The sequence below is a fragment of the Acidobacteriota bacterium genome (assembly GCA_020853395.1).
Taxonomy (GTDB): domain Bacteria; phylum Acidobacteriota; class Vicinamibacteria; order Vicinamibacterales; family SCN-69-37; genus JADYYY01.
The window spans coordinates 57672-114930 of the sequence record JADYYY010000007.1; the positions used below are offsets into that span (position 1 = coordinate 57672).

The 57259-nt window shown below is 70.6% G+C and carries 57 protein-coding genes (2 of these 57 only partly in view); 3 read left to right on the forward strand and 54 right to left on the reverse strand.

Annotated elements, in window-relative coordinates; translation table 11 throughout:
* The 43 genes from IT184_05980 to IT184_06190 all read right to left on the reverse strand — a co-directional run.
* Nucleotides 1-380: the start of a VWA domain-containing protein gene (locus IT184_05980; protein ID MCC7008345.1), read on the reverse strand. 544 nt of this gene lie to the left of the window's left edge; only the first 380 of its 924 coding nucleotides appear in the window; the start codon lies at nt 378-380; its stop codon lies off the left edge, out of view.
* Nucleotides 380-1531 (reverse strand): hypothetical protein, encoded by a 1152-nt coding sequence (locus IT184_05985; protein ID MCC7008346.1) that lies wholly within the window; start codon nt 1529-1531, stop codon nt 380-382. The genes IT184_05980 and IT184_05985 overlap by 1 nt, the downstream gene beginning before the upstream one ends.
* Nucleotides 1528-2490 (reverse strand): electron transfer flavoprotein subunit alpha/FixB family protein, encoded by a 963-nt coding sequence (locus IT184_05990; protein ID MCC7008347.1) that lies wholly within the window; start codon nt 2488-2490, stop codon nt 1528-1530. The genes IT184_05985 and IT184_05990 overlap by 4 nt, the downstream gene beginning before the upstream one ends.
* Nucleotides 2491-2501: 11 nt before the next feature.
* On the reverse strand, nt 2502-3263 hold the full coding sequence (locus tag IT184_05995; protein ID MCC7008348.1) for an electron transfer flavoprotein subunit beta/FixA family protein: 762 nt from the start codon (nt 3261-3263) through the stop codon (nt 2502-2504).
* Between the two features lie 94 nt (nt 3264-3357).
* The gene (gene fabF / locus IT184_06000) at nt 3358-4605 is read right to left on the reverse strand and encodes a beta-ketoacyl-ACP synthase II (protein MCC7008349.1); all 1248 of its coding nucleotides are present in this window, start codon (nt 4603-4605) and stop codon (nt 3358-3360) included.
* 13 nt (nt 4606-4618) lie between these two features.
* Nucleotides 4619-4858 carry an acyl carrier protein gene (gene acpP, locus IT184_06005; GenBank protein ID MCC7008350.1) on the reverse strand — a complete coding sequence of 80 codons (240 nt, stop codon included), beginning with the start codon at nt 4856-4858 and terminating at the stop codon, nt 4619-4621.
* Between the two features lie 83 nt (nt 4859-4941).
* A complete protein-coding gene (gene fabG, locus IT184_06010) occupies nt 4942-5682 on the reverse strand; it encodes a 3-oxoacyl-[acyl-carrier-protein] reductase (protein ID MCC7008351.1) in 741 nt (246 codons plus the stop codon).
* Between the two features lie 50 nt (nt 5683-5732).
* Nucleotides 5733-6737 (reverse strand): phosphate acyltransferase PlsX, encoded by a 1005-nt coding sequence (gene plsX, locus IT184_06015; GenBank protein ID MCC7008352.1) that lies wholly within the window; start codon nt 6735-6737, stop codon nt 5733-5735.
* Between the two features lie 12 nt (nt 6738-6749).
* Entirely contained in the window at nt 6750-6932 is a 183-nt protein-coding gene (gene rpmF, locus IT184_06020; GenBank protein MCC7008353.1) for a 50S ribosomal protein L32, read from the reverse strand.
* A 91-nt stretch (nt 6933-7023) separates the two neighbouring features.
* Nucleotides 7024-7551 carry a DUF177 domain-containing protein gene (locus tag IT184_06025; GenBank protein ID MCC7008354.1) on the reverse strand — a complete coding sequence of 176 codons (528 nt, stop codon included), beginning with the start codon at nt 7549-7551 and terminating at the stop codon, nt 7024-7026.
* 153 nt (nt 7552-7704) lie between these two features.
* Entirely contained in the window at nt 7705-8739 is a 1035-nt protein-coding gene (locus IT184_06030; protein ID MCC7008355.1) for a deoxyguanosinetriphosphate triphosphohydrolase, read from the reverse strand.
* A gap of 227 nt (nt 8740-8966) precedes the next feature.
* Nucleotides 8967-9896, reverse strand: coding sequence for a tRNA (adenosine(37)-N6)-dimethylallyltransferase MiaA (miaA, locus tag IT184_06035; GenBank protein ID MCC7008356.1), 930 nt, complete (start codon nt 9894-9896; stop codon nt 8967-8969).
* Nucleotides 9893-10777 carry a TonB family protein gene (locus IT184_06040; protein MCC7008357.1) on the reverse strand — a complete coding sequence of 295 codons (885 nt, stop codon included), beginning with the start codon at nt 10775-10777 and terminating at the stop codon, nt 9893-9895. Before IT184_06040 ends, miaA begins: the two co-directional genes overlap by 4 nt.
* Before the next feature lie 72 nt (nt 10778-10849).
* Nucleotides 10850-11596, reverse strand: coding sequence for a bifunctional demethylmenaquinone methyltransferase/2-methoxy-6-polyprenyl-1,4-benzoquinol methylase UbiE (gene ubiE, locus IT184_06045; GenBank protein MCC7008358.1), 747 nt, complete (start codon nt 11594-11596; stop codon nt 10850-10852).
* Nucleotides 11593-12228, reverse strand: a complete 636-nt coding sequence (locus IT184_06050; protein ID MCC7008359.1) for a UbiX family flavin prenyltransferase — start codon at nt 12226-12228, stop codon at nt 11593-11595. The genes ubiE and IT184_06050 overlap by 4 nt, the downstream gene beginning before the upstream one ends.
* Nucleotides 12225-13079 carry a UbiA family prenyltransferase gene (locus tag IT184_06055; GenBank protein MCC7008360.1) on the reverse strand — a complete coding sequence of 285 codons (855 nt, stop codon included), beginning with the start codon at nt 13077-13079 and terminating at the stop codon, nt 12225-12227. The genes IT184_06050 and IT184_06055 overlap by 4 nt, the downstream gene beginning before the upstream one ends.
* A 1-nt stretch (nt 13080) precedes the next feature.
* Nucleotides 13081-14280, reverse strand: a complete 1200-nt coding sequence (locus IT184_06060) for an amidohydrolase family protein (GenBank protein MCC7008361.1) — start codon at nt 14278-14280, stop codon at nt 13081-13083.
* 15 nt (nt 14281-14295) lie between these two features.
* A complete protein-coding gene (gene mqnC, locus IT184_06065; GenBank protein ID MCC7008362.1) occupies nt 14296-15507 on the reverse strand; it encodes a dehypoxanthine futalosine cyclase in 1212 nt (403 codons plus the stop codon).
* 8 nt (nt 15508-15515) lie between these two features.
* Nucleotides 15516-16328, reverse strand: coding sequence for a menaquinone biosynthesis protein (locus IT184_06070; GenBank protein MCC7008363.1), 813 nt, complete (start codon nt 16326-16328; stop codon nt 15516-15518).
* A complete protein-coding gene (locus tag IT184_06075) occupies nt 16325-17224 on the reverse strand; it encodes a hypothetical protein (GenBank protein ID MCC7008364.1) in 900 nt (299 codons plus the stop codon). Before IT184_06075 ends, IT184_06070 begins: the two co-directional genes overlap by 4 nt.
* Complete coding sequence (locus IT184_06080) at nt 17221-18684, reverse strand: menaquinone biosynthesis decarboxylase (GenBank protein ID MCC7008365.1); 1464 nt, start codon at nt 18682-18684, stop codon at nt 17221-17223. The genes IT184_06075 and IT184_06080 overlap by 4 nt, the downstream gene beginning before the upstream one ends.
* An 11-nt stretch (nt 18685-18695) precedes the next feature.
* Entirely contained in the window at nt 18696-19655 is a 960-nt protein-coding gene (locus IT184_06085) for a Gfo/Idh/MocA family oxidoreductase (GenBank protein ID MCC7008366.1), read from the reverse strand.
* The gene (gene lpxI, locus IT184_06090) at nt 19652-20473 is read right to left on the reverse strand and encodes a UDP-2,3-diacylglucosamine diphosphatase LpxI (protein ID MCC7008367.1); all 822 of its coding nucleotides are present in this window, start codon (nt 20471-20473) and stop codon (nt 19652-19654) included. Before lpxI ends, IT184_06085 begins: the two co-directional genes overlap by 4 nt.
* Nucleotides 20474-20490: 17 nt before the next feature.
* Nucleotides 20491-21738, reverse strand: coding sequence for an acyl-ACP--UDP-N-acetylglucosamine O-acyltransferase (gene lpxA / locus IT184_06095; GenBank protein ID MCC7008368.1), 1248 nt, complete (start codon nt 21736-21738; stop codon nt 20491-20493).
* A 111-nt stretch (nt 21739-21849) separates the two neighbouring features.
* Nucleotides 21850-22500 carry an OmpH family outer membrane protein gene (locus IT184_06100; GenBank protein MCC7008369.1) on the reverse strand — a complete coding sequence of 217 codons (651 nt, stop codon included), beginning with the start codon at nt 22498-22500 and terminating at the stop codon, nt 21850-21852.
* Between the two features lie 143 nt (nt 22501-22643).
* Nucleotides 22644-23096: a hypothetical protein gene (locus IT184_06105; protein MCC7008370.1), complete on the reverse strand. Its 453-nt coding sequence runs from the start codon at nt 23094-23096 to the stop codon at nt 22644-22646.
* 11 nt (nt 23097-23107) lie between these two features.
* Nucleotides 23108-25744, reverse strand: coding sequence for an outer membrane protein assembly factor BamA (gene bamA / locus IT184_06110; protein MCC7008371.1), 2637 nt, complete (start codon nt 25742-25744; stop codon nt 23108-23110).
* Between the two features lie 101 nt (nt 25745-25845).
* Nucleotides 25846-28290, reverse strand: coding sequence for an ATP-dependent Clp protease ATP-binding subunit (locus IT184_06115; protein ID MCC7008372.1), 2445 nt, complete (start codon nt 28288-28290; stop codon nt 25846-25848).
* Between the two features lie 47 nt (nt 28291-28337).
* Nucleotides 28338-29015: an ABC transporter ATP-binding protein gene (locus IT184_06120; GenBank protein MCC7008373.1), complete on the reverse strand. Its 678-nt coding sequence runs from the start codon at nt 29013-29015 to the stop codon at nt 28338-28340.
* A complete protein-coding gene (locus IT184_06125) occupies nt 29012-30235 on the reverse strand; it encodes an ABC transporter permease (protein MCC7008374.1) in 1224 nt (407 codons plus the stop codon). Before IT184_06125 ends, IT184_06120 begins: the two co-directional genes overlap by 4 nt.
* A 26-nt stretch (nt 30236-30261) precedes the next feature.
* Nucleotides 30262-31803, reverse strand: a complete 1542-nt coding sequence (lysS, locus tag IT184_06130) for a lysine--tRNA ligase (protein MCC7008375.1) — start codon at nt 31801-31803, stop codon at nt 30262-30264.
* A gap of 5 nt (nt 31804-31808) precedes the next feature.
* Complete coding sequence (nusB, locus tag IT184_06135) at nt 31809-32267, reverse strand: transcription antitermination factor NusB (protein ID MCC7008376.1); 459 nt, start codon at nt 32265-32267, stop codon at nt 31809-31811.
* Entirely contained in the window at nt 32264-32722 is a 459-nt protein-coding gene (locus IT184_06140; protein ID MCC7008377.1) for a 6,7-dimethyl-8-ribityllumazine synthase, read from the reverse strand. The genes nusB and IT184_06140 overlap by 4 nt, the downstream gene beginning before the upstream one ends.
* Entirely contained in the window at nt 32719-33501 is a 783-nt protein-coding gene (locus tag IT184_06145; GenBank protein MCC7008378.1) for an enoyl-CoA hydratase/isomerase family protein, read from the reverse strand. The genes IT184_06140 and IT184_06145 overlap by 4 nt, the downstream gene beginning before the upstream one ends.
* 10 nt (nt 33502-33511) lie before the next feature.
* Nucleotides 33512-33853 (reverse strand): VanZ family protein, encoded by a 342-nt coding sequence (locus IT184_06150; GenBank protein ID MCC7008379.1) that lies wholly within the window; start codon nt 33851-33853, stop codon nt 33512-33514.
* Between the two features lie 38 nt (nt 33854-33891).
* On the reverse strand, nt 33892-34065 hold the full coding sequence (locus IT184_06155) for a hypothetical protein (GenBank protein ID MCC7008380.1): 174 nt from the start codon (nt 34063-34065) through the stop codon (nt 33892-33894).
* On the reverse strand, nt 34062-34496 hold the full coding sequence (locus IT184_06160) for a hypothetical protein (protein ID MCC7008381.1): 435 nt from the start codon (nt 34494-34496) through the stop codon (nt 34062-34064). Before IT184_06160 ends, IT184_06155 begins: the two co-directional genes overlap by 4 nt.
* 11 nt (nt 34497-34507) lie before the next feature.
* A complete protein-coding gene (locus IT184_06165) occupies nt 34508-34945 on the reverse strand; it encodes a DUF2085 domain-containing protein (protein MCC7008382.1) in 438 nt (145 codons plus the stop codon).
* 5 nt (nt 34946-34950) lie between these two features.
* Nucleotides 34951-35847 (reverse strand): carbohydrate kinase family protein, encoded by an 897-nt coding sequence (locus IT184_06170; protein MCC7008383.1) that lies wholly within the window; start codon nt 35845-35847, stop codon nt 34951-34953.
* A gap of 58 nt (nt 35848-35905) precedes the next feature.
* Nucleotides 35906-36775 (reverse strand): S-methyl-5'-thioadenosine phosphorylase, encoded by an 870-nt coding sequence (gene mtnP / locus IT184_06175; GenBank protein ID MCC7008384.1) that lies wholly within the window; start codon nt 36773-36775, stop codon nt 35906-35908.
* Nucleotides 36776-36814: 39 nt separating this feature from the next.
* Nucleotides 36815-37645 (reverse strand): MBL fold metallo-hydrolase, encoded by an 831-nt coding sequence (locus tag IT184_06180; protein ID MCC7008385.1) that lies wholly within the window; start codon nt 37643-37645, stop codon nt 36815-36817.
* Nucleotides 37632-38981 carry a methylmalonyl Co-A mutase-associated GTPase MeaB gene (gene meaB / locus IT184_06185; GenBank protein MCC7008386.1) on the reverse strand — a complete coding sequence of 450 codons (1350 nt, stop codon included), beginning with the start codon at nt 38979-38981 and terminating at the stop codon, nt 37632-37634. Before meaB ends, IT184_06180 begins: the two co-directional genes overlap by 14 nt.
* Before the next feature lies 1 nt (nt 38982).
* The gene (locus tag IT184_06190; protein MCC7008387.1) at nt 38983-40128 is read right to left on the reverse strand and encodes an acyl-CoA dehydrogenase family protein; all 1146 of its coding nucleotides are present in this window, start codon (nt 40126-40128) and stop codon (nt 38983-38985) included.
* Between the two features lie 34 nt (nt 40129-40162).
* On the opposite strand from IT184_06190, the gene IT184_06195 reads away from it, so the two are divergent.
* Nucleotides 40163-40636: a hypothetical protein gene (locus tag IT184_06195; GenBank protein MCC7008388.1), complete on the forward strand. Its 474-nt coding sequence runs from the start codon at nt 40163-40165 to the stop codon at nt 40634-40636.
* Nucleotides 40637-40811: 175 nt separating this feature from the next.
* On the opposite strand, the gene IT184_06200 is transcribed toward IT184_06195, so the two are convergent.
* The 7 genes from IT184_06200 to dnaK all read right to left on the reverse strand — a co-directional run bounded on the left by IT184_06200 (nt 40812) and on the right by dnaK (nt 47484).
* Nucleotides 40812-41267, reverse strand: a complete 456-nt coding sequence (locus IT184_06200; protein ID MCC7008389.1) for a hypothetical protein — start codon at nt 41265-41267, stop codon at nt 40812-40814.
* A 70-nt stretch (nt 41268-41337) separates the two neighbouring features.
* Complete coding sequence (locus tag IT184_06205) at nt 41338-41799, reverse strand: hypothetical protein (protein MCC7008390.1); 462 nt, start codon at nt 41797-41799, stop codon at nt 41338-41340.
* Nucleotides 41800-41935: 136 nt separating this feature from the next.
* Nucleotides 41936-43111 carry a radical SAM family heme chaperone HemW gene (hemW, locus tag IT184_06210; protein MCC7008391.1) on the reverse strand — a complete coding sequence of 392 codons (1176 nt, stop codon included), beginning with the start codon at nt 43109-43111 and terminating at the stop codon, nt 41936-41938.
* 4 nt (nt 43112-43115) lie between these two features.
* Nucleotides 43116-43973 (reverse strand): ATP-binding protein, encoded by an 858-nt coding sequence (locus tag IT184_06215; protein ID MCC7008392.1) that lies wholly within the window; start codon nt 43971-43973, stop codon nt 43116-43118.
* A gap of 38 nt (nt 43974-44011) precedes the next feature.
* Entirely contained in the window at nt 44012-44434 is a 423-nt protein-coding gene (locus IT184_06220; protein ID MCC7008393.1) for a helix-turn-helix transcriptional regulator, read from the reverse strand.
* 32 nt (nt 44435-44466) lie between these two features.
* Nucleotides 44467-45561, reverse strand: coding sequence for a J domain-containing protein (locus IT184_06225; GenBank protein MCC7008394.1), 1095 nt, complete (start codon nt 45559-45561; stop codon nt 44467-44469).
* 12 nt (nt 45562-45573) lie between these two features.
* Entirely contained in the window at nt 45574-47484 is a 1911-nt protein-coding gene (gene dnaK, locus IT184_06230; GenBank protein MCC7008395.1) for a molecular chaperone DnaK, read from the reverse strand.
* A 209-nt stretch (nt 47485-47693) separates the two neighbouring features.
* Between dnaK and IT184_06235 the strand changes: the two genes are divergently transcribed.
* Complete coding sequence (locus IT184_06235; protein ID MCC7008396.1) at nt 47694-49526, forward strand: hypothetical protein; 1833 nt, start codon at nt 47694-47696, stop codon at nt 49524-49526.
* 695 nt (nt 49527-50221) lie between these two features.
* Nucleotides 50222-52441, forward strand: coding sequence for a PBP1A family penicillin-binding protein (locus tag IT184_06240; GenBank protein ID MCC7008397.1), 2220 nt, complete (start codon nt 50222-50224; stop codon nt 52439-52441).
* Between the two features lie 8 nt (nt 52442-52449).
* Here IT184_06240 and prfB read toward each other — a convergent pair whose 3' ends face one another.
* From prfB to IT184_06260, 4 genes are all read right to left on the reverse strand, one after another.
* Nucleotides 52450-53526, reverse strand: coding sequence for a peptide chain release factor 2 (prfB, locus tag IT184_06245; protein ID MCC7008398.1), 1077 nt, complete (start codon nt 53524-53526; stop codon nt 52450-52452).
* A 66-nt stretch (nt 53527-53592) separates the two neighbouring features.
* Nucleotides 53593-55035 (reverse strand): apolipoprotein N-acyltransferase, encoded by a 1443-nt coding sequence (gene lnt / locus IT184_06250; protein ID MCC7008399.1) that lies wholly within the window; start codon nt 55033-55035, stop codon nt 53593-53595.
* A 95-nt stretch (nt 55036-55130) separates the two neighbouring features.
* Entirely contained in the window at nt 55131-55793 is a 663-nt protein-coding gene (locus IT184_06255) for an SPOR domain-containing protein (protein MCC7008400.1), read from the reverse strand.
* A gap of 25 nt (nt 55794-55818) precedes the next feature.
* Nucleotides 55819-57259, reverse strand: partial view of a tetratricopeptide repeat protein gene (locus IT184_06260; protein ID MCC7008401.1) — the 3' portion only. Its footprint extends 176 nt past the window's final position; only the last 1441 of its 1617 coding nucleotides appear in the window; its start codon lies off the right edge, out of view — the gene reads right to left on this strand; its stop codon occupies nt 55819-55821.

Below are 57259 nucleotides of genomic sequence, written 5' to 3' on the forward strand. Positions count from 1 at the left end.
ACCTGCTCCTCCGGCTGCAGCAGCTTCGAGATGCGCACGATGTCGCTCTTGAAGACCTCCAGGCTCTGGACGACGCTGCTGCTCGTGTCGACGAGCAGCGTCACGTCGATCGGCACCCGCTCCGACGAGAGATCGTCGATCTGCTGCGGAACGCCGTTGTCGAGCAGCCCGAAGTCCTTGGCCGAGAGCCCGCGCACGATGTCGCCGCTGGCTCGCACCGACACGTAGACCGGCACGAGGTCCACGCGCGATTGGAAGACCGATTGGCGGGGTGAGGCCGCGACCAGCCCGCCGGCCACGCCCACCGATCCGAGGATCGCCGCGACGCCGCGCCAGACGCCCGGCGCGTCGGCCCTGCGCGGACCCAAGCGCGCCGGCATCACCGCGCCATCTCCCGCAGCCTCGCGATCAGCCCGCGGACGTGCGGGTAGTCGCCGAGGAAGTACGTCCGCCAGGGATCGTCCGCCAGCGTCTTGGCCTCCATGAACTCCACGGCCATCGCCTCGGCGTCGTCGAGCCGTCCGGCACGGACGAGCAGCGCCGTCAGCAGCGTCGCCGCCGTGCGCGCGCCAGGGACGATCGCGAGCGCCGCGCGGTACATCGCGGCGGCCTCGTCCACGCGGCTCAGTCGATCGAGGGCGAGCGCGGTGTACAGACGCCCGAGATAGCGCAGGTCGCGGTCGGCCGTGCGTTCGTCGACACGCTGGAAGCTCGCGAGCGCGGCGTCGGTGTCGCCGAGCCTGAGCTTCAGGTATCCGAGCCGCACCTGCGCTTCGCCGCTGAGCGGCGGCACCGCCGTGAGCCGCTCGGCGGCGGCCGCTGCTGCCCGCAGGAGCGGGATGGCGCCCGCGGCGTCGATCGCCGCGCGATCGGCCTCGTCGGCGCCGAGCCGGTCGCCGCTCGGCGCGCGGTTCCGGATACGCGCGGCCGATCCGACGATCGCCGGCGACGTGACGAACTCGGCGCCGACGACCTCGGCCATCGCCACGTAGGGATCGTCGCCAAGGCGCTGGCGCGCGTACCGGAGGTGCGCGATCGGACGAGCCGGGGGCGCCGTTTGGGCGCGCCCTCGCGGCGCGGCCGCCTGCGGCGGCACCGGGGCGTCCTCCAAGAGGAACGGCCACGAGCCGAAGCCCTCGGCGATGCCGATCGACGCGCGCAGCCAGATCGCCTCGAGCGGCCCCGGCTCGCCCTCAGCCACCAGCTCCCGCGCCCAAGACGCCAAGCGCGGCAGGAGGAACGGACGCACCGACGCGACGTCGAGCGCGCAGACCGCCGCGGCGCGCCGCCGCGCGTCCCGCGACGCGCGCGGCGCCGCCGCGATCCACCCTTCCGCCTGCACGGGATCGAATCCCACGCGGAGCGCCCTCGCCACGGCCGCGTCGAAGTCCCCCTTCACGTAGAGATCGAGCGCTTCCCAAAGCGCGCGGCGGTTCGCGGCGGCATCGCGCGGCGCCGGCACGGGCCGGCCCGCTTGCGGCCCGGCCAGCAGCAGCGTCGCGAAGAGCGGCAGCCAGGCGAGCACGCTCACGCCGGCGTCAGCGCCCGCACGATCGCGGGCACGACCTCGAAGAGATCGCCGACGATGCCGTAGTCGGCGACCTCGAAGATGGGCGCCTGAGGATCCTTGTTGATGGCGACGACCGTCCTCGCGCCGCGCATGCCCACGATGTGCTGGATGGCGCCCGAGATGCCCACCGCGACGTACAGCCGCGGCGCGACGGTCTGGCCCGAGCTGCCGACCTGACGATCCATCGGCAGCCAGCCGGCGTCGCAGATCGGTCGCGAGGCGGCCATCTCGGCGCCGAGCGCGGCGGCGAGCTTCTCCACGACCTCGAGCTGCTCCCGGGCTTTGATCCCACGCCCCACCGCCACGATCCGATCGGCCCGCGACAGGTCGACCGCCGACGTCGCTTCCCTGAATCGTGGTTCCGGGCGCTGGCGCACCTGCTGGACGTCGACCGCCGCCATTTCACGCCGCACCGGAACCGGATGCAGCGCCCGCCCCACGTCGTCTCGGCTGAAGGCGCCGAGCTGCACGGTCGCGAAGTACGGCGGATCACCGGCGATCACGATCTCAGCAGCGAGCTTCCCGCCGAACACGGGGCGCGACAGCACCACGCGGTCGCCCTCCCGCCCGATCGCCGTGCAGCCCGTCGCCAGCCCCCGGCGCAGGCGCGCGGCGAGCGCCGGCACGTAATCGCGCGCCTGGTACGTGTGGGCCGCGACGACCCAGACGGGACGTTGGGTCGCGACGAACGCCGCCAGCGCCGCGACGTGGGCGTCCGGCGTGTAGGAGACGAGCGCGTCGTGCTCGAGCGCGACGAGCTCGGCGACGTCGGCGTTGGCGAGCGGTTCGAGCGCGCCGACCACGTCGGCGCCTGGCAGGACGACCGTCACGGGCTGACGCATCTGCCGCGCTGCCACGACCGCCTCCAGCGACGCCGGGGCCAATCCCGACGGCCCGAGCTCCGCAATCGCGAGCACCATGCCCAGGGCCCTCAGAGGACGCCGGCCTCGTCGCGCAGCCGCTGCACCAGCTCTGAAGCGATCTGGTCGGGCGCCCCCTGCAGCATGGCGGTGCGGCGGCGCGCGGGCGGCGGCACCAGACGGCGAATCTGCACGACGGGCGGGTTGCCGGCCGCTTCGTACGTGTGCAACGGTTTGGCGCGCGCCGCCATGATGCCTTTCAGCGTCGCGTAGCGCAGTTGGTTGATGCCGCTCTGCATCGTCAACACCGCCGGGCGCGGCAGCGCCGTCCACTGGAACCAGCCGCCTTCGAGCTCGCGTTTCGCGCGCAGGCCGCCGTCGGGCACGAGGTCGACCGCCACGACGATGGTCGCGTGCGGCAGACCGAGGAGCTCGGCGAGCACGACGCCGACCTGCCCGGACTCCTGATCGTGCGACTGCAGGCCCGTCAGCACGAGATCGACGGGCTCGTCGCGGAGCGCGCCGGCGAGCGCGGTGGCGGTCTCGAGGGCGTCAGCTTGCGCCAGATGGTCGCCGGCGACGTGAATCGCACGATCCGCGCCGCGGGCGAGCGCCTCACGCAGGACTTGCACGACCCTGGCCGGACCTGCCGAGACGGCCACGACCTCGCCGCCCGTTCGATCGCGCAGCCGCAGCGCTTCCTCGAGCGCGTACGCGTCGGGCTCGTTCAGCTCCCAGGCGGCCTGATCCTCGCGAATCCATGTCTCCGCTTCGTTCACGCGGACGGGCCACTCGCGGGTCACGACCTGTTTGAGGCAGACGGCGATATGCATAAGAGACGGTCCCGGGTCCCGGGTCCCGGGTCCTGGGTCCCGGGTCCTGGGTCCTGGGTCCTGGGTCCTTGTGAGGCCGGCGGTGGCCTGACGCCTACTGGCCGTCCTCGTACCGTTTCAGCAACAGTGTGCCATTGGTGCCGCCGAAGCCGAACGAGTTCGACAAGGCGTACCGGATGGCCATCGTGCGACTGACGTGGGGGGCGTAGTCGAGATCGCACGCAGGATCTGGCTCGTCGAGGTTGATCGTCGGCGGAGCGATCTGGTGTTTGACGGCGAGCGCCGTGATGCCGGCTTCGAGGCCGCCGGCCGCGCCGAGCAGATGGCCGGTCATCGACTTGGTCGACGACATGACGAGCCGGTACGCGTGCTCGCCGAACGTCGTCTTGACCGCCAGCGTCTCGGTCGGATCGTTGATGGGCGTGGAGGTGCCGTGCGCGTTGATGTAGTCGATCTCGTCCGGCTGGACGCCGGCCTTGCGGAGCGCCATCCGCATCGACCGCACGGCGCCGTTGGCGTCTGGCGGCTGACCGGTGAGGTGGAACGCGTCGGCCGAGAGCCCGTAGCCCGCGATCTCGGCATAGATGGGCGCGCCGCGGCGGCGCGCGGTCTCCAGCTCCTCGAGCACGAGCATGCCGGCGCCCTCGCCGATGATGAAGCCGTCGCGGTCCTTGTCGAACGGCCGGCTCGCCCTCGCGGGCTCGTCGTTGCGCGTGGAGAGCGCCCGCATCGAGGCGAACCCACCGACCCCCATCGGGGTGATCGACGCCTCGGATCCGCCGGCGATCATGATGTCGGCGTCGCCGCGGCGGATGATCTCGAACGACTCGCCGATCGCGTGCGCCGACGCCGTGCAGGCCGTGCAGGTCGCGAGGTTCGGCCCGCGCGCGCCGAGACGAATCGACACCTGACCGGCGGCCAGGTTGATGATCGACGCCGGGATGAAGAACGGCGAGATCCGGCGGGGCCCGCCCTTCAGCAGCTCGCTGTGCTCGCGCTCGATGGTGCTGAACCCGCCGATGCCCGAGGCGATGAACACCCCGACCTCGTCGGCGATGTCCGGCGTCACCCGCAGCCGCGCGTCGGCGACGGCGAAGTCCGCCGCCGCGATCGCGAACTGGATGAAGACGTCCATCTTCTTGACGTCCTTGCGATCCACGAACTGCAGCGGATCGAAGCCCTTGACTTCGCCCGCGATCCGCGCCGAGAAGTCCGACGCGTCGAAATGGGTGATCGGCCCGATGCCGCTCCGGCCCGCGCAGAGCGCGTCCCAGGTTGCCTGCGTTCCGAGGCCGACGGACGACAGCAGTCCGACCCCGGTCACCACCACTCGGCGCGACACGTCGTCCGTATCCCTACTTCTTCTTGGCGTGGCCTTCGATGTACTCGATGGCTTCCTTCACGCGGGTGATCTTCTCGGCGTCCTCGTCGGGGATCTCGATCCCGAATTCCTCCTCGAACGCCATGACGAGCTCCACGGTGTCGAGCGAGTCGGCCCCCAGATCGTCGACGAAGGACGCGTCCGGCGTCACTTCCTCCTCGTCCACTCCGAGCTGTTCGACGATGATCTTCTTCACCTGATCCGCAACCGCCATTCAATCCTCCTGCATCGGCGCAGCCGAGGGCCCCGCCGTGGCTTCAGCCCGCTCGTCACGTGCGGGTCCGGCGCGCCGCCGCGCTACATGTACATGCCACCGTTGACCGCGAGCACGTGCCCCGTAATATACGCCGCCTCGTCCGAGGCAAGGAACACCACGGCGGCCGCGACCTCTTCGGGCGTGCCCAGCCGCCTCGCGGGAATCCGCGACGCCCAGTCGGCCTGGGCCGCGCCGGAGATCGCCTTCGTCATGTCGGTGTCGATCAGTCCCGGAGCGACCGCGTTCACGGTGATATTACGCGACGCGACCTCCTGCGCCATCGCCTTGGTCAGGCCGATCAGGCCGGCTTTCGACGCGGCGTAGTTCGCCTGTCCGGCATTGCCGGACTGCCCCACGACCGACGTCACGTTGACGATGCGCCCGTAGCGCTGCTTGACCATCGGCTTCAGGACGGCCTGCGAGCACGCGAACGCGGCCGTCAGGTTGGTCGCCAGCACCGCGTCCCAGTCGTCGCGCTTCATCCGCAGCATCAGTTGGTCGCGCGTGATGCCGGCGTTGTTGACGAGCACGTCGATCCGTTCGTGCCGGCTCACGATGTCGGCCACCAGGCGGCCGACGGCGTCGTCGTCGGTCACGTCGAGCGCCGCCGCGTCGGCGAGGCCGCCGGCCTCGCCGATCTCGGCGGCCACGGCGGCCGCGTGATCGCCGCGCGCCGCGGCGATCACGCGCGCCCCGCGCGCGGCGAACGCCCGCGCGATCGCGCGGCCGATCCCGCGAGAGGCGCCGGTGACCAGCGCCACGCGTCCCGTCATCGTGCCCATCACAACCTGCCTACTTCAGCACACGGCGGCGACGCCGCGCAACCGCGCGCTCATCGCGCGCGCGCCGCCAGGTCGTCGCGCACGCGCGGCAGCACCCGCCCGGCGATCAGCCGCGCCGCCGTCGCGATCCCGCTCTCCACGGCGCGCGACGACGACCGGCCGTGTCCGATGAGCGTCAGCTCGCCGACGCCGAGCAGCAGCGCCGCGCCGTGCTCCGCGTAGTCGACGCGCTGGCGGAACCGCTGGAAGGCGCGCCGCGTGAGCAGCGCGCCGATCTGCGAGACGAGCGCGGCGCCCAGCTCTTCGCGCAGCATGACCTCCAGCGCCTCGACCAGGCCCTCGCCGACCTTCAGCGTGATGTTGCCGGTGAAGCCATCGCAGACGGCGACGTCGGCCCGCCCCGTGAAGAGCTCCCGCGCTTCGAGGTTGCCGATGAAGTTGAGATCGGCCTCCTGCAGGCGCGCGTGCGCTTCGCGGATGAGGTCGTTGCCCTTGCCGGCCTCCTCGCCGATCGACAGCAGTCCGACGCGGGGCCGATCGGCCGTGAGCGTCACGGCGGCGTACGCCGCGCCGAGCCGGGCGAACGACACCAGGTGCTCGGGCCGGCACTCGAGGTTCGCGCCGGCGTCGAGCAGCACCGCCGCGCCCGTCAGCGTCGGCACCGTCACGGCCAGCGCCGGACGGTCGACGCCGGGCAGCAGGTCGAACGCGCCGCGCGCCGCGAGCACGGTCGCGCCCGAATGCCCGGCGCTGAAGACGGCATCGGCGCCGCGCGAGGCGACGAGCGCCGTCGCCACGCGAATCGAGCTGCGCGGCTTGCGGCGCAGGGCGACGAGCGGCGGCTCCGCCATGCCGACGACGTCCGGCGCGTCGACGATCGAGACGGCCGCCGTCTCCGACGCCGCATAGCGCTCGAGCTCGTCGCGCAGCACGGCCGCGGGGCCGACGAGCGCGACGCGGACGTCGAGCCGCTGCACCGCCCTGATCGCACCGTCCACGATGGCGGCCGGCGCATGGTCCCCGCCCATCGCGTCGACGGCGACGACTGGAGGCACGGGACGAGCCGCTTATTCCTCGTCGACGGCGCGAACCTGACGGCCGCGGTAGTACCCGCAATTACGGCAGACCGTATGCGGCGGGCGCAGTTCGTGGCACTGTGGGCACTCGCTCGTGCCGATCGGCTTGAGCGCATCGTGCGTGCGGCGCTTGGCGGTGCGGGTCTTGGAGTGTCGTCGCTTGGGATTCGGCATGGGATGACTGCTCGGCTGCTCTCACTCTGGGTCGTTGGTGATGTCGAACGGCGATTCGGCGCCCGCAGCCCGCCGGGCATCCGGATCGCGTCTACTGAAAATGCCCCTTCAACTGGCGCAACGCGTCGAGCCGGGGGTCCACCCACTCCACCTGACACGTGCAGCTCTCCCGATTGCGGTTGATCCCGCAGACCGGACAGAGCCCCAGGCAGTCGGCCCGGCACAGCGGCTTCATCGGCAGCGCCAGGTAGCATTGCTCGCGCACGACTTCCCCGAGGTCGATCACGTCCTCACGGTAGTACGAGACGCCGAGATCCTCGGAGGCCACCTGCTCGTCGTCGCCGGCGACGTTCTCGGCCGCGGGCAGGAAGATCGAGTCGATCGGCGCGTCCACCAGAATCTCGAACGGCTCGAGGCATCGGCTGCAGTCGGTGGCGATCGTCGTCTTCACCCGCCCGGTCAGCCGGACTTTCCTCGCGTCCTTGGTCACCTCGACATCGAGGTCGACCGGTGCGACCACGCGGAACTGGTCGTCGCCGGCGAACTCCGCGGGCGCGAGCCGCCTGACGACATGCTCCACGCCGGCACGGATTCGGTTCAGGTCGAGCCACATACTCATCGAACGCCCCCGGTGGAGCTCGGGCAAACGTCTATTTTACATCGGGCGGCGATCCGGCCCAGCGCCCAGGGGCCGGGCCGTTCCACACGCCTCGCGTCGCCCTTGGCGCGGCCCGACCGGTGCGACATGAGGTAGGTAGCCGCGAGGCGAGCATCAGACGCTCCAGGACCTCGGCACGAAGAGCTCCTCGAAGAGCGCCACGGCATAGCGGTCGGTCATCCCGGCCACGAAATCCCTGGCGGCCGCGTCGAGCCCTTCCTCGGCGATGGTTGCGGGATCCAGATACGGCTCGGGACGCTGCCTGATGCGCCCCCAGATCCCGCCGAGCACACCGGACGCCTTCTCGAACTCGGCCGTCGCCCTGGGATTCTCGTAGACGGCGTCGAAGAGATAGCTGCGCAGCGCGAGCGTGGCGTCGAGGACCTCGTCGCTCATCCGGATCTCGGCCAGCCCGGCGTCGAGCGTCCGGTGCACGACGTCGGTGACCATCGTGTTGATGCGCTGAGACGACGTCTCGCCGAGCACGGCCGTCGCCGACGCCGGCAACGCTGCCGGCTCCAGCACGCCGGCGCGCACCGCGTCGTCGATGTCGTGGTTCACGTACGCGATGATGTCGGCCACGCGCGCGATCTGCCCTTCGATCGTGCTCGCGCGATCGGCGGCGGGCGCGCCGACGGGCAGCCCGTGCTTGCCCTTGGAATGGCGCGCGATCCCGTCGCGCACTTCCCACGTGAGGTTCAATCCCTGCCGGCCGTTCTCCAGCAGATCGACGATGCGCAGGCTCTGCGCGTAGTGGCTGAACCCGCCCGGCACGAGCCGGTCGATCACCCGTTCGCCCGCGTGGCCGAACGGCGGATGGCCGAGATCGTGTCCGAGCGCGATCGCCTCGGTCAGCTCTTCGTGCAGGCGGAGCACCTTCGCGATGCTCCGGGCGACCTGGGAGACCTCGAGGGTGTGGGTCAGGCGCGTGCGGTAGTGATCGCCGGTCGGCGCGAAGAAGACCTGCGTCTTGTGCTTGAGCCGGCGGAAGGCCTTCGAGTGGATGATTCGATCGCGGTCGCGCTGAAACGCCGGGCGGATCGGGTCCTCGCGCTCGGGCCGGCGGCGGCCCCGGCTCGCGGCGCTCCGCGCTGCCTGTGGCGCGAGGAACTCGCGCTCGCGCGCCTCGAGCTGTTCACGGATCGTCATGCCCGGCACTCTCGAGCCGCCTCGAGGTGTGACACGCGCGTGCCGCCCGTCATGGCGTCGAGCCGGGGCTCGGAGTCGATGATCGACACGTCACGATTATGCTACGTCGGCCTCGAAACAACCGCCTCTTGAAGAGGCAGGCCAGCGCGCGGACCACCTCGCCAACGAGGCGGCGGCGAGCGGCGATCGCCGGGCTGGCGCGATCGGCCTGCGCGGCGGCGCGACGCTCAGCGCTTCTCCTCCCGCCAGCGTCCCACGCATTGAATGGCGGCCGCGGCGTCGCCCCCGGCCTCGGCATCGAGCCACGTCACGCCCGGCTCTTTGCGGAACCAGGTCATCTGCCGTTTCGCGTAGCGCATGTTCTCGCGCACGATCAGCGCGCGCGTCGCCGCCTCGTCGCGCACGCCCGCCAGCAGATCCAGGATCTGCCGGTACACGAGACCGCTGAACGCGTGGGCATCCGGCGGTACGCCGGCGGCGATCAATCGCTGGACTTCCGCGACGACGCCGCGCGCGAACTGCTCGTCGACGCGGCGGGCGACGCGTGCAAGTTGCAGCGCGCGCGAGACGCGCAGGCCGATGGCGCACACGTCCGCCGCGCCGAGCGGCGACCTGGTCTCGCCGAAGTGGTCGGTCAGCGGCCGGCCGGTGAGCAGGTAGACCTCGAGTGCGCGCACGATCCGCTTGCGATCGCCCGGCAGCACGCGCCGGCCGGACGCGGAGTCGACCCGGGTGAGCCAGCGGTGCAACGACGCCGTGCCGCGCCGCTCGGCCACGCGCTCGAGCCGGCGCCGGATGCGCTCGTCACGCGCGGGCCCCGCGAACAGACCTCTCGTCAGCGCCCGAAAGTAGAAGCCGGTGCCGCCGACGACGATCGGCAGCCGGCCCCGCGCGGCGATGTCGTGGATGGCCGCCGCGGCGTCGGCCGCGTACCGCGCCGCCGAGTAGATCTCGGTGGGCGCCGCGACGTCGATCAGATGGTGAGGGATGGCGCGCCGCTCGGCCTCCGTCGGCTTGTCGGTGCCGATGTCGAGCCCGCGATACACCGCCGTCGAATCGCACGAGACGACTTCCCCGCCGAACGCCGATGCCAGGGCGACGCCGAGCGCCGTCTTGCCCGACGCCGTCGGGCCGACGACCGCCACCAGCCGCGTCACTGCCGATCCCGGAGCGGCTCGTTGTAGTGGAACGTGACCGTGAAGAGCACGCGATCGTCCTGGTACTCGGCCGGCAGCACGGACGTCGGGTTCGACAGCTTGAGCGCGGTGACGGCGGCCTGCGTGAGCGCGCCGATGGCCGCCGGCTGCCTGACCTGGAGATCGATGAGCGTGCCGTTGCGGAGAACGGTGAAGGTGACGACGACGCGGCCGCGCGACATCTCGGCGACCTGCGGGATGATCCAGTTGCGGCGGATCTGCGCGGCGAAGCGGCGCATCCACGGCCCGAAGTCGATGCCCTCGATCGGCCGCCCCTTCGAGTCGAGCATCTCGACGTCGGCACCCGAGTCGCCTTCGCCGATCCCCGGCTGCTGCGCGCTGACCTGCGGTTCCTGGAGGTAGCGGCCCAGGTCGCGGAAGGCGTTGCCCAGGCTGCCGCTCGGCCGCGGCGGCGGCGGGCGCTCCGGCTCGGGCGGGGCCATCGCGCCCAGGGTCGAGGGCGACGGCGCCAGGGGGTCTGGCGTCTCGGGACCCGGCGCCGGCTCCGTCCGCGGCACGTCGGGCGCTGGCGGCGCGGGCGCGGCATCGGGCGCCGGCACGGGCGTCGGCTTCGCCCGCAGGTCGAACTCCGACCGGTCGGCCTCCGGATTCGGAATCTGACGGCGGTCGATGAGCGGCATCACCTGGACGAACCGGAGCGGTTCCTGCTGCTCGGCCTGCGCGGCCTCCTCGGGCGCCGCCTCGAACCACTCGGCGGGCGCGACGAGCAGGAAGATCACGAAGGCGAGGTGGACGATGATCGACAGCAGCACGCCCTCGCGCACCGAGATGGCCTGCGGCACACGGGGGATGTCTGGCCGATCGTCGAAGTCCAGGTACATCAGTAACTTGTCTCGCAGTATACGGCCGGCGGTCGGACGGTGCCACGCGGGGCCCGGGCGAGCTCCTGGTGTTCAGACGCGGGACGCGGCCGGTTGGGCGTCGGGCTTGACGGCAAGATACAGATAGACGATCCCGAACGTGAGCGGCTCGACGCGGATGTTCGCGAAGCCCATCTCGCGGAGCATCGCGCCGAACGCCTGCCCCGACGGGAACTCGAGGACCGAGGCCGGCAGGTACGCGTACGCGTCCCCGTGCTTCGAGACGAGCCCGCCGATTCGCGGCAGCACGTGCGTGAAGTACCAGAGATACGCCTGGCGCAGGCCGGGCAACGCCGGCGCGCCGAACTCGAGGATCGCGAGCCGTCCGCCTGGCCGCAGCACCCGGAAGAACTCGGCGCACGCCGCGCGCGGGTCGACCACGTTCCGGATGCCGAACGCCACCATGGCGACATCCATGGATGCGTCCGGGAGCGGTACCTGCGTGGCATCGGCCCGTGCGACCTGCACGCGCGCCGCCAGGCCGGCGGCCCTGACCTTTCGCTGCGCGATGCCGAGCATCTCGCCCGAGAAGTCGATGCCGACGACGCCCGCCGCGCGTCCCGACGCCGAGGTCGCCGCCTCGATGGCGAGATCCGCCGTGCCCGTGCACATGTCCAGCACGCGCTCGTGTCCGGTCAGCGACAGCGCCCGTACCGCTCGCGCGCGCCACCGGCGATCGAGGCCGGCGCTGAGCAGGTGGTTGAGCGTGTCGTAGCGGCGGGCGATCGCGTCGAACATGCCCGCGATGCGCCCGGGATCTTTGGAGATCGAAACCGTCATTCGCCCTTCCACGCAGGGAAGAGCCGCTGGTCGAAGCCCAGCGCGTTCAGGATCTTGCCCGCGATGAAGTCCGCGAGGTCGTCGATCGTCTTCGGCCGCTGGTAGAAGGCGGGCATCGCCGGCAGCACCATCGCGCCCGCCTCGGCGCACGCGACCATGTTGCGCAGCGCGGGCAGGCTCATGGGCGTTTCGCGCGGTACGACCACGAGCCGCCGCTGCTCCTTGAGCATGACATCCGCCGCGCGCTCGATGAGGCTGCGCGACAGCCCCTGCGCCACGGCGGCGAGCGTCTTCATCGAGCACGGCACGATGACCATGCTCTCGCAGCGGTGGCTTCCGCTCGCCAGCGAGGCACCGAGATCACGGTTGCCGAGCAAGCGAAAGCTGCCGCGCGCCACACCATCGCCGTACTTGGCCGCGAGCAACTCGGGCAGCCGTTCGACCTTCGCGTCCGGCCCGAGCTCGTCCATGAGCAGCCGGCGTCCGTAGTCGCTGAACACGATGTCGAGCTCGCAGCCCAGCTCGAGGAGGGCCGCGATGGTGCGCACGGCGTAGATCGCGCCGCTCGCGCCGGTGACGCCGACGGCCACGCGCCTGGCGCTCGCGCCCGCCGGCTCCGTTCGGGCGCTCACGACGTGAGCACGTCCGCGCACGTCGCGACGAAATACAGCACGCCGACCCACGCGTTCAGGTCGAACGCGCGCTTGACCTGCGACAGGTCGGCCGCGCTCACGAGCGATTGCTCGTACACGAGCAGCGCCGCCACCATGGCGAGGCCGGCCGCGTAGACCGGGCCGAGCCCGGCCAGCCGTCCGACCACGGCCAGCGCCAGCACCGTGACGACGTGCAGGCCGCGGGAGATCCAGATTGCCCGGCGGACGCCGAACGTCACCGGGATCGACCGGAGCCCCTCACGCCGATCGAACTCGAGATCCTGGCACGCGTAGAGCACGTCGAATCCCGCCACCCACGAGCCGATCGCGAGGCCGAGCACCCAGGGCTCCGGACGCAGCGGCCCGCCCGCGGCAATCCAGCCGCCCACCGGCGCGACCGCCATCGCCAGCCCGAGGAAGAGCTGCGTGTACGTCGTCACGCGCTTCGCGAGCGAGTACCAGAAGACGATCGCGAGCGCCAGCGGCGACAGGGCGAGGCACACCGGGCCGAGCGGGACGGTGGCGGCCACGAACACCGCCGACGACGCGATCACGAAGAGCGCGGCCTCGCGGCGTGACATCGCGCCGCGAGGCAGCTCGCGCATCGCGGTGCGCGGGTTGCGCGCGTCGTACACGGCGTCCACGAGCCGGTTGAAGCCCATCGCCGCGCTCCGCGCCGCCACCATGCAGACGATGATCCACAGAAGCCGCATCGGATCGAGAGACACGAGACGGCCGGCGAGCAAGGCGCCCGTCAGCGCGAACGGCAGCGCGAACACCGAGTGGCTGAACCGGACGAACGACGCGTAGGTCTGGAGGCGCGCGAGCATGTCAGCCGCTGACGGGTCTGACGGCCGTGGCCGGCACGCCAGCGACCAGGTATTCTTCCACATCGGCCGTGCCGGGCGGAACCGCGACCGCCACGAACCGCGCCCGTTTCCCCGGCGCGATCGTGCCGTACGCGCGGCCGAAGCCGAGCGCCTCGGCGCCAATCCGCGTCGCGCTCTCGAGCAGCGATGCGGCCGACACATCGGGCGCAATGCGCCGGATCTCGGCAAGCTCGTCGAACAGGTTCAGCGTCGGCGCGGACGCGAGGCTGTCGGTGCCGATCGCCACGGGGACGCCGGCCGCGTAGAAGTGCGACAGCCGAGGAATTCCGGCCCCCACCCACTCGTTGCTCCGCGGGCAGGTCACGAGCACCGCTTCGGCCTCGCCCAGCCTGGCCAGGCAGTCGTCCGTGAGATGGACGCCGTGGACGGCCAGCATCCCGGGCGACAGGTACCCGACGCGCTTCATGTACTCGACCGGATCGCAGCCCGGCGGCGTCCAGGCCGGGGTCCACGCGCCAAGCTCGCGGAGCAGACGACGGAAGGGCCCGGTGCCGCTCCGCAGGAACTCGATCTCCTCCGCCGACTCCGCGAGGTGCACCGACCGGGGCGTCGTCTGCGGCCAGCGACCGATCTCGGTGAAGAGCGCGGGAGCCACCGAGTACGGCGCGTGGGCCACGACGCTGAGGCGGATGTCGGGTGGCGGCTCGGCCTCGGCCGCGATGGCGCGCGACGAGGCGTCGCGCACCATCGCGGCCGGGTCCGCGGCGTCGAAGCCGATCAGCTCGTGGAACACGACGGCGTCGAATGCGGCCTCGCGCAGCACCGGCACGCTCGCGAGCGAATTCGAGACGTCGCCGACGAGCACGGTACCGGTCGCCTGCATCTCGGCCACCGCCGCCTGCATGGCGGCGACGTTCGCCGGGCTCGCCGGCGGCACCGCCATGCGTTCAGCGAGCATCGCCCGAATCCAGGCCACCATGCTGTCGGCGGGCCGGACCCGTCCTGCCAGGCCGCTCAGCTCGAGATGGGTGTGAGCGTTGACGAGGCCGGGCAAGAGGGCCACGTCCCCGAGATCGTCGGCAGGGCCTGGAGCCGCGCCGCGCCCGACCTCGATCACCGTGCCGCTCCGGGTCGCGACCCAACCGCCGTCGAGCGGCGGGCCGTCAATCGGCAGGAGCCAGCGCGCGCGAAACACCCTCACGCCCGTCATGCGGGTTCACGACGGCGGCGCCGTCCGAAGACGTCTCGCCGCCAGGCTGCGGGCCTCGTAGCCGCGGAGGTCGTCGGCCTCGCCGCCCCGCCCATCTCCCCGCGCCACCGCCAGCTCGAGCATCCGCGGCACCTCGCGCGAGCGGAACATGGGATCGCCGAGCACCTCGTAGTGCATGTTGCGGCGCTTGGCGGTGAATCCGGCGTTCTCGATGTTGCGGACCACCTCGTGCTCGTCCATGCAGTACGCCGCGCCGGCCGCGCGCACGACGTTCTCCTCGATCATCACGGAGCCCATGTCGTTGGCGCCGTAGGCGAGGCTGAGCTGCCCCACCTTCCCGCCCTGGGTGACCCAGGACGCCTGCAGGTTGTCGAAGTTGTCGAGCACGAGCCTCGCCAGCGCGAGCGTCCGGACGTACTCGACGGCCGTCGCTTCCGCGCCGCCGAGCTCGGTGTGCTGCGGCTGATAGCTCCAGGTGATGAACGCGGTGAAGCCGCCGGTCTCGTCCTGCAGCTCGCGAAGCCTGAACAGGTGCTCGAGCCGCTCCTCCATCGTCTCGACCGTGCCGTACATCATCGTCGCCGTCGTGCGCAGCCCGGCGCGGTGCGCGTGCCGCATGACGTCGAGCCACTCGTCGGCCGTGGCCTTGTTGTAGCAGTTGAGGAGCCGCCGCACGCGGTCGACGAGAACCTCGGCGCCGCCGCCCGGGACGCTGTCGAGACCCGCGCTCACCAACCGCTCGATCACGGCGGGCACCGGCAACTGCGACAGCCGCGCGAGGTGGATGATCTCGGGCGGCGACAGCGCGTGCAGGCGGAACGCGGGATACCGCTGCTTCACCGCGCGGAAGAGATCGTCGTACCACTGCAGCGGGATGTCCGGGTTGTGCCCGCCCTGCAGCAACAACTGCTCGCCGCCGAGCGCGATCGTCTCGTCGATCTTGCGGAAGATCTCGTCGAAGCCGAGCGTGTAGCCCTCGCTCGACCCGACCGGGCGATAGAACGCGCAGAACCTGCAGCGCGCGACGCAGACGTTCGTGTAGTTGACGTTCCGGTCGATGATGTAGGTGACGACGCCCTCGGGATGCTTGAGGCGGCGGACGTCGTCGGCCAGCCGGCCGATGAGCTCAGTCGGCGCGTCGCGGTACAGCTCGAGCGCCTCGTCCCACGTGAGGCGCCGCTCCACCTCGAACCGCCGTGCGATGGCCTCGACCGACATGCGGTTCATTATCGCGCACCCGGCCCGGCGAAGAAGGAGAGGTCGGCCGCCGCACGAATCAGCCCGAGCGCCGCGGCTTCGGCGTAATAGGTCCGAAGACCGGCCAGGGCCCGCTCGTCCAGGTGGAACATGAGGTTCCGTTCGAGGTAGGCCTGCGCCAGCGGCACGTCCTCCGGATGCGAAGCGCAGTATTCCTTCGCGATGACGTGCGTGTGACGCATGCCCGCATCGGCGGCCCGTTGCAGGACCGGCACGACCGCGTGCACGTCGGGCGAGTCGGGGCCGGCCCAGAACGCGAAGACGAACGGCAGGCCCGTCATCGCGCGCCATGCCTCGCCGAGATCGATCTTCTCCGCGCCGAACGCCCGCTGATCGACGAAGAGCGCCGGGTCGCCGATGAGCAGCGCTGCGTCCGCGACCGCGAGCATCGCCGTCAGATCGGGCGCATGCGGTACGAACGCCGGTGCGATCCCGAAGGCGCGCGCACACAGGATCCGCAGGAGCACGGACGAGGTCCGCGACGACGTGTCGAGCGCGATCGTGGCGATCGCGGGCACGGGCCGGCGCGTGAAGAGCGCCACGGAGGCGACCGGGCCGTCGGCGCCGATGCAGACGCCCGGCACCACGCGGTCCGACGGGCGGTCGAGATACGCGATCGACGGAATCATCCCGAGATCGATCGCGCCCGCGGCGAGCAGCCGCGCGCAGTCGGCGGGCGAATCGAACCGCAGGGACACGGCGGCGGGCCGCGCGTCGAGCCCGTACACGAGCGGGCGGACGTTGAGGTAGTTGACCGCGCCGAGACGGACGGGCCGGCTCACGGGCGGCGCTCGTATCGGCCGTCGCGCTCGACCGGCACGCCGCCCGCGGCCCGGATCTGTCGCGCGATCTCTTCCTTCGCCGACCGCCGCGGCCCCTGGTCCGGCGAGTCCACGGGATCGATCCCGTCGATGTCGTTCGCGCCGTACGCGATCGACACCTGCGCGAGCTTGGGGCCGTAGAGCAGCCAGTCGGCCTGGATGAACCGGATGTCGCGGCAGACGAGCGCCGCCACCGCCATCGTCCGCACATCGTCGTACCCCGTGGACGGGGCGTCGACGGGGTCGCGACGCGGCAGCGGTGCGAACGCCGCGACGCCCTGCACGTCCCGCTGGATGGCGTCGGCGGCGAAGACGACGTCGAGGCGATCGGCGCCGGACGCGCGATCGACGGTGAGCCGTCGCATGGCGAGGCCACCCTGCCGGAGCGCGCGGATCACGCCGACCGCCGTCGCGACGCTGGCGAGACGATCGACCGGACATTCGGCGACGGCCTCGAGTCCAGCCGCGCGAAGCCGTGCGGCCGACTCCGCGACGCCGCCGTAGTCTCCGCCGGCGAGGTCGAACAGATCGGCGGCCGAGAAGCCGGTGAGCGGGACGCCGCCGGCCAAGGCGGCGAGGGCCGAGACGCGTTCACACGCCTGCCGGAGCGACGTCGGGCGGCCGGCGATGCGCACTTCGCCGGCATGGCCGACCGACGGATCGGCACCGCCCTCCAGCGGCACGATCGCCACCCGTCCGTACGTCACGTCGAGCCCCGCACGACGGCGGCGCGCCGATTCGCCGAGCACGCCGACCCTGATGAGATCGAGCGAGCGCAGCACGCGTTCGGCGTCGGCGCGCGTCAGCGCCCCCCCCGCGGCGGCTTTCGCTTCGAGGTCGATGATCGTCTCGGTCATGTCCCTTGCGTCCTGCTGGTCCTGCCGATCGTGGCCCAGATGTCGTCGGCGCGGCGGCGGGCCTGCTCGCTCGTCACGAGGCGCTTCGGGAACTCGCGGGTGCCGCCCTCGGCCGGCAGCTTGCGCGTCGCGTCGATGCCCATCTTGCCGCCGTACGCCGGCGCGATCGCCGCGTCGTCGAGATCGTCGACGGGCCCGCGGGTGATCTCGATGTCGCGCGACGGGTCCACGTGCGTGCCGGCAATCCACGTGACCTCGGCCTCGTCGTGCACGTTCACGTCCTTGTCGACGACGATGACGCACTTCGAGAACATGAGCTGGCCGAGCCCCCAGACGGCGCTCATGATCTTGCGCGCGTGCCCGGGATACCGCTTGTCGATCGAGATGATCACCAGGTTGTGGAAGATGCCGGCGGCTGGAAAGTGCATGTCCACGATCTCGGGCAGCGTCTTGCGGATGAGCGGCAGGAAGATCCGCTCGCTCGCCTTGCCGAGGTAGTAGTCCTCCATCGGCGGCACGCCCACGACCGTCGAGACGTAGACCGGCTTCTTCCGCATCGTGAGACACGTCAGGTGGAACACTGGGAAGTCGTCGGCGAGCGAGTACAGGCCGGTGTGGTCGCCGAACGGCCCCTCGCGGCGGCGCTCACCGGGCTCCACGTAGCCTTCGAGGACGATCTGCGACGTCGCCGGCACTTCCAGATCGACCGTCCGGCACTTGACGAGCTCCACGCGGCGCTTGCTCAGCACGCCGGCGAGCATCAGCTCGTCGAGGCCTTCGGGCATCGGCGCCGTCGCCGAGTAGATGAGGACGGGATCCGCGCCGAGCGCGACCGCGACCTCGAGACGACGGCCGAGACGCTCGGCGACGCGATGATGCTGCGCGCCGCCCTTGTGGCGCTGCCAGTGCATGCCGGTCGTGCGCCGATCGAACACCTGCATGCGGTAGGTGCCGATGTTGCGCATGCCGGTCTCGGGGTCGCGCGTGATGACGAGCGGCAGCGTGATGAACGGGCCGCCGTCCTCCGGCCAGCACGTCAGGACCGGCAGCTCGTCGAGACCGCCGTCCATCTTCACGACCTCCTGGCACGGCGCGTCCTTGACGGTCTTCGGCATCAGGTCCGTGAGCCGCGTCACGAGCGGCATGAGCTTCAGCGCGTCCATGAAGCCGCGCGGCATCGGCGGGGTCGTCAGCTCCTCGATCTCCTTCGCCAGCTCGTCGAGGTGCGTCACGCCGAGCGCCAGGCAGATGCGCGACATCGAGCCGAAGAGATTCGTCGCCACGGGCATCGAGCCGCCCGCCGGCGTCTCGAACAGCAGCGCCGGTCCGCCACCCGGCGACTTCGAGGCGCGATCGGTGACGGCGGCGATCTCGAGGTGCGGGTCGACGGAAGGGCGGATGCGCGCCAACTCTCCGCGGCGCTCGATCTCGGCGATGAACGACGTGATGTCCTGGAACATGGGATTGAGTCCTACGGCCTCGGAGCCGGCGTCTCGGCGCGGATCGCCTCGGCGACGCGGGTGGCCAGCGCGAGCGCGCGGCGCCCGTCCGTACCCGGCACGCCGGGCGGCCGCCGGCCGCGAATCGCCTCCACGAAGTCGGCCAGCTCGAGCCGCAGCGGCTCGTCGCGCTCGACCGGCACGCGGCCGCCCGCGATGGCCGGGCGGCCGTCGGGCCCCGGCTCCAGCTTCCAGACCTCGAGCTCCTGCGCGGCGTAATCCACCGACACGTAGCGATCCGGCTGGAAGCACCGGAGCTTCCGAATCTTGTCGCGGCTGATGCGGCTCGCCGTGATGTTGGCGACGCAGCCCGACGCGAACTTCAGCCGCGCGTTCGCGATGTCGATCTTCTGCGTCAGCACCGGCACGCCGACGGCCTCGACGTCGATCACACCGCTCGGGTCCGCCGCGAGCGCGATGTCGAGGTCGTGAATCATCACGTCGAAGATCACGTCGATGTCGAGGCTCCGCTCCGGGAACCCGCTCAGCCGGTGCACCTCGATGAAGCGCGGGTGGGCCAGGCCCGGGAGCGCCGCGCGAAACGCCGGGTTGAACCGCTCGGTGTGCCCGACGGCGAGCGTGGCGCCCGACGCGGCCGCGGCCGCGATCATCGCGTCGGCCTCGTCGAGCGACGCCGCCATCGGCTTCTCGACGAGCACGTGGATGCCGCGCTCGAGGCAGCGGCGTGCAACGCGCAGGTGGTCGACGGTCGGCACCGCGATCGACACGGCGTCCACGCGATCGAGCACGTCGTCGAGGTCGGTCAGCGCCAGCGCGCCGGAGGCGTGCGCCGCCGCCTGCGCCCGCTCCGCGACGAGATCCACGGCCGCGACGAGCTCGACGCCAGGCATCGCACCGAACAGCCGCGCGTGATGGCGGCCGAGATGGCCGACGCCGACGACCGCCACGCGCAGCGCGGCATCCGTCGTCACGGCTGCGCCCTCCCGACGACGACGATGCCCGCCGCGTCGGCGGCGCGGACGAAGGCGTCGCCGTCGATCACGAGCGTCCGGCCGGCGTCGATCGACAGCCCGTCGGCGCCGGCCGCCCGCATGGCCGCGATCGTGGCGACGCCGACGATCGGCACGTCGAACCGCATGTCCTGCCGCGGCTTCGCGACCTTGACGATGCGCGTCTCGGCGCCGGCCAACGCACCGGCCCGCTGGATCGCCGCGTCGGTGCCCTCCATCGCCTCGACCGCCACGACCGCCCGATCCTTCACCACGATCGTCTGCCCGATGTCGAGCCCGGCGACGACGTCGGCGACGCGATAGCCGAACGCGAAGTCCGCCGTCATCGCCTCGGAGGGCTGCACTTTCGTGAGCACGCCCGCGCCCGCCAGCAGGTCGGACAGCAGCGCCGTCGAGTCCATGAGCGCGATCCCGTGCTGCTGCAGCGCCTCGGCGATCCCGCTGATGAGCGAGTTCGTGTTGCGCGTCGCCAGCCGGCCGAGCACGCCGAGGAGCGTCAGGTCCGGCATCACGTCGGTGAACAGCTTCACGTGCTTGACCTGGCCGGCCATGACCGCCTGCGACACGCCGGCCTCCCGCAGGATCGCGATGCACGTGCCCAGCTTGCCGAGCGGAATCCAGTGGATCGACGTGCCGCCGAGCTCGGCCGCGAGCTGGGTCAGAGCCGGAAACGCCTCGCCCTCGATGGCGACGACGGTGACGTCGTGACCGAGCTGGCGCGCCGCGCGCAGGACGAGAAACGGAAAGGTGCCGTTGCCGGCGATGAGCCCGATGGGCATGGCCGTTCGACTGGCTCCTACTCGCTGTCGAGCAGATCGTCCACCCGCTTCGACGGCCGCCGCAGGATGACGCCGCGCTGCGCGGACCGGATGAAGGCGACCAGATAGGCCACCTCCGGTGCCGCGAGCGACGGGTCGCGCTCGATCAGCTCGAGCGCGCGGCTGGTGTTGTGCTGCACGAGGTGCCGGTAGGCCCGCCGCAGCTTGTTGATCAGCTCGGGCGAGAATCCGCGCCGCGCCAGCCCGATCGTGTTGACGCCGTAGATGCGCGCGCGGTTGCCCACGGTCTTCGCGTACGGCAGCGCGTCGCGCGTGACCACGGTGTAGCCGCCGATGAACGCGTGCTGGCCGACCCGGCAGTACTGGTGCACGCCGGAATAGGCGCTAATCGTCGCGTAGTCCTCGACGACCACGTGCCCGCCGAGCGTGGCCGCGTTGCCGAAGATGTTCGAGTGGCCGACGTGGCAGTCGTGCGCCACGTGCGCGTACGCCATGAACAGATTGCGATCGCCGATCGTCGTCTCGCCGCCGCCGCCCGCCGTGCCGCGATGAATGGTGACGAACTCCCGGAAGACGTTGCGCCGGCCGACCACGAGCCGCGTCCGCTCGCCCTTGAACTTCAGATCCTGCGGCGCGAGGCCGACCGACGCAAACGGGTAGATCTCCGTCTCGTCGCCGATCACCGTGTCGCCGTCGATGACGGTCATCGCCCCGACGCGGCACCCCCGTCCGATCCGCACGTTCGGCCCGATCGTCGCGTACGGCCCGATCGTCGTCCCCTCGCCGATCTGGGCGCCGGGGTCCACGATGGCGGTGTCGTGAACGACGCGCCCGGCCGCGCAGTCCGCGCGCTCGACGACGATCACGAGCTCGGCTTCGGCGACGACCTGACCTTCGACCGACGCGGTCGCGAGCACGCGCGCGATCGATCCGCGGCGGCGGCCGGCCCTGACCTGCAGCTCGAGCCGATCGCCAGGCACGACCTGCCGGCGGAACTTGGCGTTGTCGACGCCGCGCAGCCGCGCGCGCGTCACCGCCGGGTCGCCGCCGGCCACGAGCAGCGTGGCCACCTGCGTCAACGACTCGATCATGAGCACCCCGGGCATGAGCGGCGCGCCGGGAAAGTGCCCCTGGAAGAACTCCTCGCCGACGGTGACGTTCTTGATCGCCACGAGCGACTGCCGCGGATCGTGCCGGACGATGCCGTCCACCAGCACCGAGGGATAGCGGTAGGAGAGCCGATCCAGGACTGCGGGGATGTTCATGAGTACGAACGCAAACGGACCACGACCTCGTCCGCCGCGCGCGGCTACAGACTGTAACCGAAAACGATGGACGAGGTCGGACGGGATGCCCGGCGCGGCGCGAGGCCGGAGCTACTTGACCGCATCGAGCCGCTTGACGACGTCGAGCGACAGGTTGATGCCGGGGTGCACGGCCGCGATGCCCGACCCGTCACCGGCCGTCATCACGAGCCAGAGGTTGCGCTCCTTGCGCATCTGCTCGATGATCGGCAGCACCTTCTCCTGGAACTCGTCGAGCAACTGTTCGTTGAGGTTGTTCAGATCCACCTGCCGCTGCTGTTCGTCGAACTGCGCGGCGCGCGTCAACCGGTCGAGGTCGGCGTTCTTCTGCGCCAACACCTGCGCCGACAGGACGGACTGGCCCGACTGGATCTCCTGCTGCAGCTTCTGGATTTCGCCGTTCTTCGCCGCGCGATCCGCGTTCTGCTTGGTGACGAGCGCCTGGATCCTTTCCTGGCCGGTCTTGCCCAACCGGGATTCCTGCACGACGTACTGCATGTTCACGAACGCGATCTTCGCGTCGGCAGGGAACGGCTCCTGGACGGGAGCCGGCGCGGGTGCCTGGGCCGGCGCGGCGGGCGCCGGCTTTGCGGTCTGCGGCGCCGGGGCGGCCGGTGCCGGAGCGGTGGGCGCCGGACGAGCCGGCGCCTGCTGCGCCGCGGCGCCGGCAGGCGCCGCGATGGCCAGCGCGGTGAGTATCGTTCCGAGGACTGTGCACTTCATCTGCGGCACCTTCACGGCGATCGGCGCCCCTCACCGGGGCCCGCCGCCCGAAATGATCGCTACATCCTATCAGAGGCGCTCGGCCCCGCAGCCCTCCGGCCGGGCCGGCCGGAGACGCCCCGAGACCGCCGCGCGTCCATCCCTCAGTAGTGCTTGATGCCGACCGTGAACGCCACGGGCTCGGTGAGCTGGCCGACGTCGTACACGCGGACGCAGAACTCTCCGGCGCCGTTGGCGTACCCGGCGATGCCGCTCCCCACGCCCGCGTTGTCGTTGAAGAGCGACGGCGCGCCGAACAACTGGCACGACGTGCCGTTCCAGATGCCGAGCCCGACGCCGATGCTCAGCGACGCGTCGGACCGGTTCGGCTGCAGGTCGGCGATGGTGATCGTGATGATCCCGATGTTCGAGACCGTGAAGTTCCGCGTCGCACCGCCGTTGATCGTCAGCGTGCCGGTGAAGTCGGGTTCGCTGACCTCGACCGCGACCGGCGTGGTCGGCGTCAGCGGGTCCTGGGTCCGGTCGCAGCCCGCGAGGACGACGGGGACCGCCAAGAGCAGCACGCCGGCCGCGGCGCGCAAGAACGGGACACGCATGCCATCTCCCATCAGAAGGTCGTGCCGACCGCGAACCGGAACGTGAAGCGCGGCGTCTGCAAACCGTTGTTGTTGATCACGCCGAGCCGCTGCGGGTTGTAGGCCGCGATGAGGCGGAACGGGATGTTGATGAAGGGCACGATGAAGCGCGCCTCGAGGCCGGTCGACGTCCGCGTCGCGCTCACGCGCCCGATCGTCTCGGTGCGGATCGCCCCGATCTCCGTCAGCAGGTTCGACGTCGCGCCGAGGTTCACCAGGATCGGATCGGCCGGCACGAACGTCGCGCGGACCGGCTCCCAGCGCCGGAACGGCTGGCCCACGTCGCGCACCTGCCCGGCGTCGTAGAACGCGAGCACCCGGACCTGTCCGATGTCGATGTAGTACTCGGCGTTGAGCACGACCGACTTGTTGCCGCCGACGAGCACGCCCGAGTACGGGTCGCGCGGCGAGATGCTGCGCAGATCGTAGCCGCGGATGTTGTACTCGCCGCCGAGGAACACCTTCTCGAAGATCGGCAGCGACGTCGTCGTGCCGTAGGGGCGGATGTACTGCGTCTGGGCCCGCAAGCCGAGCGACATCGTCTTCGGCAGCTTGAAGTACCAGATGCCCTCGAGGCTCACCTGGTTGTACGACGTGTTGCCGCCGAGGCCCGCGAAGTCGAACGCGACCGAGTAGCGGCGGCCGGCGGTCGGAAAGATCGGCTGGTTGACGGTGTTGAAGACGAGGCTCGGCGAGACCTTGCTGACCGTCCGCTGACCTCCCTGCCCGATCAGGAGCGAGTCGGCGAGGTACGGATTGAACTGCAGCACCTGCGGGCTCGTGTAGGCCGGGTTCACGTCGAACACCGAGATCTGCTCGTACGAGTAGCCGAGGAAGAGCCGCGTGTAATCGGCGAGCGGCAGACCGAGCACCGCGTTGCCGCCGCTCGACCGCTGCGTGTACTGCCCGATGAACATGTACTGGCGGCTGTGCACGTCGAAGCCGGCGGTGATCGGCCGATCCCAGAGGTACGGCTCGCTGAAGGAGAGTTGGTACTGCCGGGCGCGCGCGCCCTTCTGCAGCGAGATGCCGAGCGTTTCGCCGCGGCCCAGGAAGTTGGAGGTCTGGAACGAGAGCTGGCCGAAGACGCCCTCGAACTGCGAGACGCCGGCGCCGAACGCGATGGAGTTGCGGTTCTGCTCCTCCACCCGCATCTTCACGTCGAGCTTGTCGTCCATGCCCGGCGCGGGCGTGACGTCCATCTCGCCTTCCACGCCCTTGAGCGGCTTGAAGTAGCCGAGCTGGTTGAGACGGCGCACGCTCTCCTTCAACGCCTCGCTGTTGAACACCGCGCCCTCGGCAATCCGCAGCTCGCGCCGGATGACCGGATCGCGCGTCGTGTGGTTGCCGACGAAGGTGATGCGGTTCACGAAGAACTGCTTCCCTTCGTTCATCTTGACGTTGATGTCCATGATGGGCGGCGCGCCCTCGGGCAGCTTGCCGGTCTCTTCGTCGACGCCGCGCGGCTTGAGCTCGGGATCCGGCGCCCACTGGTAGTAGCCGAAGGCCCCGTAGAGCTCCTTGAGCTTCTCGAATCCCTGCCGCAGCTTCTTCAGGCTGTAGATGTCGCCTTCCTTGAGCTCGAAGAACGGCCGCAGGCCTTCGCCGCGAAGCGCCTTGGCCTCGGTGATCGTGAACTCACCCACGCGGAACTGCGGCCCTTCCTCGACCGGCACGCGCAGCCGGATCCACCGCGTCTTGCCGTCGGCCGTGACCTCGAGCGTCTCGATCTGCGGCGAGCCGATCTGCGCCCCGGCATACCCGCGATCCCGGTAGTACTCGCCCAGCTTCTCGGCGTCCTCCGCGAACTTGTCCTCGCGGTACTGCCCGCCGCCGACGAGAATCAGGATCCGCGAGCGCGGCCGGTTCTCCTTCAACTGGCCGCGCAGATCATCGTCGGTGATCGCCTTGTTGCCGTCGAAGACGACCTCACGCAGCCGCACCTTCGGCCCTTCGCGGATGTTGAAGCGAAGATCGACCAGCTTGCTGCCGCCCGCCACCTCGCGCATCGTCGGCTCGACGATCGCGTCGTTGTACCCCTGCTCCGCGTAGAGCTCGCGGATGACGCCGACGACCTTGCGGATCGTGGCCTCGTCGACGAACGTGTCGAGGCTGATCTCGAGGTTCCGTTCTTTCAACGTGCTGTCGATCTTCGACACGTCCACCCGGAGCTTGGCGCCCGGCCCCACCGGCGCGTAGTCGACGGCCTTGACGCGGTTGCGCTCCTCGATGTGGAAGATGACGTGCTTGCCCTGGATGCCGTTGTCGTACGGCTCGTCGAGCACCTCGATCCAGAGGTTCTCGAGGAAGTTGGTCTTCCAGAGGCTGTTGAAGTCGGCGAGGATCGACTCCTCGTTGTAGGGCACCCACCGGTCGTTCGCGGAGTCGGGCTGCGGCGTGCGGATGTAGAAGGCGTAGGTCTGGCCGTCGACGAGCGTCTCGTTGACCGGGTGCGCGACGATCTCCATGCAGCGCAGCAGCACCGGCGAGCCGGCGGGCGGCTGCTTGGCCGGCGGCGGACAGGGCTGCACCTGCGCCATGGCCGGGCCGGCCCAGGCCAGCGTCAAGACGAACCCAGCAGCCCGCAGCAACATCAATATTCGGGCCATCGCCCAATCCTGGCGCATTTCATCGCCGTCGCACCGGGATGGCACACGCGCCCCGCCGGGTGCGCGAGCGACCCGCCTTCATAGCCACGAATCATGACGAGTTAGACGGTCACCGCCAGACGCCGGCCGGCGTCGGTCTGACCCGCGGATCGCCAGGCCAGCGTCCCGTGGTCCATGTAGATCTCGATGACGCCGCTGCGCAACTGGCCGCGAATCAGCTCCTCGGACAGCGGATCCTCGATGTACCGCTGGATCGCCCGGCGGAGCGGCCGGGCACCGTACGAGCGGTCGCGGCACGTGGCGTCGATGATCCAGTCCACCACGTCGGGCAGCACCTCGACGCGCAATTGGCGGTCTGCCAGATGCTGGTTCAGCGTGCTGATCAGCAGCAGCGTGATCTGGCGCAGGTCGTCGTCCGACAGCGGATCGAAGACGATGAGCTCGTCGACGCGGTTGATGAACTCGGGGTTGAAGGTGCGGCGCACCTCGCCGAGGACCATGTCGGTCACCGACTTCTGGATCTCGCGCGTATCCGGCGTCTGGAACCCCATCGACGCCTTCTTCTGGATGAAGCGCGCGCCGATGTTCGACGTCATGATCACGATGGTGTTCTTGAAGTTCACCCGGTTCCCGAGGCCATCCGTCAAATGGCCGTCTTCGAACACCTGCAGCAGGATATTGAAAAGGTCCGGGTGCGCCTTCTCGATCTCGTCGAGCAGCACGACCGAGTACGGATTGCGCTTCACCTTTTCGGTCAACTGCCCGCCTTCTTCGTGACCGACGTAGCCGGGCGGCGATCCGATCAACTTCGAGACGGAGTGCTTCTCCATGTACTCCGACATGTCGAAGCGGATGAGCGCATGGTCGCTGCCGAACAGGAAGTTCGCGAGCGCCCTGGCCAGCTCCGTCTTCCCCACGCCGGTCGGTCCCAGGAAGATGAAGCTGCCGACCGGGCGCTGGGGGTTCTTCAATCCGGCGCGGGAGCGGCGGATGGCTCGCGACAGCGCGGAAATCGCCTTCTCCTGGCTGATCACGCGCCGGTGGAGCTCGTCCTCCATGCGGAGCAGCTTGCCGCCCTCGTCCTCGGTCACCGACATCAACGGCACGCCGGTCCAGTTCGAGACGACCTCGTCGATCTCCTGCTTGCCGATGGCGACGCGGCTGGCCTGCGACTTGACGTCCATCCGCTCCCGGACGACCTGGAGCGACTCGCGCGCCTGCACTTCCTGGTCGCGGTACAGCCAGGCCTTCTCGATGTTGCGATCCGTGATCGCGCCGTCCATGTTCTCGACGGCGGTGCGGACGATGCGGCTGAGCTCGCCGATTTCGGCCGATAGCTCGGCGTCGCGCAGCTTGGCCCGCGCACCGGCTTCGTCGATGAGGTCGATCGCCTTGTCGGGCAGGAACCGGTCGGTGATGTAGCGGCTCGACTGGTACACGGCCGCCTCGATGGCGTCGGACGAGTACTCGACGTGGTGGAACGCCTCGTACCGATCCTTGATGCCCATCAGCACCTGGACGGTCTCCTTCTCGCTCGGCGGATCCACCTTGACCGCCTGGAAGCGGCGCTCGAGCGATCGATCCTTTTCGATGTACTTCCGGTACTCGGCGGGCGTCGTCGCGCCGATGCAGCGGATCTCGCCACGCGAGAGCGCCGGCTTCAGGATGTTGGCCGCGTCGAGCGACCCCTCGGCCGACCCGGCGCCGACGAGCGTGTGCAGCTCATCGATGAACACGATGATGTTCGGGTTCTCGATGAGCTCCTTCATGATCGCCTTGAGCCGCTCCTCGAACTGGCCGCGGTACTTGGTGCCGGCGACGATGAGCGAGATGTCGAGCGCCAGCACCCGCTTGTCGGCCAGGAAGTGCGGCACGTCGCCGCAGGCGATCTTCTGGGCGAGCCCCTCGACGATGGCGGTCTTGCCGACGCCGGGCTCGCCGATGAGCACGGCGTTGTTCTTGGTGCGGCGGCACAACACCTGCTGGACCCGTTCGAGCTCTGGCGCGCGGCCGACGAGCGGGTCGAGCTGGTTTTTCATCGCGGCCTCGCTCAGGTCGCGGCTGAACTCCGCCAGCAGCGGCGTCTCCTTCGGGCGGGACGGCGCCGTCTTCTCGTTGAGCAACTGGACGATGTCTTCGCGCACGGCGGCCAGCCGCATGCCCTTGTCGTACAGGATGGCGGCCGCGACCGACCGTTCTTCGCGCAGGATGCCGAGCAGCAGGTGCTCGGTGCCGATGTAGGTGTGCAGCAGCCGATCGGCTTCCTCGGCCGCGAACTGCAGCACGCGCTTGGTCTCGGGGCTGAACGGAATCTCGACCGAGGTCGACACCTTCTCGCGAAAGACCGTCCGGCCCTCGATTTCCTTCCGGATGCTCTCGAGCGACAGGTGCGACCGCGCGAAGATCCGGCTCGTGAGGCCCTTGCCCTCACGGATGAGGCCGAGCAGCAGGTGCTCCGTCTCGATGGACGTGCTTCCCAACTGCGTCGCCTCGTAGCGTGCAAAGAAGAGAACCCGCCGCGCTCGTTCCGTGTAGCGTTCAAACATTCAAACAGCCGCCTGAAAACGGGGCGTGTAGGCCATTCCCATTCGCATTATACGGCATGTATCCGCCCGCCTTCGAGGCGGACGATGCGGTCGCAGGCGCCGGCCAGCGCGCTGTTGTGGGTCACGAGGACCGACGTGAGGCCGTGCTCGCGGTGCATCTCGCGCATGAGCGCGTGCAGTTCGAGCGCCGTCCGCTCGTCGAGATTGCCCGTCGGCTCGTCGGCGAGCAGGAGCGACGGCCGCGACACGAGCGCGCGCGCCACGGCCACGCGCTGCTGCTCGCCGCCCGAGAGCGCGCCGGGCCGGTGCTCGAGCCGGTCCACCAGGCCGACCCGGTCGAGCAGCGCGGCCGCCCGATCCCGCGCCGCGCGCGGGCTCTCGCCGGCGATGAGCAGCGGCATCGCGACGTTCTCGACGGCGCTGAACTCGGGCAGCAGGTGATGGAACTGGAACACGAACCCGACGTGCCGGTTCCGAAACGCGACCCGCTCGCCGTCGTTCATCTGATCGATGCGATGCTCCCCGATCTGGACGCTGCCGGCGTCGAGCGTGTCGAGCCCGCCGATCACGTGGAGCAGCGTGCTCTTCCCCACGCCCGACGCGCCGACGACGGCCAGCATCTCGCCGCGCGGGACGCTGACGTCGATGCCTCGCAGCACGTCGAGCCGCCCGCCGGCGACCCGGTACGATTTGGCGACCCCGCGGACGTCGACGAACGGCGTCATTGGTTGCGCAACGCCTCCGCCGGATCGATCCGGCCGGCCTGCCGCGACGGGTACAGCGTCGCCAGCAGGCACACGCCGACCGCCGACAGCACCACGACCAGCACGTCCATCGGCAGCACCCGGAACGGCAGGTACGTGATCTGGTAGACGTCCGGCGGAAGCTTCACGAGCCGATACCGATCCGCCACGAGGCACACGACGAGACCGCACGCGGTGCCGGCCAGCGTGCCGATCAACCCGATCGTGAGCCCCTGCAGCACGAAGATCCGGCGGATGACAGCCGCCGGCGTGCCCATCGTTCTCAGGATCGCGATATCCCGCGTCTTCTCCATCACCAGGAGGACGAGCGACGCGACGATGTTGAGCGCCGCGACCATGACGATCAGGCCGATCGTGAGCGAGATGGCGATCTTCTCGAGCAGCAGCGCCGAGTAGAGCGGCTGGTTGAGCTGCGTCCAGTCCTGCACGCGGTAGGCGGTGCCGAGCTCCTGCTGCAGCCGCTCGCGCATGGCGGGCGCGCCGGCCATGTCGTCGAGGCGGAGCTGCATCATGTCGGGCCCGTCGATCCCGAGCAGATCGGCCGCCGTCTCGAGCGAGACGAGCGCGTAGCTGTCGTCGATCTCGTAGAACCCGAACGAGAACGTGCCCACGACCGTGAGCGGCCGGGTCCGCGGGATGACGCCGACCAGCGTCGGCGTGAGGTTCGACGTGAAGACGTCCACGGTGTCGCCGGTCGTGACGCCGAGCTCGCGCGCCAGCTCCGCGCCGAGCAACACGCCGTCCAACCGATCGCCCGCGCGAGCCACCGCCTGCAGCGCGCCGTTCGACAGCGACCGGCCGATGTCGGTGACGTCCGGCTCGGTCCGCGGATCGATGCCCTTGATCGTGACGGCCTTCGGCGTCTGTCCGCTCGCCGTCAACAGCCCGAAGCCGACGATCATCGGCGAGGCGCCGCGCACGCCCGGCCGGCGCCAGTGCGCCGGGTCGGCGTCGAGCGGCGGCGGATTCGGATCGTCCTTCGAGATGAAGACGTGCGCGGTGGATCCGACGATGCGGTCGCGCAGCTCCGTCTGGACGCCCGTCATCAGCGCCAGCGCGATGATGAGCGCCATGACGCCGACGCCCACGCCGAGGATCGATACCGCCGAAATCACCGAGATGAACGCCTGGCGTCGGCGGGCCGTGAGGTAGCGACGGGCGACGAACCAGGCGAAGGACATGGCGGCGGCGAGCGGTCGGCGGTCCGCTAAGTCGAGGAGCCGGCGTCCTGCGGCGCGTGCGGCCGCAGGAGCGGAAACAGGATCACGTCGCGAATGGACGGGCTGTTGGTGAGCAGCATGATCAGCCGGTCGATGCCGATGCCTTCCCCGCCGGCCGGCGGCAACCCGTACTCCAGCGCGCGGATGTAGTCCTCGTCCATCTGGTGCGCCTCGGCGTCGCCGGCGGCGCGGTCCTTCAACTGCGCCTCGAACCGGCGCCGCTGCTCCGCCGGATCGTTGAGCTCGCTGAACCCGTTCGCCACCTCGAAGCCGCCGGCATACAGCTCGAAGCGCTCGACGGTGTCGGGATCGTCCGGCCGCTGCTTCGAGAGCGGCGACACCTCGGTCGGAAAGTCGTACACGAACGTCGGCTGGACCAGCCGATCTTCCCATACCCCCTCGAAGATGGTGGTCGCGATCCTGCCCGCGCCGTGCGCGGGCTCGACCGTGAAGCCGAGCGCGCGCGCCACGGCCGCCGCTTTGGCGCGATCGCGCAGGTCGTCGGCCGTCACGCCTTCCCCGTGCGCGGCATCGCCGCGCAGCCGCTCGGTGGCCGCCTCGGCCGCCGCGTGCCGCAGCGACAGCCGGCGGTACGGCGCGGCGAACGACAGCACGTGCTCGCCGAACGGCACCTCCAGCCGGCCGGTCACCTCCTCGACGATCGCGGGCAGCAAGTGCTCGGTGAACCGCATCAGGTGCTCGTAGTTCACGTAGGCCTCGTAGAACTCGAGCATCGTGAACTCGGGGTTGTGCTGCGTCGAGATCCCCTCGTTTCGGAAGTTGCGGTTGATCTCGTAGACGCGCTCGAAGCCGCCGACGACGAGCCGCTTGAGGTACAGCTCCGGCGCGATCCGCAGGTACAGATCGAGATCGAGCGCGTTGTGGTGCGTCATGAACGGGCGCGCCAGCGCGCCGCCGGCGATCGGCTGCATCATCGGCGTCTCGACCTCGACGAACCCGCGCTCGTCCAGGAACCGGCGAATCGCGGCGACGACGCGGCCGCGCGTCTCGAACACACGCCGCGACGCCGGGTTGACGATGAGATCGAGGTAACGCTGCCGATAGCGGGTCTCGATATCGGTGAGCCCGTGCCACTTCTCGGGCAGCGGGAGCAGGCACTTGGCCAGCAGCTCGATCCGATCGGCCCAGATCGTCAGCTCGTCGGTCTTCGTCCGGAACAGGCGCCCCGACACGCCGACGTGATCGCCGAAATCGAGGAGCTTGAAGACCTGGAAGCTCCGCGCGTCGACCGAGTCGGCCCGCACGTAGACCTGCAGCCGCTCGAGGCCGTCGGACAGAACGAGGAAGTTCGCCTTGCCGAAGCTCCGGATCCCGAGGATCCGGCCGGCGACGGCGACGATCGGCCGGGCGGCCTCGAGCGCCTCGCCGCTCGTCCGGCCATGCTCGCGCACGACGGTCGCGATCGTGGCCGTGCGCTCGAAGCCGGTCGGATACGCGGGGACGCCGAGGTCCTGCATCTCACGCAGCTTCGCGAGCCGTTGGGCGTACTGTTCCTGTTCGCTGGACATGGCGGCTAGCTCGACTCGGCCGGGCGGGTACTCCCGCCGGCGTCGAGGGTTTTCAGAATGGCATCGAGCACGCCGTTGACGAAGCGCACGGACTCGTCGGTCCCGAAGCGCCGCGCCAGCTCGATGGCCTCGTTCAGAATCACGGGCGCCGGCGTGTCGCCCCGGTGTGCGAGCTCCCACGTCCCGATCCGGAGGATCAGGCGATCGATCACGGCGAGCCGCTCCAGCCGCCAGTGCCGGGTGTGGCGCTCGATGAGGGCGTCGATCCCGCCGATCTCGGTGACGGTCCCGAGCACGATGGTGCTCGCGAACTCGACCACCTCGGCCGGAGCCGCCGGCGCGTGCTCCTGGAAGTACGCGCCGATCGCCTCGCGCGGATCGGCCTGGCCCACTTCCCAGAAGTACAGGATGCGCAATGCGGCTTCGCGCGCCTGTCGGCGCGGCGCGTTCGGCTCGGATCTCACGACGGGCCCGGTCCGTTCGGCCCGGCAATCGCCCGGTACAGATCGATCATCGCGAGGGCCGCGGCCGCCGCTTCCCGCCCTTTGTTCATGGGGCCGCTGCTCGATCGGGCGATCGCCTCTTCCACCGTGTTGGTCGTGAGCAGGCCGAACGTCACCGGCACGCCGGTCGCCTGCGCGGCGTGCATGATGCCGTGCGCCGCGGCCTGCGCGATGTAGTCGAAGTGCGGCGTCTCGCCGCGAATCAGGCAGCCGAGGCACACGACCGCATCGACCGTCCCGCTGCCAGCGACGCGCCTGGCCGCCTGGGCGAGCTCGTACGCGCCCGGCACGGCCAGCCGATCGATCCGGTCGTCGGACCAGCCCGCTTCCTGCAGCACGGCGCGCGCGCCGGCCTCCAGGCCGTGGGTCACGAACGTGTGGTATTCCGACACGACGAGCGCGACGCGCGGGGTCATCGGCCGCGGTACTCCGGACGACGCCGATCGAGAAACGCAGAAACGCCTTCGCGCATGTCGTCGGTCGCGCACACGAGACCGAAGAGCGTCGCCTCGTGATCGCGGGCGACGTCGGCCGGCATCTCCAGGCCGGCGGCGACCGCCTCCAGCAGGTAGCGCATCGCGAGCCTCGGCTGCGCCGCCAGCGACATCGCGAGCGCGTGCGCGGCGCTCCGCAGGTCGCCCGCTGGCACGACCCGGTTGACGAGCCCGACGCGCCAGGCTTCGTCGGCGGCGATCGGCTCACCGGTGAGCAGCAGCTCGAGCGCGGTGCCGCGGCCGACGAGCCGCGGCAGGCGCACCGTCGCGCCGTAACCGGGAATCAGGCCGAGCCCGATCTCCGGCTGGCCGAACGTCGCGCCCATCGACGCCAGCCGCAGCGCGCACGCGAGCGCCAGCTCGCAGCCCCCGCCGAGGGCCAGGCCGTTGATCGCCGCGATCACGGGCATGCGCAGCCGCTCGATCCGGGTGAACACGGCGTGCGCGCGCCTGGCCCGCACGTGCGCGCCGGCCGGGCCGTCCTGCACGATCTCGCGAAGGTCGGCGCCGGCGGAGAACGCCCGATCGCCGGCCCCGGTGAGCACGACGGCACCGATCGACGCGTCGGCGTCGGCGTCCGCCAGCGCGTCGTCGAGCTCCTCGATCATCCGCGCATTGAGCGCGTTCAGGACGGTCGGTCGGTTGAGGACGATGGTCAGGACGCTGCCGTCGCGCTCGACGAGCAGGTACTCGTGGGCCATTCGCGGGAAATTATACTGCGCGCGCCGAACGGGTCAGGACGCGCGCGATCGCCGCGAGCACGAGCACGGCCGCCGACGCGCCGCTCACGTCCGCGACCCAGTCGTCGAACGACGTCGAGCGCCCCGGCACGAACGCCTGGTGGAGCTCGTCGAACACGCCGTAGGCAGCCGCGCCGGCGATCGCCAGCAGCCCGCTGCGCCAGCCGACGCCGGCCCAGCGCACGTTCGACGTGCCCCAGAGCAGCAGCGCGGCCAGCACCGCGTACGCCGCGAAGTGCGCAGTCTTGTCCGATACGTCGCCCGGCAGGTGTTGGAGGTTGGGAATGCTCGACGTGCCGAAGATCAGCGCCATTTGCAGGAGCGCCGGCCCCCAGCGCCAGAGCCGGCCGTTCATCCGAACACTCCGTACATCACCCACCCGAGCACGAACGCCCCGGCGACGAGCCCGGCGAAGATCCGCAGGCCGAGCCGCATCTGCTCGCGGCCGCCGTCGCGCATGAGCGTCGCGAACACGATCGCGACGCACGCCGCGAAGATCAGCATCAGGCCGGCGTGCGACGTCACGATTTGCGTCCGGTCGCGAGGTCGACCGCGTCGAGCACGACGAGCGCGTTCAACAGCCCGGCGGCGATGAGAAAGGTGTTCCCGTATTCGTACGACGCGGCGACCAGGTCGCCGGCGCCCCATCCGCCGAACGCGGCCGCGAGCCTGGGCAGGCCGAGCCCGTACTCGGCGAGCCCGGCGAGGAACACGAGCACGTCGCCCGGCTGCAACGGAAAGAGGCGGCCGCCGCAGGCGAGGCCGATCCCGAACATGGCGAGGAGCACGACGAAGAACACCGCGCCCTTGGCCACGTGCCCCTGCCAGACGTGCGCCGCGCCGGGCACGAGCCACGCGACGACCGAGACGACCGCCACAGCGGGACGCGCGCTCGCGGCAACGCCGGCGGCGTGACGCCGGTCCGTCGCGGCGCCGGATTTCGGATCGGACGGCATTGGTAGTCAGTCTATCCGATTGCTTCGCCCGCCCCGGCGAGCGCCGACACGAGCGCGACGACGATCGCCGCGCCGGCCGGGATCGCGGCGACGGCGCGCAGCTCGTTCGACACGGGAGCGCCCGCCCACTCCGCCACGATCGTGAGCGCCGACGGCACGCACGCCGCGGCCAGCACCGTCACGGCGCGGCGGCGCAGCCGCCGCGCCAACGTCAAAGCGAACGGCACGATCGCCATGCCGCCCAGATAGCCGCCCGCACAGCGCGCGCACACCGGCCATCGCACGCCGGCCACCTGGAACGATCGGTCCGGCCGCTGGTGACAAACACGCGACGCTGCGAGGTAGACGACGGCTGACCATGGGCGTGGGCCAACCGTGACGTGCCCGGCCAGCGCGGCGCCGAGCAGCAGCGGCCACGCGATCGCCGCGGCCAGGATCCAGCTCGTCACGGCGGTCAGGCCAGCCGGAGCGGCCCGAAGTGCTCCTCGTAGCGCGCGCGGAACTCGTCCCACGTGTACGCGTGGCTCTGGCCGCCGAGGTGCTCGAGCGTGTAGGTCGCCGCCACGCTGCCGATCCGGGCGCAGACGTCGGCCGGCGCCTGGTGCACGAGCCCCTTCATGAAGCCGGCGCGGAACGCATCTCCGACGCCGGTTGGATCCACCACCTGCGTCGGCGGCACGGCCGGCACGTCGACGCGGCGGCCGTGACCGATGACCGTCGAGCCGTGCTCCCCTCGCGTCACGACCAGCGTCGTCGCGCGCTCGAGGACGTCGGTCTCGCCGAGGCCGGTCTTCTCTTTCAGGATCTCGAACTCGTAGTCGTTGCAGATGAGCATGTGCGCACCGGTCAGCCCGTCGACGAGCTCGGGCCCGGACATCCGCGCGCACTGCTGCCCGGGGTCGAAGATGAACCGCAGGCCCATGGACCGGCTCTCCTCGGCGTACTGCGTCATCGCGCCAGGGTCGTTCGGCGAGATGATGACGAGGTCCGCGTGCCCTGCCGTGCGGAACGACAGCTCGCCGGCGTGCGCCATCGCGCCGGTGTAGAACGACGCGATCTGGTTGTTGCGCACGTCGGTGCTGCAGAAGAACGACGCCGTGAACTTGCCCGGCACCTCCCGCACGAGCGACGTGTCGACGCCGGCCGCCTCGAGCCACTGCCGGTAGTCGCCGAAGTCCTGGCCCGCCGTGCCCATGAGCGACGGCCGCTCGCCGAGCAGCGCGAGGTTGTAGGCGATGTTCGGCGCGCACCCGCCCCGGCGCTTGTCCATCGAGTCCACGAGGAAGCTCAGGCTCACCCTGGTCAGATGCTCCGGCAACAGGTGATCCGTGAACGTCCCGGGGAAGGACATCAGGTAGTCGAAGGCGATCGAGCCGGTGACGATGATGCGCGGGTGCAGACCAGGCACGTTACGCTCCCAGGTACTTGGCGACGAGCGGCCGCAGCCTCTCCTTCGTCGCGGCCGGAATCACGTCGCGCCGGGTGATGATCGCCGCCTCGAGCGCGCGCGCGCACTCGCACTGGCGCGCGATCGGCAGCGCCTCGACGGCGTTGGCGATCACGCGCTGCGCCATCGCGGCGTTCGCCGTGAGGTTCGCGACGATCATGTCGACCGTGACCGCGTCGTGGTCGGGATGCCAGCAGTCGTAGTCGGTGACGAGCGCGAGCGTCGTGTAGCAGATCTCCGCCTCGCGCGCGAGCTTCGCTTCCTGCAGGTTCGTCATCCCGATGATGTCGAAGCCCGACGCGCGGTAGTGGTTCGACTCGGCGACGGTCGAGAACTGCGGCCCTTCCATGCAGACGTAGGTGCCGCCGCGGTGCACGGTGCCGCCGGCCCGCACGGCCGCACGGTGGAGCACGTCGCTCAACGGCGCGCAGAACGGGTGCGCGAAGGCCACGTGCGCCACGAGCCCGTCGCCGAAGAACGTGCTGGCGCGCCCGCGCGTGCGGTCGTAGAACTGGTCGGGCACGACCAGATCCTGCGGCCGGTAGTCGTCGCGCAGGCTGCCGACCGCGCTCGCCGACAGGATCCACTCCACGCCGAGCGTCTTGAACCCGTAGATGTTCGCGCGGTAGTTGATCTCCGATGGAAGCAGCCGGTGCCCCCCGCCGTGCCGGGCGAGGAATGCCACGCGGCGTCCGCGCAGCGTGGCCGTGACGTAGGGGCCGGACGGATCGCCGAACGGCGTCGTCACGACGCGCGCGTCGCGGTCCACGAGCTCGGCCATGTCGTACAGGCCGCTGCCGCCGATGATGCCGATGCCGATGGTCGAGGACATGAACGTGTGCCGATGGTCTCGCCGGATCGCCGGCGGGCGTCAGAGCGGGTCCACCCGCTTCCTGCCGTGCTCGATCGTGATGCGACCCGCCGTCAGGACGGGATCGTGCTCGAAGAAGATAACGTACTCGCGCGCGGCCGCCTCGGCCACGAACCGTTTCTTGAAGTGCAGGGTGTCGACCGGATAGAGGTCGTACCCCATGATCCAGGCGTCGTCGACGTGCGCGGCCGTGGGCAGAAGGTCCGCGGCGAAGATGGCCGTCTCCCCGCCCGACTCGAGGCGGACGATCTGATGGTGCATCGTGTGCCCGCCCGTGCGCCACACGCTGATGCCCGGCAGCACGTCGCCGTCGTGGTCGACGAAGTCGACGAGGCCAGCTTCGAGCAGCGGCACGTAGTTCTCCGACAGGTAGCTCGCCCGGTTCCGCTCGTGCGGGTGCGTCGCGTCGTCCCACTCGCCGCGGCGGATGACGTACCGCGCCTTGGGGAACGCCGGCATCAGCACGCCGTCCACCAGTTGCGTGAACCCGCCGGCGTGATCGAAGTGGAGGTGCGTCGCGATCACGACGTCGATGTCGCTCACCGTCAGCCCCGCGGCGGCGAGCGAGAGCGTCAAGTGCTGCGTGCGATCGATCGCGTAGATCTCGATTTCCTTCGCGCCGAGCTTGTCGCCGACGCCGGCGTCGATGAGGACGTTGCGGGTGGGCGTGCGGACGAGCAGCGGCCGGATCGACATCGGGATCCGGTTGCGCGCGTCGGGGGGCGCCCGCCGCTCCCAGAGCGTCTTCGGGATGACACCGAACATCGCGCCGCCGTCGAGGCGGAAGGTGCCGTCGGACAGCGAGACCACGTCGAGCTCACCGATCGTCATGCGCCGGCTCCTTCCCGATGAGCTCGACGAGCACGCCGCCCGCGCTGGCGGGATGGACGAATGCCACGTCGCGCCCGTGCGCGCCGCGACGCGGCGCCCGGTCGATCAGGCGAATACCGCCGGCCTCGAGCCGCCGCAAACAACCCGACAGATCGGCCACGCGGATCGCCACGTGGTGCAGGCCCGGCCCGCGCCGGCGCAGGAACGCGTCGACGGGAGACGCGTTCCCGGCCGGCTCCACGATTTCGATCGACGCCGCGCCTGCGGCGGCGAAGCGCACCCGCACGGCCTGGTCGGGCACGTCCTCGGCCTCGCCGGTCTGGACGCCGACGGCGTCGAGGAACGCGATCACGTCGCGAGCATCGCGCACCGCGACCGCGACGTGGTCCAGCTCGACCGGCGCCGGCGGCGCCGGAGCGGCGCGGCGGATCCACAGGTCGGCCGCATCGCGCGGATCCAGATCCGCCGCCTCGACGCGCCGCGCAAGCTCCTCGAAGAGCGCCGGGTCGAGCGCCGCACGCATCGCTCGCAAGGCGGCGGCCTCCACGGCCTGCCGCGCGCGGCGCATCGCTGGCGGACGGCCGTGCGTCCGCGACCATTCGGCATAGCGGGCGATCGCCTCGACGAGATCCGGCACGCCGGTCCCGTCGGTCGCGATCGTCCGCTCGATCGGCGGCGTCCACCCGTCCTCGCGCGCCGTGCCGAGCGAGAGGGACGCCTGCACCGCGGCCTGCGCGGCCTCCGCCCCTGGCAGGTCCGCCTTGTTGACGACGAACACGTCGGCCACTTCCATGAGGCCCGCTTTGAGCGCCTGGATGTCGTCGCCGGCGCCCGGCGACAGCACCACCACGGTGACGTCCGCCACGCGCCCGACGTCGACCTCGTCCTGGCCCACGCCCACGGTCTCGACGAGGATGACGTCGAAGCCCGCCGCATCGAGCACCAACGCGGCGTCGGCGGCGGTCGCCGGCAGGCCGCCGGCGTCGCCGCGCGTCGCCAAACTGCGGATGAACACGCCGTTGTCGGACGCGTGCGCCTGCATGCGGATGCGGTCGCCGAGCAGGGCGCCGCCTGATAACGGGCTCGTCGGATCCACCGCGAGCACGCCGACCGTCCGATTCGACGAGCGGTACGCCGCGATCAGCCGATCGACGAGCGTGCTCTTGCCGGCCCCGGGCGGCCCCGTGATGCCAACGATCGTCGCGCGGCCGCCCGCGCCGGTGAGAGTCCGCCGCAGCGCGCGAGCCGCCGGCCGCTCGTCGACGACGATCGTGAGCGCGCGGGCGATGGCGCGGGGATCGCGGGCACGCAGCCGATCGAGCATCGCGGCGTCCACGTCAGTGCCCGAGGAGCTGGCGCGCGATGACGAGCCGCTGGATCTCGCTCGTGCCCTCGCCGATCGTGCAGAGCTTGACGTCACGGAAGAGCTTCTCGGCCGGGTAGTCTTTCACGAAGCCGTAGCCGCCGTGGATCTGCACGCACTCCTCGGCGGCGCGCACCGCGGCCTCGCTCGCGTACAGCTTCGCGATCGACGACGCCATCGTCGTGCGATCCGCGTGCGTGTCGCGGAGCCACGCCGCGCGGTAGGTCAGGAGGCGGGCGGCGTCGAGCCGCGTCGCCATGTCGGCCAGCTTCCATCGGATCGCCTGGAACTGGGCGATCGGCCGGCCGAACTGCCGCCGCGTCGTGGCGTACTCGCGCGCGGCCTCGTACGCGCCCTGCGCGAGGCCCACGGCCAGCGCCGCGATGCCGATGCGCCCCGCGTCGAGCACGCGCAGCGTCTGGATGAAGCCCTCGCCTTCCAGGCCGAGCATCGCCGATTCCGGCACCTCGGCGTCGTCGAGGATCACCTCGCTCGTGTCGCTCGCGCGCATGCCCAGCTTGCGCTCCTTGCGTCCCGCGCGCAGGCCCGGCGTGGCGCGGTCCAGCACGAACGCCGAGATGCCGTGGTGCCCGCGCGCCGGATCGGTGACGGCCATGACGACGAGCACGCCGGCGATGCGGCCGTGGGTGATGAACTGTTTCGTGCCCGTCAGGCGCCACCCGCCGGCATCGCGCGCCGCGGACGTGCGCAGGGCGGCCGCGTCGCTGCCCGCCCCCGCCTCGGTGAGCGCCCAGGCGCCGAGCTGATCGCCGCGCACGAGCGGCGGCAGCCAGCGCGCCTTCTGAGCGGCGGATCCGAACATCGACAGGTGCGCGACGGCCAGGCCGTTGTGCGCGGCGACCGACAGCGCCACCGAGGGATCGACGCGCGCGATCTCCTCGAGGCAGATGCAGTAGTCGAGCGCCGACAGGCCGGCGCCTCCGTCCTCCGGCGGCACCTGCATGCCGAGCAGCCCCATCGCGCCGAGCTTCGGGACCAGCTCGGGCGGAAACGCTTCCGCCTCGTCCCACGCCATCACGTGCGGGCGGATCTCCGCTTCGACGAACGCGCGCACCGACTGGCGCAGCAGGTCCTGCTCGGCCGAGGTGCGAAGATCCATGCAGAGGCATGTTACGCCGGCCGATAGACGATCCATGACGCGCTTCGTCCGGTTCGGGCTGCTGACGGTCGCCCTCCTGCTGCTGCCCCGCGCGGCCAACGCCGACATCACTGCCTTCTGGGGCTTCTCGCCGACGCCTTCGACTCATGCCGCGCGCGGCTTCGCCCTCGGGATCTCGCTGCTCGTCGTCGGCTTCGAAGGGGAGTACGCGACGCTCACCGAGGATCCGGTGAAAGCGGCGCCGGGACTCACGACCGGCATGGTCAACGGCCTGATCCAGACGCCGACCCGGCTGCAGTTGTACGTGACGGCGGGCGGCGGTTTCTTCCGCGAGCGTGCCGGCACCGAGCGGGAAACGAGCATCGGCACCAACGTCGGCGGCGGCCTGAAGTTCCCGGTGCTCGGCCCGTTGCGGGTGCGGGTGGACTACCGGATCTTCCGGCTTCGCGGCGCCCCCGTGGAGCGCACGCCGACCCGCTTCTACGTCGGCGCCAATCTCGCGTTCTGATCCGCCCGGAGCCGCGCGGTCAGTAGGGACTCTTCAGACGTCCTTGGTGAGCGGCCAGCGTCGGGCCGCGTCGCCGCGCGCGCTCGTGACTCGACGCCCGGCGACGCGATCTCGGACGCGGCACGCCGTTACACGTCAGGGCCAGATGTCTGCCGCAGCGGCAGACGACGGGGCGCTACTGCACCGGCGCCAAGGCCAACTTCTCGACCTTGATCACGGCGGCTCGCAGGATCTCGTACTGCACCTGCGCCTCGGCGGGCGCCGCTTCCGCCAGGATGCGCACGGGATCGTAGTCGGCCGTCGTCACCGCGGGATCGAAGACGAAGACGTAGAGTGCGGCGTCCTGCGTCGTCTCGACGGCACGGAACATCCGCCAACTGCCCGCCTGTTGGCGCCGCACGGGATCGGTGGAAGACGCGAGGACCTGCGACAGCCGGCGGATGACGCTCTCGAACTCCTGCGCGCGTTCGGGCCGCACGTGAAAGACGAGAACGCCCGCGCCGGTCGAGAACACGTAGTCGGACCTTGCCGGGGCGGCTGGCGCCGGCCGCTCCTGCGCCCGGGAAGGCTCGGTGCCGAGCAGGACGAAGACCGCACAGCACACGATCGCCGCGTTCGGGACGTGGCGCATCAGGCCCCCAAAAACGCGAATGGGACGCCACGCAGGTGCTGGCGTCCCTCCCCTTCGCAGCGTCCAACGTCTACTGAATCTTCGTCACCGCAATCGCGTTCAACTGCGCAATCGAGTCCTTGATCTTGTTGATCGCCGCGTCACCTTCCTCGCGGCTGAACAGCTTCGACTCGAACAGGAGAAACGGCGACAGGCTGTAGCTCAGCGTCTTGGATGCGGGATCGGCAGTGAGGACGTACGTCTGCCCTTCCGGCGCACCGACGGCGAACTTGTAGATGTTCAAACTCGCGCCGAGCGCCTTGAGGTTCTCGTCGGCGCTGGCAGCCGTTCTCTTCTTGACCTCGGACCAGATCCGGTCGAACTCGGCCACCGCTTCGGGCTTGACCGTGAAGATCATCACGCCCGCGCCCGTCTTGTCGAACTTGAACGGATCCTCTGCCGGTTGCGCCGGCGCCGATGCCGGCGCGGCCTGTCCCTGCGCCCAGGCCGTTCCCGTCCCCACCACAGCCGCGAGCGCTACAGCCGCCAACATGCGCCGACCTCTGGCCCGCGCGAAACCCGACAACATCATGAAATGCCTCCCGCCCTCCTGGGCTATCGCAACAAAAGCCCGACTACCATATCGTACACCGTCGGCCCGTCACTACCGGGAAGTGGGCCCGCGGCTTTCAGACAAAAGTCACGAGGATCTCGTTGGCGACGAGCATGCCCCGGCGCGTCAGGCCGAATCGCCGTCCCTCCTGCCAGATCAGCCCGTCCTCGACGTACGGCGCGAGCGATGCGCGATGGCGCATCCAGGGATCGACTCCGAAGCGCGCAGCGAACGACCCGACGTCGATGCCGGCCGACAGCCGCAAGCCCATGAAGAGCGCTTCCTCGACGCGCCCCGGCTGATCGAGCGCCTGCACGTCCACGGCCGGCGACCGGCCTGCGTCGATCCGATCGACGTACTCGGCCGCGGCCGTCACGTTGCGCCAGCGCCGGCCGTCCATGGTCGAATGCGCGGCGCACCCGAACCCGCGCCAGGCGCCGCTCTGCCAGTACTTGAGGTTGTGCCGGCTCTCGCGTCCCGGCTTCGCGACGTTCGAGATCTCGTACTGTTCGTAGCCGGCGTCGTCGAGGCGCGCCAGCCCGTCGAGGTACATGTCGGCCGCCTCGTCGTCGGCGGCCTGCGCCCAAGCCGTTCGAGCCTCCGTGTTTGCGCCCGGCGCGTGGAGCGCCCGCGCCATCGCCTCTTTCAGCGGCGCGTTGGGGTACAGCTCCAGCAGGTACAGCGACACGTGATCGGGCGCGGCACCGATCGCCGCCTCGACGGTGCGCAGCCACGAGGCCCGCGACTGCCCGGGCAGCCAGAGCATCAGGTCGAGGCTGACGTTGTCGACGCCGCCGCGACGCGCGGTCTCCAGTGCCTCCGCCGCCCGCGCGGCCGAGTGCACGCGGCCGAGCCGCCGGAGCTCGTCGTCGTCGAACGACTGGACGCCGACGCTCAGGCGCGTGACGCCGGCGTCGAGCCAGCCGCTGACGCGTGCGGCGGTGACGCTCTCCGGGTTCGCCTCGAGCGTGACCTCGGCGCCCGGCGTGAGCTGGAAGCCGCGGCGACACGCGTCGACGAGCCGGCGCACCTCGGCGGGCTCGAGCAGCGACGGCGTACCGCCGCCGAAGAAGATCGTGTCGGCCGGCCGCCCATCGCCGGCGGCGGCGATCTCGCGCGCAAGCGCGGCGACGTACCGGCGCATCAGCGGCGCGTCCTGCAAGCCGCGGGCGAAGTTGCAGTAGCTGCAGATGGCCTGGCAGAACGGGATGTGGAGATAGAGACCCAGCAATGATCCGCTGACGAGCGGCAACCCGTTATCGGGTGCCGGCCTTGCCGCCCGGCCAGCGCAGCTCGCGCGGATCGCGGCCGCGATCGTCGCGCAGCTCGGCGCGAGCGGGGCGATAGGTCCGCGCCGGCAGGCCGCGACGGCCGCGCTGCTGCTGCTTCCAGAGCGTCATCAGGTCGTCCGGGCCGCCATTCGAGGGCAGCATCCGGAAGTCGCCGCCGTCGTACTCCAGGAACTCGCACATCTCGTGCAGGCGCGAGTGCAGCCGGAAGCCGACGCGCGCCTTGAGCGAGTTGACGTCCGTCTCGTCGGGCACGTCCTCGTAGTTGGTCGTGAAGATCGTGGGCCGCCGCTCGTTGTAACGGGTGTTGACGATCAGGTTGACGGTCTCCTCGACCCACTCCGACGGTTTCTCGGCGCCGAGATCGTCCAGCACGAGCAGCTCCGCGTCCATCACGGGCCGCAGCACGTCCATCTCGGCCGTGCGGACGACGGGGTTGTACGTGGAGCGGATGACGCGCAGCAGATCGCGCACGTCGTAGAACAGGCCGCGGGCGCGGTGCTCGAGCACGACGCGGCGCAGCACGGCGACGGCGATGTGCGTCTTGCCGATGCCGGGCGGCCCGATGAGGCACAGCCCCTTGGCGACGGCCGGAAAGGCATCGGCGAACCGCTTCGCGCGGGCGACGGCGGAGACGAGCTGTTCGTTGGGATAGAGGATGAACCGATCGAGATCGCAGCGCGCGTAGCGCGGCGGAATGCGCGCGGCCTCGAGCTGGCGCGCGGCCTGCGCGTCGTGCCAGCAGGCGCAGCGCTCGACGCGGCGGCGACCGTCCGGCCGATCGACCGGACGCCAGCCGGTGCCGTCACAGTGTGCGCACGCCATCGCGCGATCAGGATAGCACCGAGACGGCCGCCGCGCCGCTATCGCGTCGACGCGTTCGCGTCGGCCGGCGGCTCGACGGCCGCGCCGAGGTCCGACGCCGACGTCGGCACGAGCGCGGTGTTCAGCCGCTGCTCCCAGTCACCGAGGCCGCGCGCGAGCTCACCCTTCACGTACTGCATGAACTCGTTGACCTCGCGCTGCATCCGCTCCATCTTCCGCCGCATGTTCAGGATGATCTCGACGCCCGCCAGGTTCACGCCCAGGTCGCGCGTCAGCGCGAGGATCGTCTCGAGCTCCTGCAGGTCCTCGTCCGAATAGAGCCGCGTGTTCCCCTCCGTGCGCGACGGCTTCAGAAGCCCCTCGCGCTCGTACAGCCGGAGCGTCTGCGGGTGGATGTTGTACTTGGCGGCCACGGCGCTGATCATGTAGTAGCCGCGACCCGTTCCGCGTTTGTTCGCCATGACGACTCGTTGAGGCCGGCCCGCCCCCAGCATCACGGCCGGCTGAAGAGGTGACGTCTCACGTCCACGTCGTTGCGCCGCCCGAACTCCTCGAGCAGCGCCTTCGAGTCCTCGTCGAGATCCGGCGGCAACACGATCTGCACGTCGACCACGAGGTCTCCTCGATCGCCGTCCGCGGTGCCGATGCCCTGCCCACGGAGGCGCAGGCGGCGTCCGCCGGGCGTCCCGGGCGGGATGTGCAGCCGCGCGACGCCGTCGAGCGTCGGCACCTCGACGCGCGCGCCGAGCGCCGCCTCGTGGACCGCGACCGGCACGGTGACGTGCAGGTCGCGTCCCGCGCGGCGAAAGACCGGATGGTCGGCGACGTCGACCGTGACGTAGAGGTCGCCAGTCGGCCCGCCGCGCGCGCCGGCGTGCCCGCGACCCGGCACCGCGATGCGCGCACCGCTCTCGAGGCCCGCCGGCACGGCGATGGTGACGACCTCGGTGCGCGGCACCGTGCCGAGGCCGTGGCACGCCCGGCACTGATCCCACAGCATCCGTCCCTGGCCCGCGCAGCCGTCGCACGGCTTGGTGAACACGAGGTGTCCGCGCGCCCAGCGCCGCACGCCCGTGCCGCCGCACTCGCGGCACGGCGCCGGCGGCCGCCGCACCTGGCCGTGCCCGGCGCACGCGGCGCAGCGCTCCTGCCTCGTCACCGACAACGGCACGGCGCCGCCGCGCGCGGCCTCCTCGAACGACACGCGCAGCGGCAGCTCGAGGTCGGCGCCGCGCGAGGGCGCCACCGCCTCGCGCGCCGCGTCCTGGAAGACGTCGGCGAACAGCTCCGAGAACGTGGCCGCGCGCGACCCTTCGGCCACGGCGGTGAAGTCGAAGCCCTCGAGGCGGACGGTCGCGGCGGCGGGCGCCGGCTCCGGCGCCAGCCGGCCGCCGCCGTCGTACTCGCGGCGCCGGCCGGCGTCGCCGAGCACGTCGTACGCGTGCTGGATCTGCCGGTACATCTCCGCGGACACGCGATCACCCGGGTTCACGCCCGGGTGATAGCGCCTGGCGAGCCGTCGATAGGCCCGCTCGACTTCCGCGGCCGACGCCGTCCGCGCAACGCCGAGGACGCCGTAGAGATCCATCAACGCACTCCGCTACTTCTTCTCGTCCACGATCTCCGCGTCGATCACGTCGTCGGCGTGACCGTTGCCGTGCGGGCGGCCGCCGGGCGCGCCCGGCTCCTGCGGCCCACCCTCCGGACCCGCCGACTGGTACAGCCGCTCGGCCGCCTTCTGCTGCGCCTGCATGAGCGCGTCGAGCGTCCGGTTGATCGCCGTCGCGTCGTTCGACTCGAGCGCCTTCTTCACGTCGTTGGTCGCCGACTCGATCGCCATCCGGTCCGCCGGCTGCAGCTTGTCGCCCGAGTCCTTGACGAACTTCTCGGCGGTGTAGACCGCCTGGTCGGCCCGGTTGCGCGTCTCGACCTCTTCGCGCCGCGTCTTGTCCTCCGACGCGTGCGCTTCGGCGTCGCGCATCATCCGGTCCACCTCGTCCTTCGTCAGGCCGCTCGACGCCGTGATCGTGATCTTCTGCTCCTTGCCGGTGCCCTTGTCGCGCGCCTGGACGTTGACGATGCCGTTGGCGTCGATGTCGAACGTCACCTCGATCTGCGGCACGCCGCGCGGCGCGGGCGGGAGGCCGTCGAGGTGGAACTTGCCGAGCGTGCGGTTGTCGCGCGCCATCTGGCGCTCGCCCTGGAGCACGTGCACTTCGACGCTCGTCTGGCCGTCGGCCGCGGTCGAGAACACCTCGCTCTTCTTCGACGGGATCGTCGTGTTGCGCGGGATGAGCGTCGTCATCACGCCGCCGAGCGTCTCGATGCCGAGCGACAGCGGCGTCACGTCGAGCAGCAGCAGGTCCTTGACCTCGCCCGAGAGCACGCCGGCCTGCACGGCGGCGCCGACCGCCACGACCTCGTCGGGGTTCACGCCCTTGTGCGGGTCGCGGCCGAACAGCTCCTTGACGATCTGCTGCACGCGCGGAATGCGCGTGGATCCGCCGACGAGCACGACTTCGTCGATCTTCTGCGCGCTCAGCCCGGCGTCGGCCAGCGCCTGCTTGCACGGCCCCACCGTCTTCTGCAGCAGGTCCTCCACGAGCGACTCGAACTTCGCCCGCGTCAGCTTCATCGCGAGGTGCTTGGGCCCGGTCTGATCGGCGGAGATGAACGGCAGGTTGATCTCCGTCTCCATCACGCTCGACAGCTCCATCTTCGCCTTCTCGGCCGCTTCCTTCAGCCGCTGGAGCGCCATCCGGTCCTTCGACAGATCGATGCCTTCCTGCTTGCGGAACTCGCCGACGATCCAGTCGATGATCCGCTGGTCGAGGTTGTCGCCGCCGAGGTGGGTGTCGCCGTTGGTCGCCTTCACCTCGACGACCCCTTCGCCGACCTCGAGGATCGAGATGTCGAACGTGCCGCCGCCGAAGTCGTAGACGGCAATCGTCTCGTCCTTCTTCTTGTCGAGGCCGTAGGCGAGGGCCGCGGCGGTTGGCTCGTTGACGATCCGCATCACCTCGAGGCCGGCGATCTTGCCCGCGTCCTTCGTCGCCTGCCGCTGCGCGTCGTTGAAGTACGCCGGGACGGTGATGACGGCTTTCGTGACCGGCTGGCCGAGGTAGTCCTCCGCCGCCTGCTTGAGCTTCTGCAGCACCATCGCCGAGACTTCCGCGGGCGAGTACTTCTTGTCGCCGTCGGCCGTGATCTGCACGACCACGCGGTCGCCGTCGGCGACGACGCGATACGGCACCATCTTCATCTCTTCGTTGACTTCGTTGAGCCGGCGGCCGATGAACCGCTTGATGGAGAAGACCGTGTTCTCGGGGTTGGTGACGGCCTGCCGCTTGGCGACCTGGCCGACCAGCCGCTCCCCTGATTTCGCGAACCCGACCACGGACGGGGTCAGGCGGCCGCCTTCCGCATTGGTGATGACGACGGGCTCGCCCCCTTCCATGACGGCCACAACCGAATTCGTGGTTCCCAGGTCGATCCCGATGATCTTGCTCATGACGTGACTCCCTTATCCGCGTGGGACGAACTTTAGCAAGTCAAATGATAGATTCTTGAGTGCATTGATGTCAATAGAGTCATGAGCCGAGAGGCGACCACGCGCTCAGACTGCGCCGTAACGCTCCGCGGCGTGAAATCACGGTGACGGACCTGAGCGTTTTGTTATCATCCGTCTAGCCATTGCCTGTCTGACTTGGAGGCCCTGCCATGCCTCGTTCGTACCGAGTCAGGCCCGTCGCTCGCCGCTTCCGCGCCGCCCCCCTTTTCTTCGGGGTTCTGCTGGCATTGCTCGCCCTGCCTCGTCTGGCGGCGGCGCAGATGGACGCTGTCGTGGAGTCGGACACCGACTGGACCGACGCCATTCCAGCGCACCTGTCGGTCGTCGAGGGCGACGCCTCGCTCGAGCGGGACGGCCAGCTCGAGCGCGCGATCGAGAACATGCCGCTGCTCGCGGGCGATCGGCTCGTCACCAAACGCGGCCGGGTCGAGGTGCTGTTCGCCGACGGCAGCGTCCTCGACGTCGACGAGAGCTCCGCCATCGAGTTCTTGTCCGACGAGCTGCTGCGGCTGACGGCCGGACGCGTCCGCCTCACGATCGCGCGCGGCGCCTCGCCGGTGGATTACCGCGTCGACGCCGCCGGTACCTCGGCGCTCATCGGCTCGCCGGGCGAGTACCGCCTCGATCTCTACGATGCCAGCGCGTACGCGCCGGAGGTCCGGCTCACCGTGATGCGAGGGAGCGCCGAGCTGTCGACCGCCGCAGGGCGCACGCTCGTTCGCGCCGGCTACGAGGCGCGCGCGACCGCGCAGAGCGAGCCGTCGCTGCCGTCGTACGCGAACGCGTCGGCATGGGACGACTTCGAGCGCTGGGCGCTCAACCAGCGCGACGGCCGGCTCGGCGTGTCGGCGCAGTATCTGCCGGCCGAGCTGCGCTACTACAGCGGCGCCTTCGACCGCGATGGCTGGTGGCGGTATCAGCAGGATGTCGGGTACGTCTGGTATCCGCGCGTGGCGGCCGACTGGCGGCCGTACTACGACGGCGGCTGGTCGTATGTCGGCGTGTTCGGCTGGACCTGGGTCGGCGGCGGCCGATGGGGCTGGCCGACGCACCACTACGGCCGCTGGGGCTTCTCGGCAGGCGCCTGGTACTGGATTCCCGGACGACGATGGGCGCCGGCGTGGGTGTCATGGGCGTCGGCGCCGGGCTACGTCGGCTGGTGTCCGCTCGGCTGGGACAACCGGCCGGTCGTCTCCATCATGCAGGTGAACATCTACAACAACCGCACGCGCGGCTGGACGGTGCTGCCCGATCGCTCGTTCGGCACCCGCTACGCGACGCCCCGAAGCTTCGCCAACTCCCGCGCGATCGTCGTCGACAACCACCGCTTCGCGCCGAGTCCCGTCGCCCCAGTGCGCCCGGCGTCGGTGCGCGACGATCTGCGACCGCTGCGGGCGCCGACGCCGCGCGCCGCGCGCGCCGCCACGGCTCGTGAGCGCGGCGGCGACCTCATCGTGCGTGGCGACGCGCGGAGCCAGACGGCGATGCCGCGGGCACGATCGGCGAGCGCCGCGCCGCCGACCGCTGAGGTGATGCCACCGCGCGGCGGCGACGACACGAGCTCCGCGCGGCCGCGCGCACGTGCGCTCCCATCGTCTGGCGCCTACGGAGGCAGCCGAACACCGGCGGCGCGGCCCGGCGCGGCGGCAGGCGACGATCGATCCGACGCGCCGAACGCACCGACAGTGCCGCGCATGGGTCGCTCGCGCGGCACCGACCGGAGCGCACCGCCTTCGGCACCGCCGCCGTCGACGGATCGGCCGCAGTACGGCCGCCGCGCGCCGTCCAGCCTGCCGTCGCGACCAGCGGCAGAACCCCCGAGCCGCCCGACGTCGACGCCCTCACGCCCATCGGCGGAATCCTCGCGGCCATCCGGCGGCTCCACCGCGCGCGCTCGCAGCGCTCCAGCAGGCCCGCCTCCGTCTTCGCCAGCCCAGGGGTCGCGTTCCGAAAGCGCGAGCGGCAGGGCGAGGACGCGTTGACCAGAACAAAGGGCAAAGGGCAGAGGGCAAAGGGCAAAGGTAAAGGGACGAAGGGAAAAGGAAGGGACGAAGGGGAAAAGGGAGAAGGGCTCTGATATCGCACGCGGTCGTCGGGCCGGCGGGCTCGACAGGTCGTTGCCGGTCGGCTCGCTCGGGACGTCGTTGCCGGTCAGCTCGCTGGGGACGAACGGTGGGCGTTCGTCTCGGATTCGCGCGCACTGCGCCATCACGATGACGACGTGGCGGTAACGGTCACGTCGTCGTTCGCACGGCGACGATGGCTCGTGTCGTTGGGGTGGAGGGCGCTCGCCGGGTCCGAGCCTCCTTGAACCGTCGCGTCGCCGACGTCACCGCCGCGACACCCTCCATGCCCTCACGAACAACCCGTCTCAGCCCGTCCTCGGGACCGGACGCGCAACCCTAGGCCCGCCTGCTTGCCGGCCCCACTTCACGCGGCACAAGATCTCCTCTGGCCTGTCCCGGGAACGCTGCGGGTCCCTTCGCCCTTCGCCCTTCGCCCTTCGCCCTTCGCCCTTCGTCCTTCGTCCTTCACCCTTGACCCTTCACCCCTTGCCCCTTCACCCTTCGTCCTTCACCCTTCCCTTTCCCCTTCTCCCCTTCGTCCCTTCCTTTCCCCTTCGCCCCTTTACCTTTGCCCTCTGCCCTTTGCCCTTTGCCCTTGTAGACTGGCAGTCATGCGTCTCGCGGCAAGCTTGGCTCGTGGCGTCGGTATCGCCGCGTTGTTCCTCGCGGCCGCGCTGTTCGGGACCGCTGGCGGCGTGCTGTTCGCGTTCGTCGGCGACCTGCCGCAGATTTCGGCGCTCGACGACTACACGCCCGGCACCATCACGCGCGTGCTCGGCCGCGACGGTGCCATCGTCGGCGAGTTCGCCACCGAGCGCCGCGTGGTCGTCACCTACGACCAGATCCCGGTCGTGCTCCGCAATGCGCTCGTGGCGGCCGAAGACGGCGATTTCTTCCATCACCCGGGCGTGGACGTGCGGCGCATCGCCGCGACGGCGTTTCGGCGCGCGGTCGGGCTCCAGCGACGCGGCGGCGCCAGCACGATCACGCAACAGCTCGCGCGCAAGCTGTTCCTGACCGACGAGGTCACGCCGGAGCGCAAGATCAAGGAAGCGCTGCTCGCCATCCAGATCGAGAAGCGGTACACGAAGGAGGAAATCCTCACGATGTACTGCAACAAGATGTACTGGGGGCACGGCATCTACGGGGTCGAGGCCGCCTCGCAGCTCTACTTCGGCAAGTCGGTGAAGGACCTGACGCTCGACGAGGCCGCGATGATCGCCGGCATTCATCAGAGCAACGTCCGCCAGAGCCCGTACACCAACATGGCGGCGGCTGTCGCGCGGCGCAACTACACGCTCGATCGGATGGCCGACGAGGGGTTCGTCCGCGCCGAAGAGGCCGCCGCGGCCAAGAAGCGGCCGATCGTCACCCGCGGGCGCCCCACGCCGCCGCCGTCGATCGCGCCGTACTTCCTCGAGACCATCCGCACGCAGCTCGAAGAGCGCTACGGATCGAAGGCGATCTACGAGGGCGGGCTCGTCGTGCACACCGGGATCGATGCCGAACTGCAGCGCGCCGCCAACCTCGCGCTCGACAACGGCATCCGCCGGCTCGACAAGCTTCGCGGCTATCGCAAGCCGTCGCGCAACGTCCTGCAGGATGGGCGGTCGATCGACACGTTCCGCCACCCGCGCTGGACGCACGATCCGATGCCGGCCGAGGTGATGCCGGCCGTCGTGACGGAGGTGACGCCGGCGGAGCTCCGCGTCAGGGTCGGCCGGTTCGCCGGGACGATCGCCAAGGCCGGCTACCAGTGGACGAACCGGCCGCCCTCGCAGCTCGCCCGGCGCGGCGATCTGATCGAAGTGCGGATCGGCAAAGTCGACGACAAGACGGCCTCGTTCGCCGGCGCGCTCGAGCAGACGCCAGTGCTCGAGGGCGCGGTCGTCGCGATCGAGAATCGCACCGGCCAGCTCCTCGCGCTCGTAGGCGGCACGGACTTCGAGCGGACCCAGTTCAACCGGGCCACGCAGGCGCTGCGCCAGGTCGGTTCGCTCTTCAAACCGTTCGTCTACGCGACGGCCATCGACCGCGGCTACACGCCGATCTCGCTGATCGACGACTCGCCGGCGAGCTTCGACGCCGGTCCAGGCCAGCCGCCGTACCAGCCGCAGAACTACGACCACGAGTACCACGGCATGGTCACGCTGCGCGCGGCGCTCGAGGAATCGCGGAACATCCCGACGATCCGCCTGATGGCCGCGCTCGGCCCGCGCGAAGTCGTGCGCGTCGCGCGGCAGATGGGCATCACGTCGCCGCTGCCCGAGTACCTGTCGGTGGCGATCGGCTCGGCCGAAGCGACGCTGCTGGAGATCGCCTCCGCCTACACGGCGTTCCCCAACCAGGGCGTCCGCATGGCGCCGACCGCGCTCCTCGACGTCGTCGATCGCGACGGCAACACGCTCGAGCAGCATCGCGTCGAGCCCCACGAGGCCCTGCGCGCCGACACGGCGTACGTGATGACGAGCCTGCTGCAGGGCGTCGTGGAACACGGCACCGCGCAGGCCGCGCGCGCGCTCAACTGGCCGCTCGGCGGCAAGACCGGCACGACCGACGACTACTCCGACGCGTGGTTCATGGGCTTCGATCCGGACATCACGCTGGGCGTGTGGATCGGCTACGACCAGAAGCGGCCCATCGGACACAACCAGACGGGCGCCGTCGCCGCGCTGCCGATCTGGCAGGAGATCATGAAGTCCTGGGTCGAGCGGCAACGCGCCGCGCGCCCGGAGCCGCCCACCTTCCCGCGCCCGGAGAACATCGTGACCGTGAACGTGGCCGGCGGCCCCGAAGTGTTCATCGCCGGCACCGAGCCCGGCGCGCGCTGAGCCCGCGCCTACTCGTCCTCGTCGTCCACGGTGCTGTCGAGCTTGCCGAGCGCTCGCTTCATCAGATAGGCCTTGATGAACTCGTCGAGGTCGCCGTCGAGCACCCGGTTGATGTCGCCGACCTGGTACTTCGTGCGGTGGTCCTTGACCATCTGGTACGGATGGAGCACATAGCTGCGGATCTGGCTCCCGAACGCGATGTCCTTCTTCTCGCCGCCGAGCGCCTCGAGCTTCGCCTGCTGCTCCTTGAGCCGCATGTCGTACAGCCGTGCACGCAGGACCTTCATCGCCGACGCGCGGTTCTTGTGCTGCGACCGCTCGTTCTGGCAGGAGACGACGATCCCGGTCGGCAGGTGCGTGAGACGCACGGCCGAGTCGGTGACGTTGACGTGCTGCCCGCCGGCCCCGCTCGATCGGAACGTGTCGATGCGCAGGTCCTTCTCGGGGATGTCGATGTCGATGTCGTCGGGCAGCTCCGGCCACACGTACACGGACGCGAAGGACGTGTGCCGGCGTGCCGCCTGGTCGAACGGCGAGATCCGGACGAGCCGGTGCACGCCGGCTTCCGCCACCATCAGGCCGTAGGCGTAGTCGCCGACGATCGTCAGCGTGGCGCTCTTGATGCCGGCCTCGTCGCCCGGCTGCACGTCGATGATCTCGCGCTTGAAGCCGCGGCGCTCGGACCAGCGCAAGTACATGCGCAGCAGCATCTCGGCCCAGTCCTGCGACTCGGTTCCGCCCGCCCCGGGATGGATCGTGACGATGGCGTTCTTCCGATCCATCGGCCCGGCGAGCATCGTGCGGATCTCGGCCGCCTGCACGTCGCGGGCGAGCACATCGAGCCCGCGCTCCAGATCGCCCGTGACGTCCTCCCCCTGGCGCGCCCACTCCACGAGCACGCCCACGTCGTCGAGCTGGCGGCGCAACTGCTCGGCGAGCGCGCGGTCGTCATCGAGCCGGCGCCGGCGCTGGAGCACCTTCTGGGCGTTGGCCGCGTCCTTCCAGAAGTCGGGCGCCGAGACCTCGGCCTCGATGTCGGTCAGTTCGCGCTGGAGCCGAGCCTCGTCAAAGTCCCCTCCGAAGATCGGCGGCGCGGGCGGTGAGGTCGGCGTGCGTACGGATCAGCTCGTCCAAGGTCATGGCGTTTCAGCTTACAGGAGCGCGGCGCGCGGCGACAGCCCGCCGGCGGCGCGGCCGCGACCAGCGACGATCGACGCAACGGACACGGCGAGCGCAATCCACACGACGACGTCGCCGAAGCGGCTGTAGATCGTGCGCGCGTCGATCAGCCGGACGTCCACCGTCACGGCCGCCGGAACGAAGAGATCGGTGCGCGCCAGCACGCGCCCGTAGGGGTCCACCGCACCCGTGATGCCGGTGTTGGCCGCGCGGACGACGTAGCGGCCCTGCTCGATGGCGCGCATCGCGCCCTGGTTGAAGTGCTGATAGGCCGCCGAGGAGCGGCCGAACCACGCGTCGTTGGTGATCGTCGCGAGCAGCTCGCTGCCCGCCGCCACGAACTGCCGCGCCACGCCCGGATACACCGACTCGTAGCAGATGGCGACGCTGAGACGCCGGCCCGCCGAGTCGAACACGACCGCCGACTCCCCCGCCGAGAAGTCGCTCACGGCCTCCACGAGCGGCCCGACGAAGAACAGCAACTGCTTGAGCGGCACGTACTCGCCGAACGGCACGAGCTGCATCTTGCGATAGCTGCCGTGCGAGCGGCCGTCGGGGCCGAGCAGCACGGCCGAGTTGAAGTAACGATCCGGCGAATCGCCCGACCGCGGTGTGAACTCGTCGGTGCCGATGAGGAACGGCGTCTTCGTCTCGACGGCCAGCTGCCGGATCGGCGCCGACAGCACATCGCTCAGATCGAAGTAGAAGGGCGTCGACGCCTCGGGCCAGATCACGAGCGCCGCGCCGGCCGCAATCGTCGCGCGGCTCAGATCGAGGTAGCGCTGGACGATCTCGTCGCGGAACTTCGGGTCGTACTTGCGCTCCTGCGCCACCGATCCCTGCACGAGGCCCACCCGCAGCGGCCGGCCCACCGTCGTCCACGTCTCGGTGCGGATGCGTGCGGCGCCGGCGGCCACCGCCAGCACCAGCCCGATCGCGACGGCCGCCGCGGCGCGGCGATGCACGCGCTCGCGGCTCACGGCCACGGCCGCGGCCGCCGTGCTGACGAACGCGATCATCAGCGACACGCCGTAGACGCCGACGACGCTCGCGGCCTGGGCCACGGGCAGGACGGGCGTTTGCGACGTCCCGAGGAGCACCCAGGGAAATCCGCCGCCGACGGTCGATCGCGCCCACTCGGTCGCGACCCAGAACCACGGCGCCCACCACAGCCCGGCCGTCCCCCAGCGCTGCACGGCAGCGCGCAGCAGCAGGGCGAACAGCCCGGCGTAGAGCGAGAGATACGCCGCGAGCAACCCGCCGATCGCCACAGAGACGATCGTCGGCAGGCCGCCGTAGCCCTCCATGACCTGGACGACCCAGTAGAGCGTGCCGGAGTAGAAGACCATGCCGGCCGCGACGCCGAGCAGAAAGACGCGCACCGCGGAGTGCGGCGCCTGCCGTGCGGTGAGCACGACAGCGACGATGAGCGGCGCCAGCGCGACCCAGGCGAACGCAGGTGCACCGAATTTTGGAAAGCTGATCGCGAGAAGCGCCCCGGAGAGGAGTGCTAGGGCTGTACTGACGGTTTGAACCCTTCTTCCTTGCTGAGCCGTGCCGCCATCCGGTTGGCGTCGGCGCGATCGGCGAACGGCCCGATCCGCACGCGATACAACCCGGCCATCGCGGCGACGGCCGCGTTGCTGTAGCCCTTCGAGCGAAGCTGCGCCGCCTGGCGATCGGCGTTCTCGCGCGATCGGAAGGAGTTGACCTGCACGTACCAGCCGCCGCTGGCCGGTGGCGGCGTCGATTCCTTCGCGGCGGTCGAGGGCGCGGGCGTGGCCGGCTGCGCCGTCGGCGTGGCGGGCGGTTCGGCCGCCGGCTTCACGGCCGTCGACGCCGGCGCTGCCGTCGACGTGGGCGCGGACGACGTGCCCCGAGGCTCGACACCCGCGGCGGACGGCGGAGCCCCCGTTCCCTGCAACTGATCGTGATACTGGAGATCCGCGGGCGTCGTCTCGGTGGCGGGCGGCATCTCGACGGACGCGCCAGGCGACTGGCTGAGCGCGACCTCGGTCGGCGATGCCGCGGCGTCGGCGGACGCCGTCCGCACGCCGCGCCCGACCGAGACGCCCAGCAGGAAGATGGCGACCGCCACCACGACGGACGCCATGAACAGGAACACGAGCTGTTTGCCGCCGAGCTGGATCTCGCGGACCGGCTGATCCGACATGGCTCGCGCAGATGTTAACACGGCGTCATCCGCCGATTCGCTCGAGGAGTGCTCTCGCGGCGGCGGATCCGGGCGAGAGCACGAGCGCCCGATCGGCCGCCTTGCGCGCCGCCTCCTTCTCGCCTGCGTCGAAGAGCGCCTCGCCGAGCGCCACGTGCGCTTCCGCAGACTCGCGCGCCCAGACGGCCACTTTGAACTCGTCGATCGCGTCGGACACCTGGCCGGCGCGCCGGTAGAGCTGGCCGAGCAGCAGGTGCGGCTCGTCCTGATAGGGCGCGAGGTAGATCGCGCGGCGGAGCTCGGCCATCGCCCGCCGATCGTCCTTCTGCGCGATCAACGTCTTCGCGCGCGCGAGGAGGAATGCCGCGGTCTCCTGCTGATCGCGTTGGGCCGGCGCGGCGGCCGCGACGGCGCGCGACGGCTTCACGTCGAGCTGATCGATCAATCGCTCCAGGTTGCGCGGGATGCGAGGCGAAGGCGGTCCAGCCGCGACCGGCTCGGTGGCCCCGAGCACGCGCGCGAGCTCCAGTTCGCGCTGGGCCTCGGCCTGCCGGCCGTTCGCCGCCAGCACCGCGCTCATCACCACGTGCGCATCGCCGTCGGCCGCGTCGAAGCGCACGGCTTCGCGCAGCCACGCGAGCGCCTCCGTCGCGTTGCCGGCGAGCGCGAACGCATACCCGAGGTTGAAGAGGTACGCCGTGTTGTCGGACTCCTGGTCGACGGCGCGCTTGAAGTAGGCGCTCGCTGGCGTGGATCCGGCGGGCGCCCCGCGACGAAGCTGCACGATGCCGAGCGCGTTCGCGATCGCGGCGCTTCCTCGCTGCGCGGCGAGCGTCGACAGTTCCTGGTACGCGCCGTCGAGCCTCTTGAGCGCGACCAGCGACAGCGCCACGCCGAACCGCGCCTTCCGGCCGAACGACGACGTTGCCGGCACGGCGTTGGCCACGGCGAGCGCCTTCTCGTGAAGCTCCTGCACGGTGTAGACGTTCCAGAGCGCCAGCAGCACGCGGGGGTCGCCAGGCGCCAGCCGCAGGGCCGTCTCGAGGAACCGCTGCTGCGCGGCGGGCGTGGCCGCCACGAGCCCTTTGACGTAGTTCTCGAACGCTTCGAGCGAGAGCGGCGACAGGTCGGAGGGCGAGGCCGGCAGCGGCCGGAGCGCGGCGGTCTCTGCGACGCGATCCGCCACGCGCCGGAACAGCGTGAAGATCTCGGCGAGCGGCGCGCTGTCGCTCGCCGGCAGCCGCTCCTGCCCGGCCGCCAGATCCACGACGCGGGCGCGGACGCCGAGCGTCTGGCCAAGGCGCACGTCCCCGAACAGCACGTGCGAGGCCCCCATCAGCTCCGCGGCGCGGATCATCGTCGCGCGCGTCAGCGCCGGCGACATCGGCAACTGCAGGCGATCGAAGCCGGCGACGCGTTCATCGCGCGTCAAGGTCCCGATGCCGCGCCGCGCGAGCTGTTCCTCC

Coding starts and splice junctions, on each gene's coding strand:
- IT184_06080 (MCC7008365.1), bottom strand. CDS start 18,684: ATGTTCCAGGACATCACGTCGTTCATCGCCGAGATCGAGCGCCGCGGA.
- ubiE (MCC7008358.1), bottom strand. CDS start 11,596: ATGACGGTTTCGATCTCCAAAGATCCCGGGCGCATCGCGGGCATGTTC.
- IT184_06195 (MCC7008388.1), top strand. CDS start 40,163: ATGACGCGCTTCGTCCGGTTCGGGCTGCTGACGGTCGCCCTCCTGCTG.
- IT184_06225 (MCC7008394.1), bottom strand. CDS start 45,561: ATGGATCTCTACGGCGTCCTCGGCGTTGCGCGGACGGCGTCGGCCGCG.
- IT184_06255 (MCC7008400.1), bottom strand. CDS start 55,793: ATGTCGGATCAGCCGGTCCGCGAGATCCAGCTCGGCGGCAAACAGCTC.
- IT184_06215 (MCC7008392.1), bottom strand. CDS start 43,973: ATGGCGTGCGCACACTGTGACGGCACCGGCTGGCGTCCGGTCGATCGG.
- dnaK (MCC7008395.1), bottom strand. CDS start 47,484: ATGAGCAAGATCATCGGGATCGACCTGGGAACCACGAATTCGGTTGTG.
- IT184_06180 (MCC7008385.1), bottom strand. CDS start 37,645: ATGACGATCGGTGAGCTCGACGTGGTCTCGCTGTCCGACGGCACCTTC.
- lpxI (MCC7008367.1), bottom strand. CDS start 20,473: ATGCCCATCGGGCTCATCGCCGGCAACGGCACCTTTCCGTTTCTCGTC.
- IT184_06030 (MCC7008355.1), bottom strand. CDS start 8,739: ATGACGATCCGTGAACAGCTCGAGGCGCGCGAGCGCGAGTTCCTCGCG.
- IT184_05995 (MCC7008348.1), bottom strand. CDS start 3,263: ATGCATATCGCCGTCTGCCTCAAACAGGTCGTGACCCGCGAGTGGCCC.
- fabG (MCC7008351.1), bottom strand. CDS start 5,682: ATGGGCACGATGACGGGACGCGTGGCGCTGGTCACCGGCGCCTCTCGC.
- IT184_06140 (MCC7008377.1), bottom strand. CDS start 32,722: ATGACCCCGCGCGTCGCGCTCGTCGTGTCGGAATACCACACGTTCGTG.
- IT184_06205 (MCC7008390.1), bottom strand. CDS start 41,799: ATGTTGGCGGCTGTAGCGCTCGCGGCTGTGGTGGGGACGGGAACGGCC.
- IT184_06200 (MCC7008389.1), bottom strand. CDS start 41,267: ATGCGCCACGTCCCGAACGCGGCGATCGTGTGCTGTGCGGTCTTCGTC.
- IT184_06160 (MCC7008381.1), bottom strand. CDS start 34,496: ATGCCGTCCGATCCGAAATCCGGCGCCGCGACGGACCGGCGTCACGCC.
- IT184_06235 (MCC7008396.1), top strand. CDS start 47,694: ATGCCTCGTTCGTACCGAGTCAGGCCCGTCGCTCGCCGCTTCCGCGCC.
- IT184_06145 (MCC7008378.1), bottom strand. CDS start 33,501: ATGGCCCACGAGTACCTGCTCGTCGAGCGCGACGGCAGCGTCCTGACC.
- lpxA (MCC7008368.1), bottom strand. CDS start 21,738: ATGAACATCCCCGCAGTCCTGGATCGGCTCTCCTACCGCTATCCCTCG.
- acpP (MCC7008350.1), bottom strand. CDS start 4,858: ATGGCGGTTGCGGATCAGGTGAAGAAGATCATCGTCGAACAGCTCGGA.
- bamA (MCC7008371.1), bottom strand. CDS start 25,744: ATGGCCCGAATATTGATGTTGCTGCGGGCTGCTGGGTTCGTCTTGACG.
- IT184_06025 (MCC7008354.1), bottom strand. CDS start 7,551: ATGAGTATGTGGCTCGACCTGAACCGAATCCGTGCCGGCGTGGAGCAT.
- IT184_05990 (MCC7008347.1), bottom strand. CDS start 2,490: ATGGTGCTCGCGATTGCGGAGCTCGGGCCGTCGGGATTGGCCCCGGCG.
- IT184_06105 (MCC7008370.1), bottom strand. CDS start 23,096: ATGCGTGTCCCGTTCTTGCGCGCCGCGGCCGGCGTGCTGCTCTTGGCG.
- IT184_06040 (MCC7008357.1), bottom strand. CDS start 10,777: ATGTACCTGGACTTCGACGATCGGCCAGACATCCCCCGTGTGCCGCAG.
- IT184_06150 (MCC7008379.1), bottom strand. CDS start 33,853: ATGGCGCTGATCTTCGGCACGTCGAGCATTCCCAACCTCCAACACCTG.
- IT184_06115 (MCC7008372.1), bottom strand. CDS start 28,290: ATGTTTGAACGCTACACGGAACGAGCGCGGCGGGTTCTCTTCTTTGCA.
- IT184_06240 (MCC7008397.1), top strand. CDS start 50,222: ATGCGTCTCGCGGCAAGCTTGGCTCGTGGCGTCGGTATCGCCGCGTTG.
- IT184_06125 (MCC7008374.1), bottom strand. CDS start 30,235: ATGTCCTTCGCCTGGTTCGTCGCCCGTCGCTACCTCACGGCCCGCCGA.
- IT184_06055 (MCC7008360.1), bottom strand. CDS start 13,079: ATGCTCGCGCGCCTCCAGACCTACGCGTCGTTCGTCCGGTTCAGCCAC.
- mtnP (MCC7008384.1), bottom strand. CDS start 36,775: ATGTCCTCGACCATCGGCATCGGCATCATCGGCGGCAGCGGCCTGTAC.
- rpmF (MCC7008353.1), bottom strand. CDS start 6,932: ATGCCGAATCCCAAGCGACGACACTCCAAGACCCGCACCGCCAAGCGC.
- IT184_06075 (MCC7008364.1), bottom strand. CDS start 17,224: ATGACCGAGACGATCATCGACCTCGAAGCGAAAGCCGCCGCGGGGGGG.
- mqnC (MCC7008362.1), bottom strand. CDS start 15,507: ATGTCGGTCGAGGCCATCGCACGGCGGTTCGAGGTGGAGCGGCGCCTC.
- IT184_06120 (MCC7008373.1), bottom strand. CDS start 29,015: ATGACGCCGTTCGTCGACGTCCGCGGGGTCGCCAAATCGTACCGGGTC.
- lysS (MCC7008375.1), bottom strand. CDS start 31,803: ATGTCCAGCGAACAGGAACAGTACGCCCAACGGCTCGCGAAGCTGCGT.
- IT184_06220 (MCC7008393.1), bottom strand. CDS start 44,434: ATGGCGAACAAACGCGGAACGGGTCGCGGCTACTACATGATCAGCGCC.
- IT184_06170 (MCC7008383.1), bottom strand. CDS start 35,847: ATGTCCTTCCCCGGGACGTTCACGGATCACCTGTTGCCGGAGCATCTG.
- IT184_06100 (MCC7008369.1), bottom strand. CDS start 22,500: ATGAAGTGCACAGTCCTCGGAACGATACTCACCGCGCTGGCCATCGCG.
- IT184_06190 (MCC7008387.1), bottom strand. CDS start 40,128: ATGGATCTTCGCACCTCGGCCGAGCAGGACCTGCTGCGCCAGTCGGTG.